Origin of the sequence: Ensifer sp. ENS09 (assembly GCF_014852425.1) — a bacterium.
Classification (GTDB): Bacteria; Pseudomonadota; Alphaproteobacteria; order Rhizobiales; family Rhizobiaceae; genus Ensifer.
Genome location: NZ_JACVBP010000003.1, coordinates 852,653 through 910,323, shown reverse-complemented (window position 1 = coordinate 910,323; position 57,671 = coordinate 852,653). Strand labels below are relative to the sequence as shown.

Annotated in this window: 53 protein-coding genes (2 of these 53 running past the window's edge); 23 read left to right on the top strand and 30 right to left on the bottom strand. The window is 62.3% G+C overall.

The features are described from left to right. The 5 genes from IB267_RS19375 to IB267_RS19355 all read right to left on the bottom strand — a co-directional run. On the bottom strand, positions 1–596 hold the 5' portion of the coding sequence (locus tag IB267_RS19375; protein WP_192449047.1) for an SDR family NAD(P)-dependent oxidoreductase. Its footprint begins 178 nt before the window's first position; 596 of the gene's 774 nt are visible here — the first part of the coding sequence; the start codon lies at positions 594–596; the stop codon falls past the left edge of the window. A 14-nt stretch (positions 597–610) separates the two neighbouring features. Continuing rightward, entirely contained in the window at positions 611–1,357 is a 747-nt protein-coding gene (locus tag IB267_RS19370; protein WP_192449046.1) for an SDR family NAD(P)-dependent oxidoreductase, read from the bottom strand. Continuing rightward, positions 1,357–2,202, bottom strand: a complete 846-nt coding sequence (locus IB267_RS19365) for an ABC transporter permease (RefSeq protein WP_043621711.1) — start codon at positions 2,200–2,202, stop codon at positions 1,357–1,359. The genes IB267_RS19370 and IB267_RS19365 overlap by 1 nt, the downstream gene beginning before the upstream one ends. A gap of 2 nt (positions 2,203–2,204) precedes the next feature. Next, positions 2,205–3,095: an ABC transporter permease gene (locus tag IB267_RS19360; protein ID WP_371742596.1), complete on the bottom strand. Its 891-nt coding sequence runs from the start codon at positions 3,093–3,095 to the stop codon at positions 2,205–2,207. 84 nt (positions 3,096–3,179) lie between these two features. Then, positions 3,180–4,256: an ABC transporter ATP-binding protein gene (locus IB267_RS19355; RefSeq protein WP_192449044.1), complete on the bottom strand. Its 1,077-nt coding sequence runs from the start codon at positions 4,254–4,256 to the stop codon at positions 3,180–3,182. A 585-nt stretch (positions 4,257–4,841) separates the two neighbouring features. Between IB267_RS19355 and IB267_RS19350 the strand changes: the two genes are divergently transcribed. After that, a complete protein-coding gene (locus IB267_RS19350) occupies positions 4,842–5,852 on the top strand; it encodes a GntR family transcriptional regulator (protein ID WP_192449043.1) in 1,011 nt (336 codons plus the stop codon). 176 nt (positions 5,853–6,028) lie between these two features. On the opposite strand, the gene IB267_RS19345 is transcribed toward IB267_RS19350, so the two are convergent. The 5 genes from IB267_RS19345 to IB267_RS19325 all read right to left on the bottom strand — a co-directional run bounded on the left by IB267_RS19345 (position 6,029) and on the right by IB267_RS19325 (position 10,402). Beyond that, positions 6,029–7,009, bottom strand: coding sequence for a biotin-dependent carboxyltransferase family protein (locus IB267_RS19345; protein ID WP_192449042.1), 981 nt, complete (start codon positions 7,007–7,009; stop codon positions 6,029–6,031). Continuing rightward, the gene (locus IB267_RS19340) at positions 6,999–7,874 is read right to left on the bottom strand and encodes an allophanate hydrolase subunit 1 (RefSeq protein ID WP_192449041.1); all 876 of its coding nucleotides are present in this window, start codon (positions 7,872–7,874) and stop codon (positions 6,999–7,001) included. The genes IB267_RS19345 and IB267_RS19340 overlap by 11 nt, the downstream gene beginning before the upstream one ends. Beyond that, positions 7,874–9,259 (bottom strand): acetyl-CoA carboxylase biotin carboxylase subunit, encoded by a 1,386-nt coding sequence (locus tag IB267_RS19335; RefSeq protein WP_192449040.1) that lies wholly within the window; start codon positions 9,257–9,259, stop codon positions 7,874–7,876. Before IB267_RS19335 ends, IB267_RS19340 begins: the two co-directional genes overlap by 1 nt. Continuing rightward, entirely contained in the window at positions 9,256–9,498 is a 243-nt protein-coding gene (locus IB267_RS19330; protein ID WP_043621692.1) for an acetyl-CoA carboxylase, read from the bottom strand. The genes IB267_RS19335 and IB267_RS19330 overlap by 4 nt, the downstream gene beginning before the upstream one ends. A gap of 127 nt (positions 9,499–9,625) precedes the next feature. Further along, a complete protein-coding gene (locus IB267_RS19325; protein ID WP_192449039.1) occupies positions 9,626–10,402 on the bottom strand; it encodes a 5-oxoprolinase subunit PxpA in 777 nt (258 codons plus the stop codon). 271 nt (positions 10,403–10,673) lie between these two features. On the opposite strand from IB267_RS19325, the gene IB267_RS19320 reads away from it, so the two are divergent. Continuing rightward, the gene (locus IB267_RS19320; protein WP_192449038.1) at positions 10,674–11,600 is read left to right on the top strand and encodes a LysR family transcriptional regulator; all 927 of its coding nucleotides are present in this window, start codon (positions 10,674–10,676) and stop codon (positions 11,598–11,600) included. A gap of 141 nt (positions 11,601–11,741) precedes the next feature. Here IB267_RS19320 and IB267_RS19315 read toward each other — a convergent pair whose 3' ends face one another. Then, complete coding sequence (locus tag IB267_RS19315; RefSeq protein WP_192449037.1) at positions 11,742–13,136, bottom strand: sulfite oxidase; 1,395 nt, start codon at positions 13,134–13,136, stop codon at positions 11,742–11,744. A 147-nt stretch (positions 13,137–13,283) separates the two neighbouring features. Between IB267_RS19315 and IB267_RS33750 the strand changes: the two genes are divergently transcribed. Further along, positions 13,284–13,418, top strand: coding sequence for a hypothetical protein (locus tag IB267_RS33750; RefSeq protein ID WP_256436951.1), 135 nt, complete (start codon positions 13,284–13,286; stop codon positions 13,416–13,418). Positions 13,419–13,802: 384 nt separating this feature from the next. On the opposite strand, the gene IB267_RS19310 is transcribed toward IB267_RS33750, so the two are convergent. The 10 genes from IB267_RS19310 to IB267_RS19265 form a co-directional block, all read right to left on the bottom strand. Further along, entirely contained in the window at positions 13,803–14,735 is a 933-nt protein-coding gene (locus IB267_RS19310; protein WP_192449036.1) for an XdhC family protein, read from the bottom strand. Position 14,736: 1 nt separating this feature from the next. Beyond that, positions 14,737–15,318 (bottom strand): UbiX family flavin prenyltransferase, encoded by a 582-nt coding sequence (locus IB267_RS19305; RefSeq protein ID WP_192449035.1) that lies wholly within the window; start codon positions 15,316–15,318, stop codon positions 14,737–14,739. Positions 15,319–15,321: 3 nt separating this feature from the next. Continuing rightward, positions 15,322–16,695 (bottom strand): UbiD family decarboxylase, encoded by a 1,374-nt coding sequence (locus tag IB267_RS19300; RefSeq protein ID WP_192449034.1) that lies wholly within the window; start codon positions 16,693–16,695, stop codon positions 15,322–15,324. Between the two features lie 59 nt (positions 16,696–16,754). Next, complete coding sequence (locus IB267_RS19295) at positions 16,755–17,699, bottom strand: amidohydrolase family protein (protein WP_034791749.1); 945 nt, start codon at positions 17,697–17,699, stop codon at positions 16,755–16,757. Positions 17,700–17,717: 18 nt separating this feature from the next. After that, a complete protein-coding gene (locus tag IB267_RS19290; protein ID WP_192449033.1) occupies positions 17,718–18,641 on the bottom strand; it encodes an amidohydrolase family protein in 924 nt (307 codons plus the stop codon). A gap of 399 nt (positions 18,642–19,040) precedes the next feature. Beyond that, entirely contained in the window at positions 19,041–20,168 is a 1,128-nt protein-coding gene (locus IB267_RS19285) for a GTP-binding protein (protein ID WP_371742595.1), read from the bottom strand. A 2-nt stretch (positions 20,169–20,170) separates the two neighbouring features. Next, positions 20,171–22,477 (bottom strand): xanthine dehydrogenase family protein molybdopterin-binding subunit, encoded by a 2,307-nt coding sequence (locus tag IB267_RS19280; protein WP_192449031.1) that lies wholly within the window; start codon positions 22,475–22,477, stop codon positions 20,171–20,173. Beyond that, positions 22,474–22,956, bottom strand: coding sequence for a (2Fe-2S)-binding protein (locus tag IB267_RS19275; RefSeq protein ID WP_192449030.1), 483 nt, complete (start codon positions 22,954–22,956; stop codon positions 22,474–22,476). The genes IB267_RS19280 and IB267_RS19275 overlap by 4 nt, the downstream gene beginning before the upstream one ends. Beyond that, entirely contained in the window at positions 22,953–23,816 is an 864-nt protein-coding gene (locus IB267_RS19270) for a xanthine dehydrogenase family protein subunit M (RefSeq protein ID WP_192449029.1), read from the bottom strand. The genes IB267_RS19275 and IB267_RS19270 overlap by 4 nt, the downstream gene beginning before the upstream one ends. A 65-nt stretch (positions 23,817–23,881) precedes the next feature. Then, on the bottom strand, positions 23,882–25,273 hold the full coding sequence (locus tag IB267_RS19265; protein ID WP_192449028.1) for a nucleobase:cation symporter-2 family protein: 1,392 nt from the start codon (positions 25,271–25,273) through the stop codon (positions 23,882–23,884). Positions 25,274–25,437: 164 nt separating this feature from the next. Between IB267_RS19265 and IB267_RS19260 the strand changes: the two genes are divergently transcribed. The 9 genes from IB267_RS19260 (at position 25,438) to IB267_RS19220 (ending at position 36,128) form a co-directional block, all read left to right on the top strand. Further along, positions 25,438–26,334: a LysR substrate-binding domain-containing protein gene (locus tag IB267_RS19260; RefSeq protein ID WP_192449027.1), complete on the top strand. Its 897-nt coding sequence runs from the start codon at positions 25,438–25,440 to the stop codon at positions 26,332–26,334. Positions 26,335–26,525: 191 nt separating this feature from the next. Continuing rightward, positions 26,526–27,314 (top strand): aldolase, encoded by a 789-nt coding sequence (locus tag IB267_RS19255; RefSeq protein WP_192449026.1) that lies wholly within the window; start codon positions 26,526–26,528, stop codon positions 27,312–27,314. A 221-nt stretch (positions 27,315–27,535) separates the two neighbouring features. After that, on the top strand, positions 27,536–28,831 hold the full coding sequence (locus IB267_RS19250; protein ID WP_192449025.1) for an amidohydrolase family protein: 1,296 nt from the start codon (positions 27,536–27,538) through the stop codon (positions 28,829–28,831). Between the two features lie 54 nt (positions 28,832–28,885). Beyond that, positions 28,886–29,875, top strand: a complete 990-nt coding sequence (locus IB267_RS19245; RefSeq protein ID WP_210335905.1) for a BMP family protein — start codon at positions 28,886–28,888, stop codon at positions 29,873–29,875. Positions 29,876–29,945: 70 nt separating this feature from the next. After that, positions 29,946–31,040: an ABC transporter permease gene (locus IB267_RS19240; RefSeq protein ID WP_192449024.1), complete on the top strand. Its 1,095-nt coding sequence runs from the start codon at positions 29,946–29,948 to the stop codon at positions 31,038–31,040. Between the two features lie 79 nt (positions 31,041–31,119). Then, a complete protein-coding gene (locus IB267_RS19235; protein WP_043621653.1) occupies positions 31,120–32,052 on the top strand; it encodes an ABC transporter permease in 933 nt (310 codons plus the stop codon). Between the two features lie 5 nt (positions 32,053–32,057). Beyond that, positions 32,058–33,590 carry an ABC transporter ATP-binding protein gene (locus tag IB267_RS19230; RefSeq protein WP_192449023.1) on the top strand — a complete coding sequence of 511 codons (1,533 nt, stop codon included), beginning with the start codon at positions 32,058–32,060 and terminating at the stop codon, positions 33,588–33,590. Between the two features lie 57 nt (positions 33,591–33,647). Then, positions 33,648–34,544, top strand: coding sequence for a LysR family transcriptional regulator (locus IB267_RS19225; protein WP_192449022.1), 897 nt, complete (start codon positions 33,648–33,650; stop codon positions 34,542–34,544). A gap of 516 nt (positions 34,545–35,060) precedes the next feature. Then, positions 35,061–36,128, top strand: coding sequence for a DUF2325 domain-containing protein (locus IB267_RS19220; protein ID WP_192449021.1), 1,068 nt, complete (start codon positions 35,061–35,063; stop codon positions 36,126–36,128). A 41-nt stretch (positions 36,129–36,169) separates the two neighbouring features. On the opposite strand, the gene IB267_RS19215 is transcribed toward IB267_RS19220, so the two are convergent. From IB267_RS19215 to IB267_RS19205, 3 genes are read right to left on the bottom strand one after another with little or no spacing between them, the layout of a single operon-like run. Then, positions 36,170–36,877 (bottom strand): sulfite exporter TauE/SafE family protein, encoded by a 708-nt coding sequence (locus IB267_RS19215; protein ID WP_043621646.1) that lies wholly within the window; start codon positions 36,875–36,877, stop codon positions 36,170–36,172. Then, positions 36,874–38,274: an amidohydrolase family protein gene (locus IB267_RS19210; RefSeq protein ID WP_192449020.1), complete on the bottom strand. Its 1,401-nt coding sequence runs from the start codon at positions 38,272–38,274 to the stop codon at positions 36,874–36,876. The genes IB267_RS19215 and IB267_RS19210 overlap by 4 nt, the downstream gene beginning before the upstream one ends. After that, entirely contained in the window at positions 38,271–39,638 is a 1,368-nt protein-coding gene (locus tag IB267_RS19205) for a uracil-xanthine permease family protein (RefSeq protein ID WP_192449019.1), read from the bottom strand. The genes IB267_RS19210 and IB267_RS19205 overlap by 4 nt, the downstream gene beginning before the upstream one ends. Positions 39,639–39,760: 122 nt before the next feature. On the opposite strand from IB267_RS19205, the gene IB267_RS19200 reads away from it, so the two are divergent. From IB267_RS19200 to IB267_RS19155, 10 genes are all read left to right on the top strand, one after another. Next, on the top strand, positions 39,761–40,786 hold the full coding sequence (locus IB267_RS19200; RefSeq protein WP_246810709.1) for a substrate-binding domain-containing protein: 1,026 nt from the start codon (positions 39,761–39,763) through the stop codon (positions 40,784–40,786). Positions 40,787–41,096: 310 nt separating this feature from the next. Next, complete coding sequence (locus IB267_RS19195) at positions 41,097–41,843, top strand: GntR family transcriptional regulator (RefSeq protein WP_192449018.1); 747 nt, start codon at positions 41,097–41,099, stop codon at positions 41,841–41,843. Positions 41,844–41,912: 69 nt separating this feature from the next. Then, a complete protein-coding gene (locus IB267_RS33465; protein ID WP_371742569.1) occupies positions 41,913–42,599 on the top strand; it encodes an N-acetylmannosamine-6-phosphate 2-epimerase in 687 nt (228 codons plus the stop codon). Positions 42,600–42,601: 2 nt separating this feature from the next. Continuing rightward, positions 42,602–43,474: an ROK family protein gene (locus tag IB267_RS33460; protein WP_192449017.1), complete on the top strand. Its 873-nt coding sequence runs from the start codon at positions 42,602–42,604 to the stop codon at positions 43,472–43,474. Next, positions 43,471–44,805, top strand: coding sequence for an extracellular solute-binding protein (locus IB267_RS19180; RefSeq protein WP_043621630.1), 1,335 nt, complete (start codon positions 43,471–43,473; stop codon positions 44,803–44,805). Before IB267_RS33460 ends, IB267_RS19180 begins: the two co-directional genes overlap by 4 nt. Before the next feature lie 180 nt (positions 44,806–44,985). Further along, positions 44,986–45,873, top strand: a complete 888-nt coding sequence (locus tag IB267_RS19175) for a carbohydrate ABC transporter permease (RefSeq protein ID WP_192449016.1) — start codon at positions 44,986–44,988, stop codon at positions 45,871–45,873. Further along, the gene (locus IB267_RS19170; protein WP_192449015.1) at positions 45,870–46,691 is read left to right on the top strand and encodes a carbohydrate ABC transporter permease; all 822 of its coding nucleotides are present in this window, start codon (positions 45,870–45,872) and stop codon (positions 46,689–46,691) included. The genes IB267_RS19175 and IB267_RS19170 overlap by 4 nt, the downstream gene beginning before the upstream one ends. A gap of 17 nt (positions 46,692–46,708) precedes the next feature. Continuing rightward, the gene (locus IB267_RS19165) at positions 46,709–47,776 is read left to right on the top strand and encodes an ABC transporter ATP-binding protein (RefSeq protein WP_192449014.1); all 1,068 of its coding nucleotides are present in this window, start codon (positions 46,709–46,711) and stop codon (positions 47,774–47,776) included. Between the two features lie 232 nt (positions 47,777–48,008). Next, positions 48,009–49,256 (top strand): low temperature requirement protein A, encoded by a 1,248-nt coding sequence (locus IB267_RS19160; RefSeq protein ID WP_192449013.1) that lies wholly within the window; start codon positions 48,009–48,011, stop codon positions 49,254–49,256. Between the two features lie 158 nt (positions 49,257–49,414). After that, on the top strand, positions 49,415–50,335 hold the full coding sequence (locus IB267_RS19155; protein WP_192449012.1) for a LysR family transcriptional regulator: 921 nt from the start codon (positions 49,415–49,417) through the stop codon (positions 50,333–50,335). Between the two features lie 31 nt (positions 50,336–50,366). Here IB267_RS19155 and IB267_RS19150 read toward each other — a convergent pair whose 3' ends face one another. The 5 genes from IB267_RS19150 to IB267_RS19130 form a co-directional block, all read right to left on the bottom strand. Beyond that, positions 50,367–51,611, bottom strand: coding sequence for a Zn-dependent hydrolase (locus IB267_RS19150; protein WP_192449011.1), 1,245 nt, complete (start codon positions 51,609–51,611; stop codon positions 50,367–50,369). A 35-nt stretch (positions 51,612–51,646) separates the two neighbouring features. Then, complete coding sequence (locus tag IB267_RS19145; RefSeq protein ID WP_192449010.1) at positions 51,647–52,927, bottom strand: TRAP transporter large permease; 1,281 nt, start codon at positions 52,925–52,927, stop codon at positions 51,647–51,649. Then, positions 52,924–53,400, bottom strand: a complete 477-nt coding sequence (locus tag IB267_RS19140) for a TRAP transporter small permease (protein ID WP_192449009.1) — start codon at positions 53,398–53,400, stop codon at positions 52,924–52,926. Before IB267_RS19140 ends, IB267_RS19145 begins: the two co-directional genes overlap by 4 nt. Positions 53,401–53,480: 80 nt before the next feature. Further along, positions 53,481–54,479, bottom strand: a complete 999-nt coding sequence (locus IB267_RS19135) for a DctP family TRAP transporter solute-binding subunit (protein ID WP_192449008.1) — start codon at positions 54,477–54,479, stop codon at positions 53,481–53,483. 136 nt (positions 54,480–54,615) lie between these two features. Then, entirely contained in the window at positions 54,616–55,008 is a 393-nt protein-coding gene (locus tag IB267_RS19130; RefSeq protein WP_192449007.1) for a RidA family protein, read from the bottom strand. Positions 55,009–55,453: 445 nt separating this feature from the next. On the opposite strand from IB267_RS19130, the gene IB267_RS19125 reads away from it, so the two are divergent. Beyond that, positions 55,454–56,419 carry a magnesium and cobalt transport protein CorA gene (locus IB267_RS19125; RefSeq protein ID WP_192449006.1) on the top strand — a complete coding sequence of 322 codons (966 nt, stop codon included), beginning with the start codon at positions 55,454–55,456 and terminating at the stop codon, positions 56,417–56,419. Here IB267_RS19125 and IB267_RS19120 read toward each other — a convergent pair. Next, positions 56,397–57,671 carry the 3' portion of an NAD(P)/FAD-dependent oxidoreductase gene (locus IB267_RS19120; RefSeq protein ID WP_192449291.1) on the bottom strand. It continues 129 nt past the right edge of the window, so only the last 1,275 of its 1,404 coding nucleotides appear in the window; the start codon falls outside the window, past its right edge; its stop codon occupies positions 56,397–56,399. The two genes, IB267_RS19125 and IB267_RS19120, sit on opposite strands and share 23 nt — an antisense overlap.

Sequence of the window (57,671 nt, the reverse complement as noted above, 5' to 3'; positions counted from 1 at the left end):
TCAGACAGCAGTTGCGCCGTGCGGATGTAGCCCGGCGCAACGCCGTTGACGCGCACGCCGTCAGCGGCAAGCTCGACCGCCAATGCGCGCACGAGGCCAACCACGCCGGACTTGGCCGCGGAGTAATGGACGTGCTCGTCCCAGCCATAGGCGACGCCCATGATCGACGAGAGCGCGACAATGCTGCCCTTGCCGCGGCGGCGCATGCCGGGGCTTGCTGCCCGCGCGAGCCGGAAGATGCCCTTCAAGTCGATGTCGAAGGTCAGGTCCCATCGGTCGTCGGTCAGCTCGCCAAGCGGCGTGCGGTGGGCAATGCCCGCATTGGCGACGATAACGTCGATATGGCCGTGGCGGCTTTCGATGTCGGCCACCAGCGCGTCAGTCGCCGGGGTCGAGCGCACGTCGTAATAGGCAAACTCGGCCGAACCGCCGGCTGCACGGATCGCCTCGACGGTGGCGGCGCCCTCACGCTCGAGAATATCGGTCACGATCACATGGTCGCCGGACGCCCCAAAGGCCTTGGCGGTTGCCTGGCCGATGCCGATGCCGGCACCGGTGACGATGACAATGCGGGACGTCTTGGGAGGGTGTGTCATTTCCAACTTTCCTGTCAAAGCATCACGTCGCCGGAGTTCGGCCCGAGCGTCTGGCCAACGAAGAGGCTGGCTGCCGGCGATGCCAGAAAGGACACCGTGGCTGCGACCTCTTCCGGCTCGCCGAAGCGGCCTAGCGGCAATTGCTGTTTTTTGGCTGCGCGCCAGTCGTCAGAGAGTTCCATGACGAGCGGCGTATTGACCGGCCCGGGCGCGACGGCATTGACGCGAACGCCGCGGCTCGACACTTCGCGGGCCAGCGCCTTGGTCATGCCGATGATCGCGGCCTTGGCACCGGAATAGTGGACAAGTTCGACACCACCGATCTGACCGAGTTGCGAGGCGATATTGACGATCACCCCCTCGCCGCGCTCAAGCATCGGGCGCAGCACCGCCCGGGTCACCAGGAACGTACCGCGCACGTGAACGGCAAACATCCGGTCGAAGTCGCCGACCTCGAGGTTCTCGAACAGCGCCTGATGAGCGATGCCGGCGTTGTTGACGAGGAGCGTCGTCGTGCCATGGGCGCGCTCGCCGGCCTCCACGATCTCGCGAACATCCTCCTCGCTGGAAACATCACCGGCAACAGCAGTCGCCCTGCCGCCTGCCGCAACGATCTCGGCGGCGACGGCCTGGCTGCGCACGGCAGAGAGATCGTTGACCAGCACGGCATATCCGTCAGTTGCGAGCCTCAAGGCGATGGCGCGTCCGATGCCGGAGCCGGCGCCGGTGACGATTGCTGCGTGAGAGGAAGCGTCTGCCATTACGCCTCCTCCTGGATCGCGACGCGCTTGGCGCGGCGTACCGAAAGCGTCATCAAGGCCGCGTAGGTGCCAAGCAGCGCGAAAGAGAACAGCGTCGTCAACACGCCGAAGGCGAAGACGTTCGGATGCACTTCAACCGAGAAGGTGCCGTAGATCGCCAGCGGCAGGGTCAGATCACGGCCCGAGGCAAAGAGCGTGCGCGAGAACTCGTCATAGGAAAGCGTGAAAGCAAAGAGCATCGCCGAGAGGACGCCGGGGAAGATCAGCGGGAACGTGACTTTGCGGAAGGTACGCGCCGGAGTGACCCCAAGCGACCAGGACGCCTCTTCCATGCTGGGGTCGAAGCGGTTGAAGATCGCAAGCATCACCAGGAAGGCGAAGGGGAACGTATAGACCACGTGCAGCACGAAGGCCGTGCCCCACCAGTGGCGATCAATGCCCAGCGTATTGGCAACGAGCGCCATGCCGAGGCCGACGAGCACGCCGGGTACCATCATGCCGAGCACGATGAGATAGAAGACCACGCCGGAACCGCGGAACTTGCGGCGGAAGGCCTGCGCTGCGGTAACGCCCAGAACGGTCGAGACGATCATCGTCATCACGGCAAGTCCGAGCGAGCGCACCAGTGCCTGTTCGATCGGCAGTGGCGCAATACGCGACGGCGGCGTCAGGCCGAAGAGATGCTGGTACCAATAGGTCGACCATTCGATGATCGGGAACTGCGGCCCACCTTCCGGTCCGGTCTGGAACGAGAGGATCGCAAGCACCGCAAGCGGTCCATAGAGGAAGACCAGGAAGAGCGCGGTATAGGCGCCGAGGCCGAGTTTCATGCCGCTGGCGTTCATGATCAGAGTTCCTTCCTGAGATCGACGACCCTGAGCAGAGCGGCGATGACGGCGCCCATCAGGACGGTGAGAACGACGCCGGCAACCGCGGCAAACGCCCATTTCAACGAGCCGACCTGGGTGACGATGATGTTGCCGAGGAGGTTGACCTTGCGGCCGGAGAGCGCTGCGGAAGTGGCAAACTCCCCAAGCACCATCACGGAGACGAAGATCGCGCCGACCACCACACCCGGCATGGAGAGCGGCAGGATGATCGTACGGAAGATCCGCCAGAAGCCGGCCCCCAGATCCTGCGCCGCCTCGATGATGGAGTGATCGATGCGACCGAGCATGAAGGCGATCGGCCCGACCATGAAGACGCAATAGATCTGCGTCATGCCGATGATCACCGAGAGTTCCGAAAACAGGAGGACCTCGATCGGTGTATCAATGATGCCGACGTTCATGAGGATCATGTTGATCGCGCCTTCCTTGCCGAGCATGGGGCGCCAGGCGAGAACGCGAATGAGGAACGAGGTCCAGAAGGGAATGACGCAAAGGACCAGCAGAACCGTCTGCAACGCCTTGTTCTTGACGAACAGCCCGACATAGAGAGCCGCCGGGTATCCGACGAGGACGGTCGCGACGAGAACGATCAGCCAGATACGCACCGTCGTCCAAAGTGCGCCGAGATAGGTATCGCTGGTGAAAAACGTGACCCAGCTCTTCAGGGTCAGTGTCGGCTCGATCTTGAAGGTGGTCTGCGTCCAGAAGGATACGTAGACCATCATCAGCATCGGCAGGACGAGGAAGAGGACCATCCATAGAACGCCGGGGGCGAGCAGCCAGAGCGCCTTTCCGGTGGGTTTCCTTTCAGCGACGGATTCTGCTTCCGTCTGTTCCGCAACGGCCATCATGCTCATCTCTCAATCTCCGGGGACCAGCGCAGCATCAAGGCATTGGCTCTGGCAGTTTCAGTTTCGGGCGCGTGAGGCGTTTCAAGCATAGACAAGGGCGTCCTCCCGCTTCCAGACGAGCGCATAGCGGCCCTGATCCTCATAGGCTTCGGGGGCGGCATGGCTGAGATGGGTCTCCACTTCGAAGACCCGACCATCATCCAGGGTGAAGAAGGAATTGACTGCGGCGCCGGAATATTCGCTGGCAACGAAATTGCCCTCGACGCGGACCTCGTCGTTCCCGATCGCCGCTTCGCGCGGGCGCACGGCAACACGGTCGTAGCGGATCGCATAGGCCGGTTGCGCCGCGCGGGTTGCCGGGCGATCGCCCAGCGAAAAGCGCCCGGCACTGCCGACGAAGGCGCCACCCTCCAGCCGTCCGGGAAAGAGGTTGTAGCAATTGAGGAAGCGGGCGACCGCCGGTGATGCCGGACGGTTGTAGATCGTATCGGAATCGGCCGATTGCGCGATGCGGCCGCGATCGAGCACCAGGACCGTATCACCCATTGCCAGCGCCTCGGTCTCACTTCCCGTCACGTGCAGGAAAGTCACACCGCATCGCTCCCGGATGGCGCGAAGCTCGGTGCGCATACGGGCGCGCAGGTTGGCATCGAGCGCACCGAGCGGCTCGTCGAGCAGAACCATGCGCGGTTCGGTGACGAGCGTGCGGGCCAGCGCGACGCGCTGCCGTTGACCGCCGGAAATCTGAGTGACGGCGCGACCTTCGAGACCTGTCAGGCCGACGAGAGCAATGATGTCCTTGACCCGCCCTTCGACCACCCGGCGGTCCGTCACCGCATCGATCTCGCGGTTTTCGAGACCGAAGGCGATGTTCTGGGCGACCGAAAGATGCGGGAACAGGGCGAAGTTCTGGAACACGAAGCCGATGCCGCGCTGATGCGGCGCCACGGTGTCGATGCGCTTGCCGTCGAACAGGATGCTGCCGCCGTCCGGATCCTCAAAGCCTGCGATGACGCGCAGCAAGGTGGTCTTGCCGGAGCCACTTGGGCCGAGAAGCGAGATATAGGCGTCGCCCGGCAGCGCGAGATCGATACCATCGAGCGCACGCATCTCGCCAAAAGCCTTGGTGACGTTTTTGAGCTGTAGGACTGTCGACATCGTTTTCCTGCCCGTTATCGCCGACCGGCTATCAGCCAATGCTTCGCCCTCGTCGGCGCCGATCAGGCATCCGAACGCACATGCGATAGCGATCACGCATGGTTCACATGCGCGGCTGAAATCACGGTCCTCTACGATTTAAAAAGTTAGTTCCACCTGCGCGCTTCTTCTGAGCGCTTGCATGTCACGAACCATGACATGAATGATTTTTGTATGCAATAGACTTTTATTCGGTTTTGCCAGATGCAGATTAACGGCAATGCCGCACCTCAATCCGATGAAGGGACGCTTCCCTCCTGCCGCAAGACAGCGCGCCTCAAATCATACAGAAACACTATGCAATTGCGGGATCTGCCGGACGCAACCACGACAGATCGTCAATTTGACTGGCGATCCCTGTCGGCTTCACAGAGCCCGGCCTCCCACAGATCCGAAATGCCTTCCCATGACAACACAATGGACAAACGCGCAGAAAAAATGCACATGGGTATTCAATATGCATTTATTTTGCGCTGTCACGATTACCGGCAAGTGGCGTAAAGAAAGGAGACGACTTTGCCAGCCAAACGGAAGATGCCAGACCGCATGAACGAGCCACGCCTCGGCCAAAATCCGCAGCGCCGATACGAAATTGCCGAGGATGTGCTGCGAACGAACATTGCCGAAGGCACGCTGCCGCCCGGCCTCGTGCTGCTCGAAGGACCGATCGCCGACATCCTGCAGATCTCGCGCGCACCGGTGCAGCGTGCCCTCCTGCAGCTCGAAAGCGACGGGCTCGTGCACCGCTTCAAAGGGCGCGGCTATCTGGTCGGTCCACCCGGCCGGGCGATCGAACCGAACCGCACCGACATCAAGACGCTCGGCCTCATCGTTCCCCAACACGCCGACGAGGCCCTGCAAAGCCGCTCGTCCTGGGAGCGCATCTACGATGAGATCGAGAACGACGTGGCCGGCTGCGTGATCTTCGGCCAGTACCGCATCATCGAAAACGAACTCGCCAACCATTTCAACGTCAGCCGCACGGTTGTGCGCGACGTGCTGACACGCCTGCGCGAGCGTGGGCTCGTGCGCAAGAACCAGAGTTCGCACTGGATCGCCGGGCCGTTGACGGCGCAGATGGTGAAGGACCATTTCATGCTGCGCCGGCTGCTGGAGCCGCAGGCACTGGCGCTCGGCGCACCGCATGTCGACCGCGACCGGCTGACAGCCCTTTTCAACCGGCTGGTCGAGTTCGGCCAGACGCAGGACGGGGACGGCTGGCTGGGCCTTGAAGACATTCTCGTGGAGTTTACCGAGGCCTGCGTGCTTGCGATGCCGAACGAACGCCTGCGCGAACTGATCCGCAACAACCTCCTGCCGGTGACCGCCACCGAAAGACTGCTTCGGCAGTTGGGGCTGCCGGGCGATCCGACCGTCATTGCCGAGCTGAAGCTCATTGTCGAGCTGATGACGCGCGGCGCCAATGCGGCGGCAGCGTCGATGCTTGAAAGCCATATCGACGCTTCGCTGAACCGGACGATCGCACAAATGAAGATCGTCGCAATCATTCCCGGCCCCAGCTTTACCGCGGCCTATCTGACCCGGGTCGTCGAATAGAGCGGGCAACGGTCCGAGACGGGCGCCTCGGACCGATCCGGACGACAACGATCGCAAAATCAGGTCCGCCCTCCTCATCATTCGCCCTCCCGTCACCAAGCGCCTAGTCGCCGGCTGCAATCGAACCGTTCACGTTGAGGGCCAACGGCCGCTCACGCGGCCGGCGGCCGATAGTGTCACGCCTTTCCGGCAATCGCCGCCCGCAGGGCTTCGAGCCGCCTGCCCTCCTCGGCGCGAGCCGCCAACGCTTCCTCCATCGTCACCTCGACGAAACGGGTCGGCGTATGCGGCTGCAACTGACCGATGAGGTCCATGTCCGCCGAGATCACAGTCCCGACCATGAAGTAGCCGCCACCCGATACGGCGTCGCGATGCAGAATGATCGGCTCCGTTCCGCCCGGCACCTGGATCGAGCCATAGGGATAGCAACTGTCGACGATGTTCGAGGGATCGGAACCGGCGCCGAATGGCTGGTCGCGATCGACGAAGCTGAGCTTGCGGCCGCCGCGGAAGCGGTAGCCCATGCGGTCGGCTTCCGGCGCCACCTTCCACTCGTCGGCAAAGAACGTCTGCTTTGCCTCGTCCGTCAGGCGGTCCCAGTAGAGCCCAGGCAGCACCCGTAGTGCGGCAGGCGCCGCAGGTCTGCGGCGCAGGCTTTCGTCAACCGTCAGGCCTTCGCGGCCGGCGCCCGTTTGCCCAACCGGCAGCACGTCACCGGCTGCAAGCGCGCGTCCCTTGTACCCACCAAGCGCGCCGATCGGATAGGTCGAGCGACTGCCGAGCGCCTCCGGCACGTCGATGCCGCCCGAGACGGCGATATAGATACGCGCGCCGGATTTCAGGAAGTCGAAGCTCAGGGTTTGGCCGGCCCTCACCCGAAAGGCCGTCCAGCCGGGCTGCAGCACGTCGTCGACCTTGACCGGCATGTCGGCGCCGGTGACGGCCACGAGCGCATCTTCGGTGAATTCGAGTTTGGGCCCGAGGAAGACCGCCTCCAGCCCGGCAGCGCCTTCATCGTTGCCGACAAGCAGGTTGGCGGCACGCATCGCGTAGCGATCCATCGCGCCACCGAGCGGGATACCGAGATGGAAGTAGCCGGGTCGGCCTAGGTCCTGGATGGTGGTCGCCAGACCATGATGCAGCACGTTAATGGCCATTGAGCACACCCTCCAGCTTGGTGTTGTATCCGGCGATATCCTTCTGGAACTCGCGCAGATCGAAGCTGACGTCGCGGATCGGTGGCGCGAAGCGCCCTTTGTCGACATCCTCGACCGCCTGCTCATAGGCGTCGCGATCGATCGGCTTGAACTTCACAATGTCACCGGGGCGGAAGAAGACCATGAAATCGCGGAGATAACTGGTCGTCTGCGTCGGGTCGAAGATCGGCATCGGCGTGATGCCGAACATCTGGTAGCCGCCAGCACCCCGCACCGAATAGATGCAGCCGAAACAACCGCCATGGCCGACCGTCAGCTTTGGCGTATCGGTCCGCGGCCTGAGATACTTCGGCACCTCGATCTGCCGTTGGCGCTCGACCATCTGATACATGAAGGGCAGGCCTGCAACGAAACCGACCATCGAGACGAACCAGGGCGAGCCTGAGTGGGCGGCTACGAAGTCGGTTACCGCGTCGTAGCCATTGATACGCGCCGCATAGTCGAGGTCGGTACCGCCGGGGTCCTGGTGCCGTTCACGGAAGCGCATCAGCGTTTCGTGCGTCCAGGGGTCGTTGTAAAAGACCGGGATCTCGACGATACGCGTGCGGATGACCGGCTCTGCCCGCTCCGCCGCCCCTTCGATCGCGCGGACTTCCTTCAGAACGTCGTCCGGCTTGATGATGTCAGGATCGAACTTGATCTGGAAAGAAGCGTTCGCCGGGCAGATTTCGGTGACGCCGCGGATGCGGCTCTCCCGCACGCCCTTCGCCATCGAAAGGCTCTTGAAGAAGGCTTCGAGGGACATCTCGTCGCTGCATTCGACGAACAGATGCTCGTCACCTCCAAACGTGTAACGTGTCGGCATCACGCGACCTCCGCGGTGCGGCCGCCCGAAGCGGCAAATTCGGTTTCCAGCCAAGTTTCGAGAAAGCGGGTATGGAACGCGCCGGCCGCAACTTGCGCGTCGGCGGCCAGCGCCTGATGCAGGGCGATCGTCGTCGGCACGCCTTCGATCTTCAAATCGGCGAGCGCGCGCGAAAGTCTGGCGAGACACGCTGCTCTGTCCTCGCCCCAAACGATCAGCTTGCCAAGCAGGGAGTCGTAGAAAGGCGGTATCGCGTAGCCCTCGTAGAGCATCGTGTCGAAGCGAACCCCCTCGCCCTCCGGAACACGCAAACGGGAAATCTTGCCGGGCGCCGGCATGAAGCCGCGTGCGGGGTCCTCGGCATTGATCCGGCACTCGATCGCGTGGCCGCGCACGGCGATGTCCGATTGGCGCACGGAGAGCGACGCACCGCCGGCGACACGGAACATCTCCTGCACGAGGTCGATGCCAGTGATCATCTCGGTAACCGGATGCTCGACCTGAATGCGCGTGTTGACCTCGATAAAGTAGAAATCCCGCGTTTCATCGTCATAGAGGTATTCGACGGTGCCGGCGCCGCGATAGCCGACGGCCCGGGCGAGCGCGACGGCGCTGTCGCAGAGCTTCTGTCGTACATCTGCAGGCAGGAGGAACGAAGGCGCCTCTTCCCAAACCTTCTGACGGCGGCGCTGCAGCGAGCACTCCCGCTCGAAGCAATGCACGAAGTTCTCGCCATCACCGAGGATCTGCACCTCGACGTGGCGCGCGCGGGTGATGACTTTCTCGAGGTAGAGGCCGCCGCCGCCGAAGGAAGCGAGCGCCTCGGCCGACGCCTGGGGGAACTGCTTGTCAAGTTCCGCCGGATCGTTGACGATGCGGATGCCGCGCCCGCCGCCGCCGGCGGCCGCCTTGATCATAACCGGGAAGCCGGTCTCAGCCGTTACCGCATGCGCCTCTTCCACGCTCGAAATCCGGCCGTTGCTACCGGGTACCGTCGGCACACCTGCCTTCTCGGCGACGGCACGGGCCTGCACCTTGTCGCCGAGCAGCCGGATGGCGTCACCCGAAGGGCCGATGAAGATCATGCCCGCAGCAACCACCGCATCGGCGAAATCGCCGTTTTCCGACAGGAAGCCGTAGCCCGGATGCACGGCATCGACCCCGGCACGCTTGGCCGCCGAGATCACGGCGGCAATGTCGAGATAGGATTTCTTCGGCGCCGGCAGGCCGATTTCGACGGCTTCATCCGCGAGCTTCACGGCCAGCATATCCGCATCTGCGGCGCTGTAGACCTGAACCGTGCGAATGCCGAGGGCCTTTGCCGCCCGGATAATGCGCACGGCGATCTCGCCGCGATTGGCAATCAGGACAGAGCGGATCGTCATTGTTCCACCTCGGCGATCACCTGACCGGCCATGACGGGCTCTTCATTGTCGACGAGGAACCGGATGCTGCCGCCGGTGACGCCCGCCTGGATCTCCTGGAAGGTCTTCATCACTTCGATCAGACCGATCGCCTCATTGGAGGCCACCGCATCGCCGTCCGATTTGAACGGTGGCACATCCGGAGCAGACGACCGATAGAAGGTTCCTGGAAGGGGCGATCGGATTTCGTGCTTGCTCATGGTTGCCTCCGCTTATCATTTGTTACCTGGATCACGATGCAACCGGTCGGAGCGACCAAAGCCATAAACGTGATCGGTTCTCATTGGTTGGGGCAGAATGCGGGCGGAGTGCCGCCCACACCTTTCCTCACCCCACTTTAAGCTGTGAAACAGGAGCGATGCGGATACCCTCCGCCGCAAGCGCTTCCCGCATGCGGCGCACGATATCGAGTGCGCCGAGCGTATCGGAATGGAAACAGATGGATTCGAACGCGATCTCGATGTCGCTGCCGGTCACGGTGCGCACGCGCCCTTCCTTGCAGGCGCGCACCACCTTGCGTGCGATCGCGGCCGGGTCGGGACGCCCGGCATCGCGGGTAAAGACGATCGAACCACTGTCGTCGTAGTCGCGATCGGCATAGAACTCGCGTATGACCGGCTGCCCGACTTCGCGTGCGGCGATGTCCGTCTCCGAACCGGCCATGCAGAAGACGAAGGCGGTCGGTGCCACCGTGCGCATATATTGCAGGAAGATCTGGGAGAGTTCGCGGTTGACCGCCATCTCCATGTAAAGCGCGCCGTGCGGCTTCACATGCTGCAGGCTGGTGCCGTGCCGTCTTGCAAATTCGCGGATGGCGCCCACCTGGTAGACGATATCGTTGACCAGTTCGCGTGCGGTGCCGGCGATCTTGCGACGACCGAAGCCCTGCAAGTCACGGTAACCCGGGTGCGCCCCAATGCCGACGCCATGCTCGGCGGCAAGCCGCACGGTCTCGTCCATCAGATTGGGATCCCCGGCGTGGAAGCCCGCGGCAATGTTGGCGGAGCTGATCAGCGCCATGAGCGTCGCATCGTCCGTGTCGCCTATGTGCCAGCGACCGAAGGCTTCTCCCATGTCACAGTTGATGTCGACGACGTCGAGCAAGACCATTCCCTTCGATCAGGGCCGCCTCGAAAGCCGGCCAAACCTTCAATAGGGAAACGCTATGAGCATTTACTGCATTTGAAAAATTCTATTTTCATATGCCTTATATCTGTTTTTCAGAATTCGCAGTTGCAATATCATCCATGAAAAAATACCGTTAATACGGCTATTTACGCGGATCTGCACGAAACGCGGTCAAGTATCTGCACAAGGAGCGAGCAGGCTTTCTGATTTTCCAGCCTGCGCTATCGAAAAATCAGAAGAGAAGTCGATGTCGATCAGCCTTCGCCAGCTTCGCTATTTCGTCGCCACCGCCGAACTGGGGCAGATCTCGCAGGCTGCCGTCGATCTCTCCATTTCGCAGTCAGCGATTACCACCGCGATCAAGGAGTTGGAGCGCATCGTGGGCGCCAGCCTCTTCCTGCGCACGCCGAGCGGCATGGATCTGACCATGGCAGGCCGTCAGTTTCTCTCGCATGCCTACGAGATCTTGAAGAAGGTCGATGAGGCAACGCATCTCAACGTGGTGAGCAGTTCGGTGGAGGGTACGCTGGCTATAGCCGCCACCTATACGGTGATCGGCTACTTCCTGCCGCAACATATAGAACGGCTTCGGCGGCTATTCCCGAAGCTCGAGGTTCAGTTGTACGAACTCAATCGTGAGTCGATCGAGGAGGGGTTGCTGACGAACCGCTACGATATGGCCGTCCTGCTCACCTCCAATATCCTCAATCCCGCGCTTCAGACCGAAAAACTCATGAGTTCGACGCGGCGTCTCTGGGTTCCCGCCCAGCATCCGTTGCTTGCGCGCGACAATGTCGGCTTTCGCGAGATCGCCCAGGAACCCTATATCATGCTGACGGTCGATGAGGCCGCTCATACCTCGCTCAAATACTGGAGCGCATCGACCTATCAACCGCGCGTCATCCTTCGGACCTCGTCGGTCGAGGCGGTTCGGTCTCTGGTAGCCAACAGCCAGGGCGTGGCGATCCTCTCCGACATGGTTCACCGTCCCTGGTCACTGGAAGGGCGCCGTATCGAAACGATCGACGTGCGCGACGCAGTTCCGGCGATGGATGTCGGGCTTGCCTGGCGCCGAGGCGCGGAATTCACGCCGGCCATGGCGGCGCTTCGTTCCTATTTCCAGCAGAGCTTTCATCTGCCGGGCGTTCGGTCCAGTTCGTTCGGAGCGGAGTGACCCGCACTGTCCTGTGCCGATCCGGGGAGCCCAGGCTGGGGCTGCACATCGCCTGCGTCGCCAGGAGCAATCGACATTCAGTCCCATCTCGACTATAAGTTGCATTTTCTCGTATTTTTCGATTACGGACAAACCCGTTCCTCAGAGCACCCGCGCTGCGACGGAGTGGATCGAGTTATTGCCGTAGCCGAGACGGTTCCACTCGGATCGCTCGGGTTGCGTTCGGCCTGTCATGTCGGTGGCACGTGCTCGCACGGTGAGTGGACCGATCTCCTCAAGTCGAGTGATCAACTCCCACCATTGCCAGGCAGAGTGTCGTCGTTCGCCAACGAGCCGTGCCTCGCGCCACGGGCCGCCGTTTAGGCTGACATCGACCCTGGAAATGGCCCCAGTGCCCGACCACGCGACCCCACGGATCGCGGTGTCGCCGCGCGAAAGGCTCTCCCCCTCTCCAGGCGACGATATCAACGCTCGCACGTTGATCAGCTTCACCTGCGCGCGTTCATCGTGCCCATTTCGCGTCCACTCGTACCAGTACTTCTCCGTCTGGTAGTACGCATCGCAGGCTTGGTCGGTAACGCTAATCTCGGTCAGCCACTTGACGGACGCCACCGCATACCAACCGGGCACAATCAGCCGCAACGGATAGCCATGAAGGGGCGACAGCGGTTCGCCGTTCATGTCATAGGCAAGAATCGCATCCGTTTCCCGGACCTGCTCCAGGCTGAGGCCGCGTTCAAAACGAACCGGCGCATCATGCCCGTCAACGACCCCGCTGTCGGCGCCGCGAAAGGTGAGCTCGCTCGCGCCAGCTCGCAGTCCCGCTCGCTCAAGCACGTCCATCAGACGAACACCGGTCCACTCGGCGGTGCTGACGGCGCCTAGCCCCCAGGCTTCGCCGGGTACGGCCGGATCGAAGAGGCTGCGGCCATTGCCAGCGCATTCAAGCGTCACCACCCGGGTTTCGGCATGAAGATTGTGAAGCTCCTTCATGCTTAGTTCCAACGGCCTGTCGACCAGTCCGCCGATCGAAAGCCGGTAGGTGTCGCCGCCAAGGGCCGGAATGTCGAAGTGATTGCGCAGGTAGAACCGACCGTTTGGCATCACTGCACCGCCTGCAAGGTCCGGCACCGAGGTCTCGCCATTCAACGGATTGACGCTGTGGATGAGAAGACCGGCCTCGGCTGCATCCCGGCAGGCGTCCGCCAGATCAAGTGTATCTGCAGAGACACGCACTCTATGTTCCGCGCATCCACCGCTCGACACCATCGCGGCGAACGTCACCGCTGGCATCACATCGAAATCCCCGGCTTCACGGAGGGGTGCCAAAAAAGCCTGAAGGATCGCTTCATCCGCTGCCTCGGCAATGAGCACCAGCAAATGTGAGCCCTGCGCGACTGCTTCCCCCTTGATCAACACACCGTAGCGAGCAGCGTTTGGCCGGCTCAAATGGTTCAGGAGCGTCGCGCCCTTGACCGGATCACGCGCCAAGTAGGCTTCGTGCGAGCGGTGATGATGCACAATGAACAACGGCAAGGGGACCTCCTTATTCGAGCGGCAGCGAACCGTCAGCTCGGTCTCATACGATCAGCGGTGGTCTTCAGGCCATTTCAGCACCCGCATGATCAAATAGAACCGCGCGGCCTTGCGACCAGAATTACAGGCCGGATTTTTTTGTGCTGCGTGTTTTCGATCACGGCCGGCCTCTGGCTTGAAACGGCCGACCTCTGGATGCTTTCGGCCGATCTGCTCTTCGACATCGAAGGTAACGGCGAAAAAGCCGTTGGCGGCAAAGTGAGGGCGGGAAAGCAGTTCTGACGCCAGATGACCGCCGATGGTGCTGCTCCCGAGCCGAGCGGCACCATCGACGCCATTGCATTCGTCTCGAGCGCGTGGGTGGAGTGTTCGTCTGCCCCGCCCAGATGCACATAACGGCGGAGAACGCGGCTAAGGCGTTCCCGCCGATGCATCACGCGGTTTCAGTGGCACAAGGCGTGGAGAAGCATTGCCTCGCGGTGCGTTTGAAACATGACGAAAGCGCGGACGTATGTTTTCTAGCCTCGCCGAAACCATAAAGCCAGTCGTGTCCAATACCGCTCATCAAGGGCTCCGGGCGCCCATGCAGCGATCGGCGTGGCAACTGGCACCGTTGGCGATAGACGCTGGATTGAGCGCCTTATCGTCGGATTGCGAGACCGACATTCAATCGAGCCGCAGGCGCGCATGTGCGATATCGGCCACGACCGATACTGCGAGTGAACGTGCATCCCTTGCCTTGTCGAAAAGGCCGATCGGCGCCTTGATGCGAGAAAGCAGACGTTCGTCTCCCCCGCCATCACGCAGCAGCTGGCAGCGTTTCGCATGGGTCCGACGGCTGCCAAGGGCGCCGATGTAGAACGCACGCGACGCCAGCGCTGCGCTGAGCATCGGCAATTCGCGATCAACGTCGTGGAAAAGCAGCGCGACAGCGGTATCGGCGTCGAGTTCGTCTGGCGACGGTATCTGGCCGCGCTCGAGCGTGACTGTCTCGTAACCGGCCGCAACGGCAATGCGCGCAACCGTGTCGATCTCCAGCGGCGTGCCGGCGATCACGACCCGCGGCCTTGGTCGGTAGGCGCGCACAAAGCAATCGCCATACCAACCGCTTGCCTCCTCACCGCACTGCAATGAAAGCGTGCGCTTGCCAGGGTGATAGCGCAGTCCCACCGGCGAGCGACGCTGAAGCGCGGATAGAGCCTGGCTCAAGACGGCTGCGTCCTCCAATACATGGATCGCAAGGGTAATGCCGCCGCCACAGGGCAGGACAATATCGAAAAACGGGGACCCTTCGCCAAGTTGGAGAAGACGATCCATGCGCCTGTTGAGGGCAGACATTGCGTCTGCGGCGACGGCCGCTTCAGTGCAACCACCGGAGACGAAACCGCAATAGAGACCATCGCCGCGCACGACCATTTGCGCGCCAAGCGCGCGCGCCGCACCGCCACGAATGTCGACGAGCGTGATGAGGGCCGTCGGCTGGCCCTCTTCGAGCGATCGAGCAGCAAAGGACAATATCTCGATCGCATCGTCGGACAGGAAGGCCGCGCGCGGTTCTGGCGCAAGCATTTCCGGATCGGCGGCTATGCGGATCGTCATCTCACTCCACTCCCTGCGTTCCCCGCCAGCGGCGCACAATACCCGGGTCGAGATCAAAGAGATCGAGCACGCGGCCGACGGTGTGGTCGACCATGTCTTCGATGCTCTGGGGTTTCGCATAAAAGGCCGGGACAGGCGGATAGATGATGCCGCCCATTTCGGTCACCTGCGCCATGTTGCGGATATGGCCGAGATGAAGCGGCGTCTCTCTGAGCATAAGGACGAGGCGACGGCGTTCCTTCAGCACCACGTCGGCCGCGCGGGAAATGAGGTTGTCCGTCGTGCCCGTGGCGATCTCGGCCAGCGTCTTGACCGAACAGGGGGCGACGATCATGCCGAGCGTCTTGTAGGAACCGGAGGAACAGACGGCGCCGATATCCTTGTTGGAATGGGTGGTCGTCGCCAGCGCTTCGAGGTCCTGCCTGGAAAACGTCGCCTCGGCCGCAAGCGTGATGCAGGCGGCACGCGACATGATCAGATGCGTCTCGATCTCGAGATCGCGCAGCAATTCGAGGATGCGCTTGCCGTAGACCACGCCCGACGCGCCCGAAATGCCAACGATCATGCGTTTTGGATGGGTCATCGCCTATCCCACGCTTTTGAGGAGCATCGCGGCGCGTGCGCTTGCCTCGTCGCTGATACGGGCGCGCACGCCGTGGAAATTCGGGCCGCGCGTCGCGTCGAGCCCCATGCGCGAGGTCGTACCGATGCCGCTGGCCGAGGGGTCGAGTGCATTGCCCGGCAGGCCCTCGATGATGACGACATCCTTGTGCGGCTGGAAATGGGTGGCGAGCGCCCAGAGCACCTCGCTGTCGCGGGTAATATCGACATCCGCGTCCACCACGACCACGGTCTTCAGGTACTGGTCCCAGCCGAGAAGACCGAGCATGACCTGCCGCGCCTCCCCCTCACGCGTCTGGTTCATGGCGATGTAGGCGTGAAAATGCGTGCCCGACGAGGGATAGTGCACTGCGGTGATCGAGGGAAAGCGCGCCTTCAGTTTCTCCACCACCTCGGCCTCGCGCGGCACGCGGCCGAGGTTGAGGTGTTCGGCCGAATTGCCGCCCGCCACGCTGACGAGAATGGCGTCGCGCCTGCGCATCACGGTTTCGACGGTGAAGAGGTTGTTGGTCGAGCGGTCGGATGAATAGCCGGTGAACTCGCCGAACGGCCCCTCCTCGACATGCGCCTCGGGATCCAGCACACCTTCGAGCACGATCTCGGCATGGGCGGGAACGCGAATGCCGTATTTCGGCGTACGCACGACCTGAAGCGGTTCGCCCATCAGCCCGCCTGCGACATCGCGTTCGTCTTCGCCGAAGGCAAGGCGGGCGGAGGCGGCGATCATGAAGAGCGGATGGCCGCCGATGACCATCGCGACCGGCATCGGCCTGCCCTTCTCCTTGGCCATGTTCATCAGCCGCCAGAGATGGCCGCGCGAATGCAACGAGGTCGCAAGCGAATTCTTCGAATGAATCATCGCGCGGTGGTAGCTGAGATTGCCGGCACCGGTTTCCGGATGCTCGCCGATGATGATGCCGCTGGTGATGTATTTCGCCCGATCCGTATCGAAGTGCTTGAGCATCGGGAGCGCGTTAAGATCGACGGCATCGCCCGAGATGATCTCCTGGGTGATCGGGCCTTCTTTCAGGACCTCCGGCGTGAACGGCCGGTTAGCGCGTCCCTGGTAGGCTTCGTGCAGCCTGTCGGCCGTAGACCCGAGCAGGCGGGCGATACGGTCGCGCGAGGCAAAGATGTTGCAGAGCACTTCACTGCCGATCCCGGAAACATTCGTCAGGTGCAGCATGGGGTGCCGCCCCCGCTCGGCCAGGTTCCAGATCAGTGCCGTTGCATCCTGATCGTCCAAGACCGGCTGGTCGATGGTGATGACATCTTCTGGGTACTCCGCGCTGTAGTCGGCGAGGAAGCTGCGGGCATCTTGCTTGTGGTACTGGGTCATATCTTAGCCTCGACGCGACGGGAGGGTGACGGCGCCCGGATGGGCGCCGTCGTCTTTACTCAGGCAAATTCCTTGTGCTTGCCCGTGGCCCGGTCGACACCGGCATAGCTATCCTTCAGGCGCGCCTGGGCGTCCCGGAGGTCACGCGGCGGCGGCGAAGGGTCGATGCCGACGAGCTTGGCGATGTTGTTGCCGAGATAGCCTTCGAGATCGTCCTCGGAGAGGTTGATGCCGTGCGGCGGATCCTTGCAGAGCACTTCGAGCTCGCGCAGCCACATGCCCGGATCGTTCGGCGGGCTGTCCGTGCCGAAGACGATCTTGTTCTTCGGCAGCTGCTGGGCGAACTCCACGATACGCGACTGGAAGCACCAGCCGGATTCGCAATAGACGTTCGGGGTATCCATCGCCATCCAGAAGGACTCGAACGAGTAGTTGCCGCCGGTCTGGATGCCGAAGTGGCCGATGATGAAGTTGACCATCGGGAACTCGCGGATGATCGGGTAGAACATCGTCGGGATGGTGTACGGGCCGTCGCCGGTGTGGATGAGCACCACGACGCCGAGCTCGGCGCACTTCTTCATCGCCGGCCGCAGCCAGTCGAGCGCGCGGTCGGGCCGGTAGCCGTGCATGTTGGCGTGCAGCTTCAGCATCTTGAAGCCGTATTCCTTGACGTGGAATTCGAGCTCCGCCGCGCCGTTTTCAGGTCCCCAGCGCGGGTTGTAGTTGAAGTTGCCGATAAAGCGGTCCGGGTATTTCTGGCAAAGCTCGGCACAATAGGCCATGTAGTCGCGAATGCCGTCGCGACCCTTACGGTTGCCGTCGCGGTATCCGGTGTTGCCCGGCGGCGGCTGGATGAAGCCCATATCGATCCGGCGCGGTTTGCCGTTGATCATATAGGGACCGTCCATCAGCTTGAGCATGCGCTCGCCAGTGAAGGGCTCGCCCGTGTGACGCCACGCCTCATCGACGAGGTTGGTCGGGTGAAGATGGGTATCGATGATCATTGTTCACTCCGTTCAATTTTACGCGGCAAGGGCGACGCCGTGCTGGCGCAGATACGCCTCGGCTTCCTCGACGGTGGCCGGTGGCTTCGTCGCTTCCAGCCCGATCATCCGGGCGACGTTGTTGCCGAGATAATCTTCGAGCGTATCCTCATCGAGGTTCAGGCCCTGCGGCGGCTCGTGGCAAAGGACCTCCAGGAGGTTGATCCACATGCCCGGTTCGTTCGGCGGCGTGTCGGAGCCGAAGAGGATCTTGTGCTTGGGGAGAACCTTGGCGAATTCGACGATGCGCGACTGCAGGCACCAGCCGGATTCCACGTAGACACTCGGCGTGTCGAGCGCCATCTGCATCGGCTCGAACACATAGACGCCGCCGGTCTGAACGCCGAAATGCGCCAGGATGAAGTTGACCTCCGGGAACTCGCGGATGATCGGGTAGAACTCCGTCGGGATCGAGTACGGACCGTCGCCGGTATGCACCTTCACCATCAGGCCGAGATCCGCGCACTTCTTCAGTGCCGGTCGCAGCCAGTCGAGCGCGCGGTCCGGGCGGTAGGCGTGCATGTTCGCCTGCAGCTGCACCATCTTGAAATCGAACTCCTTGGCATAGCGTTCGATTTCTTCGGCGCCATTCTGGGTGCCGTAGCGCGGGTTGTAGACGAAGCAGCCGAGGAACCGGTCGGGATGCTCGATCACCATCTTTTCCGTGTAGGCCATGTACTGGCGAATGGCGGCCTTGCCTTCCAGATCCATCACCTCATGCGTGTAGATGGTGTTGCCTTGCGGCGGCTGGATGAAGGCCTTGTCGATCCGGCGCGGCTTGCCGTTCACATAGTAGGGGCCATCCATCATCTTCAGCAGCTTGTCGCCGGTGAACGGCGGTCCATCGTGTCGCCAAGCCAGGTCCACCAGGTCGGTGGGATAGCAGCTCAGGTCAATAATCATAGGTTTCTCCTGTCGTAGAGGGTCCGGTCGATGCGGGGCCGCGCGATGAACGCCATGCCGGCCGAAGCCGGGCGTGGATCCGCGATCTCAGGAAATGCCGAAGACGGAGAAAACGGGCCGGCGCGTAAGCTCCCAGGGCGGGGCAACCGGGCGTTCCTTTTGTGATCAGCATCGACATCGCAGCCTCATCTTCCAACAGACGGTGAGCAATTGTCGGTGCTTCTACTCGGCTCCAAGGGAACCACTGCGCGCGCATCCTGTCAACTCAAAAATTCAACTTAAGTCATTATTTTTAAAGGATATTTTCTTAAATAATGGCAGCAACCGCCCGCGCTGGAGGAGCGCGAGCGGCTCAGACAGAAATGCTTACGCAAGCGCCGTCCGGCGTGGAGATCGCTGCTAGGGCACCAGGCATGCACGCAAGTTTCTGTCGATACTTTCGCGGTCGAGATTGCGGCCGATGAACACGAACTTCGACTTCCGCCGGTCTTCGCCCCAGGCATGGTCCGGGCGGAAATCGACAAGCTTGTGCACGGCCTGAAGCACGAAGAAGCGGTCGTCGCCGGCAACGGAAACGATGCCCTTCGTGCGAAAAATGTCGCCCCCGTGCTCGCCGAGATAGGCCGTTAGGAAGCCCGCGAGCCGCTCGCCGTCGAAGGCTTCGGGATAGACGAACGAGTGCGACTTCACCGTCACATCGTGTTGGTGCGGCCGAAGGGCGGGCGCGGGCGCACGTTCATGGTCATGATGGTGGTGGTGCCCATGGTCGTGATGGGCATGATCGCAACATGGCTCCTTGCAATCATGGTTATGATGACCGGCGTCGTGGTCGTCATCCATGTCGATGTCGAGGATTTCCGCCCGCTCGCGCACATAGGACGGCCGGAAGCCTTTGACGCCGAGGATGTTGGAAAGGTCCACCTTGCCGTAACTGGACCTGAGGATCGGCGCCGTCTGGTTGAGCCTGCGCAACGAGCTTTCCAGCGAGCCGAGCGCTTCCTCCTCTGCAAGGTCGATCTTGTTCACGAGGATGCGGTCGGCAGCGACGATCTGGTTGACCGCCTGGTTGTCGCTGCCGTCGAGCACCGGATCATAGAGGTGCTGGTCGATGTGCATCGCGTCCACCAGCGTCACGACCGCATCGAGTTCCACTTCGTCGGCAACGCTGCGGTCGACGAAGAAGGCGGTGGCGACCGGCGTCGGGTCGGCAAGCCCCGAGGTCTCGACGATGATGTGGTCGAACTTGTCCTTATGGCTCAGGAGCTTCTTCATCACGTCGATCAGATCGTTGCGCACGTCGACGAAGCAGCAGATGCAGCCGTTCTGCATCTGGAAGATTTCTTCGTCCGAGGCGAGCACCAGGTCGCTGTCGACGTCCACCTCGCCGTATTCGTTCTCGATCACCGCGATGCGGTGACCGTGACGCTCGGTGAGAATGTAGTTGAGCAGCGTCGTCTTTCCGGATCCAAGAAACCCGGTGAGGATCGTGATCGGGAGTTTCTGCTGGCTCGCAGGCTCGATATGCATGTTCATGCGCCCTTCTCCCTCAAGGCTTTCAGGATGTCTTCCGGCGTGATCGGATAGTGGTGGAAGCGGACGCCGATGGCGTCGTGGATGGCGTTGGCGATGGAGGGGCCGATGGCGATGATCGGATCTTCGCCCACACCCTTGGCGCCCCAGGGCCCGCCCGGGTCGGGCGCCGCCTCAAGGATGATCGTCTCGATGTCGGGCATGTCCATGGAGAGCGGCATCTTGTAGTCGACGAGACCCGCATTGAGCGAACGCCCGGTCTTCTTGTCGATAACATAGTCTTCGGTCAGCGTGTGGCCGATGCCCTGCTGGATGCCGCCCTCGATCTGGCCCTGCGCCGCGATCGGATGGATGACGCGACCGACGTCGTGCACCGGCACGACGCGCTTGACCTCGACGATGCCTGTTTCCGTGTCGACGTCCACCTCGGTAAAATGGGCGGCGAAGGAGTAGGATTTCGTCGGTTCGTAGGTGCCGTTGGCAACGATATTGGCGGCGGGAATGCCACGCGAGGGGCCCATAGCCTGCGACACCGTCATAGAGCGATCGGGCTCGGCAATGAGGAAGACCTTGCCTTCGGAAAGGTCGATATCTTCCGGCGAGACCTGCAGTTTCATCGCCGCTCTGGCGAGCACGGCGGCGCGGACCTTGCCGGCTGCCATTTTGGCGGCCGTGCCGACCAGATAGGTCGTGTGGCTGGCGAAGGCGCCGATGTCCCAAGGCACGACGTCCGTGTCGCCATGGATAACGCCGACGTCCTCGAAGCGCACGCCGAGCTCTTCGGCAACGATCTGCGCCAGCGCCGTATGTGCACCGGTGCCAAGCCCGGCAGCGCCAGTCAAAAGCGTGACCGTACCGTCCTCGTTGACCTTTACCGTGGCATTGCCCTGCTCCTTGATGCCGGGATAGGCAGACGAGCCGTGCATCTCGCAGCCGATGCCCCACCCCTTGCGGATATGCGGACGGTTGGGATCCGGCGTCCGGTCGCGGTTCCGAAGCGCCTTCCAGTCGAGTACGTCGATGCCGTGCTGAAGGCAAATTTCAAGCCCGTGACCGATGATCGGGTGGCCTGACGGCGCGATGTCGCCGGCCCGCACAACGTTCTTCAGCTTCAGCTCGGCCGGGTCCATGCCGAGCCGTTCGGCGGCTTCGTCCATCTGGATGTCAAGCGCGTAGTAGCTTTGCACAACCCCGTAGCCGCGGAAGGCGCCGTTGATCGGGGTGTTGGTGTAGACGCAGCGACCCTCCAGCCGCACGTTCTCGCAGCGATAGAGCGAGGTGGCGGCGGTCGTGCCGACGATGGTCACGCCCGGGCCATGGGAACCGTAGGCGCCTGAATCATAGACCAGCTTCATGTCGCGGGCGACGAGCGTGCCGTCGTTCTTGAAGCCCTGCCTCAGCCAGATCTTGCAGGGGTGACGCGAACGACCGGCGACGAAGGTCTCATGGCGGGTGAACTCCATCTTCACCGGCCGGCGGGTTTCCTTGGCCAGCAGCGCGCAGAGAAACTCGTGCTGGAAAAGGTCCTGCTTGGCGCCGAAGCCGCCACCCATATGGTCGACGAGCACGCGCACCTTGGTGAGTGGCAGGCCGAGCACTTCGGCAAGGATGCCGCGCACCATGAAGGAGGTCTGGGTCGAGGTCCAGAAGGTCAGCTTGTTGGAGCCGTCCCAGTCGGCGACGCAGACGTTCGGCTCCATGTAGGCCGGATGCGGCCGTCCACCGGCAAAGGTGCCCTCGAGCACGAAGTCCGCCTCGGCAAAGCCCTTGTCGACGTCGCCGCGGTTGACGCGCACCGGGTCGAGCACCAGGTTGCCGCCGGGACCGACCTCATGGATCAGCGGCGCGCCGGGCTGGGCAGCATCCTCCGGTTCGAAGACGGCCGGCAACGCTTCATATTCCACCTCGATCAGGTCGAGCGCCTCGTCAGCGATCTCCTCGCTGATCGCGGCGACGGCGGCGACGCCCTCGCCCCAGAACCGCACCTTGTCGTCGAGAATGTACTGGTCCTTGGTGCAGGAGGCCGAGCGTGGATGCGGCGAGCCGTAGTGCAGCACGCGCGGCACGGTCTCGTGCGTCAGCACTGCCTTGACGCCGGGATATGCAAGCGCCTTGCTGACGTCGATCGACTTGATGCGCGCATGGGCGATCGTCGCGCGCTTGATCTTGCCGTGAAGCATGCCGGGGAGCTTGATGTCGCCGGTATACTGCGCCTCGCCCGTCACCTTCTCGAGCACGTCGTCTCGCTTGACGCTCTTGCCGACGATCTTGAACTCGCGCTGTTCGATGGGGGTGGTCATGTTCATGATCTTGCTGCCTCCATCTCGCGCGCGGCGGATCTGATCGCGTCGAATATCTTGGTGTAGCCGGTGCAGCGGCAGATGTTGCCGGAGAGCCCGAAGCGGATGTCCTCGTCGGTCGGGCGCGGATTGTCGTCGAGCAGTTTCTTGGCCATCATCAGGATGCCAGGGGTGCAGAAGCCACACTGCGAGGCGCCGTGCCGCATGAAGGCATCCTGCAGCGGATGGAGCGTATCGACGCCCGGCTGCAGCCCCTCGACCGTCTCGACCGAGCGGCCTTCGGCCTCCACGGCAAGCACCAGGCAGGCGTTGACCGGCTCGCCGTCGATCAGCACGGTGCAGGCGCCGCAGTCGCCGACATCGCAGCCTTTCTTGGTGCCGGTGAGACCGACATCGTCGCGCAGCGCATCGAGCAGGGAGCGACAGCTATCGACCGCCATTTCCCGCGCTTCGCCATTCACGGTGAATTCGACCATGCGTTTCATGCGAAAGCCTCCAATGCCTGTCTGATGGCGCGGCCGGTCAGCACACCGACCATGTCGCGGCGGTAATCGGCGCTGGCGCGCACGTTGCTGATCGGCGTGCATTCCTCCATCGCCTTGCTTGCGGCACTTCTGACCGTCGCTGCATCGAGCGACGTTCCGCGCAGCATGGCTTCGGCTTGCGGCGCGCGAAGCACCGTCGCGCCGACCGCACCGAGCGCGATGCGGATGTCGCTGCACACACCCTCTTCCATCGCGAGGCTGACGGCCACGCCAACGGTCGAGAGCTCCATCGCCTTGCGGCGGCCGTGCTTGATATAGGCCTTGCCTGTCGTGTCGCCGGCCGGTGGCACGGTGATGCCGGTGACGATCTCGCCCTTGGCGAGCACTGTCCTGCCGGGTCCGGTGAAGAACTCGGCGATCGGCACGACGCGCATGTTGGTGCGGCTGTAGATGTGCACGAAGGCGCCGTCGGCAACCAGCGGCGGAATGGTGTCGGCCGACGGCGAGGCGCGACAGATATTGCCGACCACGGTCGCCCGGTTGCGCACCTGGATGGAGCCGAGCGAGGCGAAGGCGGCTCTCAAGTTCGGGTAGCGCTGGCAGACCAGCGGCAGACGCTCCAGGCGCCCGACCGTCACCAGCGCCCCGAAGGTGAGCCCGCGCGTCTCGTCGTAGGTGATGTCGGAAAGGCCGGGGATCTGCTTGATGTCGACAACGTTACGCACGCGGCGCAGCCGTTCGCGGATCTCGACCAGAAGATCGGTGCCACCGTTGAACAGAAACGTATCCTCGCCAAGCTCGGTGAGAAGACGGGAGGCGTGCTCCAGCGTTTCCGCCCGATGATAATCGAAGCGTCTCATGGTTTCCTCATGGGGTTTGGGGCTCCGGCGGCTCAGGCGTGCCGCCGGACTAATGATGTGAGCCTCTAGGCCGGGTCGGCGGCAGGCGCACCTTCGGCGAGTTCCGCCTCCACCGGCTCCCGGGCGGGGACACCGTTGAAGAGGATGTTGAGCAGTGCCGCCGCGAAGGTGCCTACGAGCACGCCGCTATGCAGGAACTTCTCGAGCGCTGCCGGCAGCTGGTCGAAAATGTTCTCGGCAACGACCGGTACCATGGCGAGGCCGACGCTGACGGCGACGATGTAGAGGTTGCGACGATTGGCGACGAAGTCGACCTTCGACAGGATCTTCACGCCCGTCGCCGACACCATGCCGAACATCACGATTGCGGCACCGCCGACGACATAGCTCGGGATCGATGCGCTGACGAAGGCAACCTTCGGCAGCGAGCCGAGCAGGACCAGGATGGCGCCGCCGGCCGCCACCACGAAGCGGCTGAGCACGCCGGTGATCTGCAGCAGCCCGACATTCTGCGCGTAGGTCGTGTAGGTGAAGGTGTTGAGCAGGCCGCCGATAATGTTGCCGACACCATCGGTTCGCAGGCCCCGAGTGAGCTCGGCCTCGGTGATCTTGCGTCCGGCCATGTCGCCGACAGCCAGGAACTGGCCGGTCGATTCGATCATCATGACCGTCATGACCGCACAGAGCGACAGGATCGACCAGAACTCGAAGATCGGCCAGCCGAAGGCGAGCGGGTGAATGATGCGCACCCAATCGGCCTCGGCAACACCGTGGAAATCCACCTTGCCGGCGGTGATCGCAACCAGAAAGCCGATCCCGATCCCGATCAGGACCGCAAGATTGGCCATAAAGCCCTTGAGAACGCGGGTGAGAAGCAGGATCGACATGAGCACGATCGCGGCCACGGCGAGCGCGAAGGGTGCGCCATAGGCAGGGTTCGGGATCATGCCGTCAGGCCCCTTGATCATCGGCTGGCCACCCGCCGCCCAATTTACCCCGACGCGCATCAGCGAGAGGCCGATAACCAGCATGACCGTGCCGGTGACGACAGGCGGGAAGAACCGCACCCAGCGGCCGAAGAACGGGGCAACCAGGATCGTGAACACCCCGGATCCGATGACAGCGCCGATGACGCCCGGCATGCCGAGATCGGGATTGGTGCCCGTCGCGATGATCGAGGGCACGGCGGTGAACGAAATCCCCATCATGATCGGCAGGCGAATGCCGATGTTCCAGATGCCGAGCGCCTGGATGAGGGTGACGATGCCACAACAGAAGAGATCCGCGCTGACGAGCATCGCGATCTGTTCCTTGGGCAATTGAAGTGCGCTGCCGACGATCAGCGGCACGGCGACCGCTCCGGCATACATGACGAGAACATGCTGCAGGCCAAGGGCCATTAAACTCGGGATTGGGTAGGTTCTTTCGACAGGATCAGTCGTATCGGGGTTATGCATTCGCTTTCCTCCCAGCGAACAGCTTCCGGCGCGGTGGGAGGGCAACTTCGGCCTCATGATCTTGTCACCGCACGCCGTACAACACGGATCATGCGGCTGGCCAAATCAGCAAACAATCGGCATAATCATATTTATTCATATAGTAATTGAATGAATGGATCGGCATGGACATTACGCTGAAGCAGCTTCGCGCCTTCGTCACCGTCGCCAATCTGGGGCAGTTCACTTTGGCCGCCGACAGGCTCGGCTCCTCGCAGTCGGCGGTGAGCACCCTGGTGCGTCAGCTGGAACAGAATCTGAAGCTGCGCCTGTTCGACAGGCATACCCGCCTTCTGCGCCTCACGCAGGCGGGCATGGACATCCTGCCGGTTGCCGCGCGTGCCGTCGCCGACATCGATGGCATGGTGGAAAGCTCGCGCGAACTGAACGCGCTGAGACGTGGCAAGGTCTCGATCGCAGCCGGCACCGTGCAGGCGGCATTGATGCTGCCGCAGCTCGTCAACGCCTTTACAAGGCTCTATCCCGACATCGCAGTCGCCCTCCACGATGTCGCGGAGATCGCGGTGCTGGAACAGGTGACCAACAGTTCGGTGGACCTTGGCATCGGAACCGTACCGGAGGACGATACCGAACTGATGGGCACCCGGCTGACGACCGACGAATTCCTCATCGTCCTTCACCCGGAGGACCCTTTGGTCAGACTGCGTGAAATTCGTTGGACCGATCTCGTCGACCGCAAGCTGATCGGCCCGCACCGCGGCAATCCGATCAGGGACCGGCTCGAAAGCGAGCTGGCGCGCAACGGTATCGTGCTGCCGTTTGACAAGGCGATGCAGGAGGTAGCCTTGCCGCTGACGATTATCGGCATGGTTGAGGGCGGGCTCGGCGTCGCGATCATGACGTCCGCGGTCACACGGCTCGCAACGTCCATGGGCCTCGTGGTGCGCACGCCGACCGAACCGCACATCAAGCGTGAGGTCAGTCTGATCCAGAAGCGGACACGCTCGCTGTCTCCCGCTGCCCGACGGTTTCGCGACTTCCTGCTGAAATCAGTACACTAGTCATCTGCGAAGAAACCGGGCGCCTTGCCCGCAGGCGCGACGCCGCGCTGTTTGACCACGCGCATTTTCCGGCGTTATCTGGGCGCGCTGCTGGACCGCGAGACCGCGGGCAGGCAGGGCGCAGCATTCGCTGCGCGCGGCAGGCTTTCCGCCAGCCGCCGCTCCCAGCTCAAGCCAAACCAGGAGCATTTATGGCCCATTCCCTGAAGAGCAGTAGCGAAACGGCACGGTCCAACCGGCCTGATCTTTCCACCGACGCGATCCGCAGCACCAAGGAAGATCTGGCTGCCTGCTTCCGCATGGCGGCGCGCAACGGTTTCGAGGAGGGCATCTGCAACCATTTTTCCGCTGTCGTGCCAGGCCATGACGACCTCTTCATCGTCAACCCCTACGGCTATGCCTTTCGCGAGCTGACGGCATCAAGACTGCTGGTATGCGATTTCAACGGCACCGTCATCGACGGTGAAGGTGAGCCGGAGGCGACGGCTTTTTACATCCATGCCGAAATCCACCGACGGCTGCGGCGCGCCAAGGTCGCCTTCCACACGCACATGCCCTATGCGACCGCGTTGTCCATGACCGAGGGCGCGCCCTTGATCTGGGCGGGCCAGACGGCGCTGAAATTCTACGGTCGCACCGCTGTCGATGAAAACTACAACGGCCTTGCCCTCGATCATCGGGAAGGCGCTCGTATTGCCGCCGCAGCAGGCGACGCCGATATCGTCTTTCTGAAACACCACGGCGTGCTGGTCCTGGCGCCGAACATCGCCGAAGCCTGGGACGATCTCTACTATCTGGAGCGCGCCGCCGAGGTGCAGGTGCTTGCAATGTCTACCGGCCGCGACGTCCTGCCGGTCGACCCTGAGATCGCCGAGGCCGCGTATCGGCAGATGCGCGAAGGCGACCCCGAGTCTGCACGGGCCCATCTTGCCGCCATTCGCCGGCAACTCGATGCCGAGGAACCGCAATACAGGCACTGACTGCGAACCGGGCCGATGCCAAAGCCGATCGCATCGGCCCGTGCCAGATTGCCGCTCAACCAGTTGATCAGGCGCCTCTTTCCGTGAGGCTGGCCATGTTCGAGCGTTGCCTTGCCGTCGGCAATTATTGCGATCCATTTATCAAACAATTGAAATAATGAATTTGTTTGAATTAAAAGCGCGTGCTTAGTTTTCCGCCATAACAACAAGGTGGGGACGACATGGCACGAGAAAATCCAGCTGCGTTGCTCGCAAGACTGATCCCCGGTCAGTCCTTTGCTCTTAAGGGCGGAACCGTCATAAACGATGACGGCACGCAGTCGGTAAGCGACATCATCGTCGGCGCCGACGGGCGGATCACAGTCGTCGAGCCCTTTCTCGACACCGGTTCCTGCGGCGCCTGCATAGACATCTCCGACATGCTCGTTTCGCCTGGCTTCGTCGACGCGCACCAGCATCTCGACAAGACCGGTGTGCTACGGTTTACGCCCAATCCCTCCGGCACCCTCCAGGGCGCCCGCGAAGCCTTTGCGAAATACGCCCGCACCGCTGGCCCCGACGACATTCACAAGCGCGCGACGCGCACGATCGGGCGATGTCTTTCCCGCGGCACGACCGCGATCCGCAGCCACATCAACGTCGATAAGGATGCCGGTTTTCATGGCATCGAGACGCTGGCCGCCATTCGCGATGCCGAAAAGCACCGCATCACGCTTCAGCTCGTCGCCTTCATGACGCCGCATCCGGGCCAGGACTTCGAATGGCTCGGCAAGAGCATCGACGGCGCCGTGGCCCTTGCCGACGCCGTCGGCGGAACGCCCGCCGTTTCCGAGGACCCGCCGCGCTACCTCGACATCCTGTTTTCCGCCGCTGTGAAATCCGGCAAGCCGATCGACCTGCATCTCGACGAACACCTCAATGCCGGCGTTCATCTTCTCGATGCCGCACTCGATCGCGTCGAGCGCTTCGGCATGCAGGGGCGCTGCGTCTTCAGCCACGTCTCGGTGCTGAGCGCCCTGCCGCGCCGCGATTTCCTTCGAATAGCGGAGCGTCTGAAGAAACTGGACGTCGGCGTCGTGACGCTGCCGGCCGCAAACCTCTATCTGCAGGGCCGCGACTACGACGTTCTGCCGCCGCGCGGAGTGACGCGTGTCGCCGAACTCTACCGCGCCGGCATCACCATCGCCACAGCGTCGGACAACATCCAGGATCCGTTCGTCCCGACCGGTTCGGGCGACATGCTGGAAATCGCCCGCTGGACACTGCTTGCCGGCCATCTGCGCGGAGACGAGCTCGCCGCCGCGCACAACATGATCACCGCGGCCCCTGCCCGGCTGATGGGGCTTGGCAAGGACTACGGTTTCAGACCCGGCGCGCGCGCCGACTTCGTCATTACCGACTGCATCGATACCGACACGCTGGTTGCCGGCGGGCCGGATCGGGCTTTCGTCTTCTCGAATGGGCGCCTTGTCTCGCACAGCGCCACAGAAAACATCCGCCTGAAGGAGGACGCATAAAAGGGAACGGCTGCTCCGGGGGGATTGGGACTTCAATCTAATGGGAGGAATGAAATGATTATCGATATTTCGCGTCGTTCACTGCTTGCGTCCACACTCGGACTGGCCCTTGCCGGAACGCTTTGGCTGGACCACGCACGAGCCGAAGACTTCAAGATGGGCCTGCTGGTGCCCGGTAGCGTTTCCGAGGAGGGATGGAACCGGATCGGCTACAATGCGCTCAAGGGCGTGGAAGAGCAGCTTGGCGCCAAGATCAGCTATGTCGAACTGCAGCAGAACCCGGCCTCGTTCGAGAAGGCGTTTCGCGACTATGCCAGCCAGGGCTACAAGGTCATCCTCGGGCACGGCTTCGAATTCCAGGACGCCGCACGGGACGTCGCAGTCGATTATCCGGACACCTATTTCCTGATTTCGTCGAGTGCGATCCATGAAGGCAACGTCATCGGGCTCAACACCGATACCAGCCAGCCCTTCTACCTGATGGGCGTGATCGCTGCGAAAATGGGCGGCAAGGCGGGCCTTGTCGGCGGCATGGAAATCCCGCCGATCCAGCAGGCTTTCGCCGGCTTCAAGAACGGCGCAAAAAGCGTCAATCCGAACTTCCCGATCAGCGAAGCCTATATCGGCAACTTCACCGATACGACGGCCGCCAAGGAAGCGGCGCTCAGCATGATTTCGCAAGGTGCTGACTTCGTCGTGCCGAACGCTTCGGGCGCAACCGTCGGCGGCTACCAGGCGATTGCCGAATCCGGCCCGGACGTGCGCTCCTTCTCGATCTTCAGCGACTTTACCGAGGTTGCGCCCAACAATATCCTGGGGCTCTACGTCGCCGACTATGCACAAGGCGTGGTCGAAGTCGTCCGCGCGATCAAGGGCGGCAATCCGCCGACGGAGAACGTGGTCTTCGGCCTGAAGGATCCGAAGGTCATCTCGTTCACCTTCCGCGACGACGGCCCGGTCTCCGTGCCGGAGGATGTTCGCGCCGAGGTAAAGGCGATCAGCGCCAAGATCGCCTCTGGCGAGATCAATACCGGCGGCCAATAGCTGCCTCCATGCTGCGGCAGGAGTTCCGGCCGCAGCCCTTCCCGCGTCACACCAATATCCGGACACACCCATGGCTGAGATAAACCAGGGAGTGCGTGAGACCGTGAATTCTCAAGCAGCCCAAGCTTTCTACAGGACACTTTCGCAGGCTGCGATCAGTGCCCTGACACCCATCGCGGCGGTTCTCGTCGCGCTCGCCTTCGGCGCGCTCCTCCTCTGGCTGAACGGCTTCAATGGCAGCGACGTCGTCACCGTCATGGTCTTCGGCTCGTTCCAGGACATGCGCTCGGTCGGAGAAATTCTCCTAAAGGCCACGCCGTTGATCCTGATCGGCGCGGGGCTCTGCGTCGCGTTCCGCTGTTCGATCTGGAACATCGGCGCCGAAGGCCAGCTCTATGTCGGCGCGATCGCCGCAACGCTCGTGGGCACCACCATCGACGGTCTTTCCGTCTGGGTGCACGCGCCGCTGGTGATGTTGGCCGGCGCATTGGCGGGCGCCGTCTGGGCTGGCATTGCTGGCTATCTGAAGGTGCGCTTTCAGGCGAGCGAGATCGTCACCACGATCATGCTCAACTACATCGCGCTCATCTTGACGAGCTATCTCGTCACCGGCCCGATGCGCGACGCGAGTGCCGCCTATCCGCAATCGGCAAGGCTGGTGCGCGAAGCCTGGACGCCACGCCTGGTGACCGACCTCAGGCTTCACATCGGCATCCTCGTCGCGGTGGTTCTGGCGGTTGCGCTCTACATTTTCCTGCGGAGAAGCAGCCGCGGCTTTGCGCTGCGCGTCGTCGGTCTCAACCCGCATGCCGCCCGCTACGCCGGCATGAACGTCGCCCGAAACATAATGATCGCGATGTGCATCAGCGGCGCGATGGCGGGTCTTGCCGGCGCCTTCGAGGTGGCGGGCGTCACACGTCGGCTCTACCAGAACATTTCGCCGGGCTATGGCTTCGAGGGCATCGCTGTGGCGCTCCTGGCGGGTAACAATCCGTTGGCGGCGATCCTGTCTGGCGGGCTTTTTGCGACGCTTCGCTCCGGCTCGGAAGTCCTCCAGATCACCTCACAGGTCCCGCAGGTCCTGGTGCTGGTCATTCAGGGCATCGTCATCCTCTCGGTCGTCGCCTTCGCAAAGCTGCGCGACATCCTCAGGACAGTGGCTTGAAAGCATGGAAACTCCCATGTGGCTGCAGACCGCCCGCGGGAAAACAAAACTTTGGCGACATTCCTGGAGGGTCGACCCCATGGACGACATGATTTCTCTCACCTTTCTCGCGACGCTCGTCGGCGCCGCCTGGCGGCTTGCCACCCCGCTGATCTTCGCCTCGATCGGCGAGGTCTTTTCCGAGCGGGCGGGCGTGCTCAATATCGGTCTCGAAGGCACGATGCTGGTCGGCGCCTTCTCAGGCTTCGCCGCGGCCGCGGCCACCGGCAACATTCCGCTCGGGCTTTTGGCCGGGGTTGCCGGCGGCATGTTGTTCGGGCTCGTCTTCGCCTTCTTCACGATCACCATCAAGGCGGACCAGATCGTCGTTGGCGCGGCCCTCAACCTGCTCGGGATGGGGCTGACGGCTTTTCTCTTCCGCACCTATTACGTTTCGACCGGCAAGGGCATCGAGATCGCCCAGCCGGTCCACATTCCCTGGCTGAGCGACCTGCCCTTTCTCGGCGAGGCGTTCTTCCGCCAAAACCTCATCGTCTATTCCACCGTGCTTGTCGCCATCCTCGCCACCCTGGTGCTTTACCGCACCTCGTTCGGCCTGACGCTCCGCGCCGTCGGCGAGCACCCGAAGGCCGTCGACGTCGCCGGTCGCAGCGTCGTTGGCTACCGCTATGGCGCCGTGCTCGTTGGCACAGGGCTTGCGGGGCTCGGAGGTGCGTTCCTGACGCTCGGCCATTCCAACCAGTTCGTCGAAGGCATCACCTCCGGCCGCGGCTTCATCGCCCTCGCCGTCGTGGTCTTTGCCCGCTGGTCGCCGATCGGCGCCTTCTTCGTTTCGTTGCTCTTCGGCCTGTTCTACGCGCTGCAGCTCATGCTCCAGGCACAGGCATCCGTCGTCGTGCCCTACCAGGTGCTCCAGGCGCTTCCCTACATCATGACGATCGTCACGCTGGTCGCCTTCCGCGGCAAGGGCGCCGCACCCAGCAAGCTTGGCCAGCCCTACGAGATGAGGTGATCGACATGTCGAAAAAACCGTTCCTGCGCATCGACAATATCCGCAAACGTTTCGGCCCGATCGTCGCCAGCGATGGTGTTTCGCTCGAAATCGAGGAAGGCGAGATCCATTCGCTGCTCGGCGAAAACGGTGCCGGCAAGAGCGTGCTGATGAGCATGATATGCGGCATGGTCCGGCCGGATGAGGGCGAGATCATCTACAAGGGGCAATCGGTGCGGTTCGCAAGCCCGCGCGACGCGATCCGCCAGCGCATCGGCATGGTGCACCAGCACTTCATGTTGGTGCCGAACCTGACGGTCGCGGAAAACTACATCCTCGGCCAGGGTTCAGCGTTCAGCGTCATATCCGATATCGACAAGGTCCACCGAAAGATCCGCGCCCTTTCCGAGCGCTACGCCCTCGACGTACGTCCCGACGCAATCGTCGAAGACCTCTCCGTCGGCGAGCAGCTGCGAGTGGAAATCTTGAAAGTGCTGTTTCACGGTATCGATCTGCTCATCCTTGACGAGCCGACCGCCGTTCTCACGCCACAGGAGACCGACCGTCTCCTGTCCCTGATGGGCGATCTCGTGAAGGACGGTAAGACCGTCGTCTTCATTTCGCACAAGCTGGACGAGGTGATGCGGGTCAGCAATCGCATCAGCGTCATGCGTGACGGGCGCGTCGTCAACACGGTTAAGGTCGGGGAGACGAATGCGCGTGAGCTCGCGCGCATGATGGTCGGTCGTGACGTCCGCATGGAGCTGCCGCGCAGCCCCAAACCTCCCGGCCGTATCGTGCTTTCAGTGGAGAACCTCACCTGCCGCGCCGAGACCGGCCTTCCAGCCGTGCGCGGTGTAAGCCTAAATGTGCGCGCCGGCGAAATCGTCGGCATCGCCGGCGTATCCGGCAATGGCCAGACGGAACTGTCGCTGGCGCTCTCCGGCCTGCTGCCGGTCGATGCCGGGCGTGTCATTCTCAACGGAAACGACATAACCGGGCTCGACCCGGCCGAAATCAATGCCCGGCGCTTTTCCCACATTCCGGAAGACCGCCACAAACACGGCATCGTGCTGCCGTTATCGCTGAGTGAAAACACCATTCTCCAACGCTACGACCAAAAGCCGTTCGCGACGGGCGGCATGCTCAACCGCAGGGTCATTGGCGAACACACCCGCGACCTGATCAAGCGGTTTCGCGTCAAGTGCCGGGACGAGAACCAGCCGATCGCAGCACTTTCGGGGGGGAACCAGCAAAAGCTCGTCGTTGCGCGGGAACTGGCGCGCGACCCCGATTTCATCCTCGTCAATCAGCTTGCGCGCGGCATCGATATCGGCGCGATGGAGTTCGTGATGGAGGAAATGCTGCGCCAGCGCGACAGCGGCCGGGCCATCCTGCTGATCTCCACGGAACTCGAGGAGCTGTTTGCGATCTGCGACCGCATCCTCGTGATGTTCCATGGCGAGATCCTTGGCGAAATGCCGCCGGACCGCACGCGTCTCGACGAACTCGGCCTGCTGATGGCCGGCAACAAGGATCAACCGGCACTAGCGGGGTAGACAAGCCAAGGCCTGGCGGGCTTTTATGGGAATGAGATAACGGGAGGCCGCGCGTACATGAACATTACCCTGCGGCAACTCAGGGCCTTCATCGCCGTGGCAGAACTCGGACAGTTCAACATCGCCGCACGCAACCTTCATCTCACCCAGTCTGCGGTCAGCATCCTCATCCGGGACCTGGAACGGGAGATCGGTGCGCGCCTCTTCGACCGGCACACGCGCATGGTCTCTCTCACCCTGGTCGGCCAGGAATTCCTGCCCCAGGCGCGCAAGATCCTGAAGGATCTCGAGCTTGCCGTTGGCGACGTGCGCGACAACGCTTCGCTGAAGCGCGGCCAGGTGACGATCGCCGCTGCGATCGTGCTTGCTGCAACGGTGGTGCCCCCGATCATCGCCAGATTCCTGAACAAGTATCCGGAAATCTCCGTCAACATTCGCGACATGCCTGAAGAGCAGATTACCCCGGCGCTCAAGCGCCACGAGGTCGATATCGCCGTCGGCACCCTTTCGGAGGAAGACCCCGAAATCGCCGCCACTCCGCTTCTGCGCGACAAACTGATGCTTGTCTGCCGCGAGGATCACCGGTTTGCCAAACGCAAATCCGTGCGCTGGGCCGAACTCAAGGACGAGACGCTTATCACCCTTGCCGCCTCCAACCCGCTGCGCAACATCGTCGAGCACAACCTCATTCGCGTCGTGCCGAACTATCGGCCGAAATACGAGGTCCGCTTTTCGACGACGGCGATCAGCATGATTGCCGCCGGAATGGGCGTTTCAGTGCTGCCGGAGAACTCCGGACAACTCGCCTCGGCCGTCGGGGTCACCACAGTCGACCTCGTTGACCCCGTCGTCATGCGTGACGTCTCTTTGCTTCAGCGGCGCCACCACAGCCTTTCGCCCGCCGCCGAGCATCTGAAAGCGGCCTTCATCGCCAGCGTTGCGAAACAGGTTTGAGAAACCTGGAGTAACGGCCGACCGTTCCAGAGCTGCACGGCGCCTTCCAGGCGCCTTTCTCGTATTCCCAAACAGGTGAACTCACGCCAATTGCTGCCAGAAAACCTTTTGGCGGCGCTCCATTTCAGACCTGCACGTCTGTTCGCGGCACGAAGCAGCGACGAAAACCGGGCGGGAATTCTGAGCTTCCCGTTGTGGCGGGCGTTTTCGACCATCGTTATATTTCTTGAAATATAACAATTGGTAGGTTTCCCTGTGATGACGAGACCCGTTCGCGGATGCGCGACGCGCGCGGCCGTATCTCGAAGTGCCAGCAACTGCCCTAGCTACGGAACGCCCATGCCCACGTTGCCCCGTCTCAAATCCCACGGTGTCCCTCTGCCTGCTGCGGCCTTGTCCTTCGCTGCACGTCCGGATGGTCACACGCCCAGGATCAGTGCCCATCGCTTGCGGACCTGGGACATTGCCTCGACCTTTCATTGCTCGATCATCGGCACCTGCTTGACGTCAGGAGAATTGCGCCAGGTTCTGATCAGAGCCGGCCAGGATGATGCGCGCGCCGCGACCGACCATACCTTGCACGGCCGGGGCGTGTGGCTTGCTGGTCAACGGGATCAGGCGGCAAAGTTGCTCAACAAGGCGCTCGACAAACGCCACGAGAGCAGCATCAAGCGCATTCCCCGGCAGGCCGATCAAGACGACCTCCGCAACATCTGGCGCAGTTCCTTCGAGCGCGGCGACATCGCCGGCCCGTACTGGGCGCTGATGAGCCATCCGGGAACATCGCCCGAATTGATGCGCGAGATCTTCGGGGAAGTGCATATGCTGTCGCACTTGGTCGGCAGCGCAAGTCGTCTCGACATCGCACGACTGACCCAGCTGGAAAAGGAACTCGAACAGGAACGCGAAAGAACCGCGCGGCAGGAGACACGTCTGAAGGCGGCGGCCAATGAGCGTATCGCCTTGCAACAGCGCCTGCGGCAATCGGAAGAGAGAGCAATCCACGCCGAAGCAATCGCCGCGGCTGTCGCCCCCTCGGCGCGCATCGCAAGAAGCACGAGGGGTCTGTCTGAAGCCAAGGAAACGGACGACATCCGCAGCGAGGCCTTCGCCCAGCGCCTTGCCGCATCCGAGGAGAAATCCGCTGCTCTGCAGCGGGAACTGGAGCAAATGCAGGACCTGCGTTATGCGGTCCTGCGCGAGAACGAAGCCCTCGAGGCGGCAATAACAGCGCAAATCAGGGATGGCACCAACACGCCCCCCGCGCAGCTTACCGGCCCCGTGCTCTATGTCGGCGGCCGCCGCAATCTGTTTGATCACCTTCGCGCCTACGCAAGAATACGCGGCATCGACCTTCTCCTCCACGACGGAGGCATGGAAGATAGCACGACGCTCCTGCCTGCCCTCGTCGGGCAGGCAGCGACGATCCTCTTTCCGGTCGATCACATCAGTCACACCGCAGTGGGCCTGGTCAAACGCCTTTGCCGCGAGCAGCAAAAACAGTACCTGCCGCTTCGCTCCGCCGGGCTTGCCAGCTTCCTCACCGCCCTCAGCGGAGCCGGCGGAGCCTATGGACGTCTATAGCTCCGGTGATCTGTCCATGCCTGCGGTCGCGAGGGCCCCGTTCACCGGACGATCAGGAACACCCCACTGACGATGGCAAAGCCGAGGACGGCGATGCGCAGGCCGCGGCCGCCGATGCGGCCATGGACGTGTCTTGAAACCGCACTTCCAAGCAGTACCGCCGGCGTCAGATAAAGGGCGACGAGCAGTTGCTCTGACCCAACGCGCCCGGATATGGCCAGCACGGCGAGGGACATGACCTCGCCGACGAAGAAGCAAAGGGCGACCGTTGCCCTTAGGACCGGCGCCTTGGCGTGCTGGTAGAGCAGCGCAAGCGGCGGGCCGCCGATGCCCGTGGCGGTTTCAGTGACGCCGGTGAACAATCCCACCCCCAGTGCGCTCGGCCTGTTCGGCGTGAACGGCGGGGCGACGAGAGCGGCAACGGCTGCAACCACCGTAAACACACCGACGGCAAGATCCAGTTGTTCGATCGAAAGCGCTGCCAGCAGCCACAGGCCACCGAAAGTTCCCGCGAAGCGACCGATCGTGATCCAGGTCGCACCCGACCAGTCGACATGGGCACGCTCTCGCGCCGCCACGTGCAAATTGAGCGGCAGCATCAAGAGAAGCAGGGTCACCGGCAGCAGATCGGGCTTCAGCATCCCGACGATCGGCGCGACGATCAGGGCAAAGCCGATGCCGATCGACCCTTGAATGAAGGCCGAGACGAATGTCACGGCGGAGAGAACGGCAAGAAGACCAAAACTCATTGGTATTGCCCAAGACGACGGTGCGCTTCGGAGAGCGGGTGAATGCGCTGGATCGGCGCCTCGGCAATGGCGGTTGCCGTCTCACCGCGCACCTCTTCGAGAAGCGCCCGGGCATCCCAGTCGATCGGCCAGCCTTGCCACAGCCGAAGCTGGCCGTTGGTAAACACCGCGTCGATCTGATCGCGATTGCCGTAGCGGACGAGCTCCCACGTCAGATCGTGTGAGGGCGTGAACTCAGGCCGGTCGAGATCGACGAGCAGGAAATCGGCCGCAAGCCCCTCGGTGATCGATCCGGTCACACCGGAAAGGCCCGCAGCATCTGCGGCGCCGGACGTTGCCCGATCGAGCCAGAGCCAGCCGCCGCCGCAGGAAGAGTCCCCGGTTGCAAGACCGAAGCCCGCGCGCTGAAGGCCTTCGGCCGCATCCATCAGACGGAACGCGTCGGCGCGCGTTCCGTCCGTTCCAAGCCCGAACCTAATGCCGAGCGCTGCCATCTGCAGGGCTGGTGCGACGGCATTCCCCTTCCATAAGGTGGCAACGGGGTTGTAAGCGACGGCGGTGCCTGTCTTGCGCAAGAGATTGAGTTCATGCGGCGTGACGAGCGTCGAGTGTGCCAGCAGGACCTGAGGCCCAAGAACTCCCAGATCCGCCAGGTGCTCGATCGGTCGCCGTCCTATTGCTGCCAACGAGCGTTCAACGGCAACGAGATGTTCGTTCACATGGGTCTGGAACACGACCCCGGACGCAGCTGCCATTTCGGAAACCGCTTTAAGCATCCCGTCCGTGGCGGCCTCCGGGATCGAAATCGCCAGCGAGGGGTGGATCAGAGGGTTTCGTCTGTAGGCGGACACGTGCTCTTCGGCCAGACGCAGGATGGCGGCGGGTTCGGCGATCTCAGCACTTCCGGAAAGATCGTTGCAGATAAAGCCGACGACGCTTCGAAGCCCCACCTCCCCTGCAGCCCGCACCAGCGCGCCGACATGGCCCTTTGAGCGGGTACCGGCGTCAACGGCGGTGGTAAAGCCGCCGCGCAACGCTTCCCATGCGGCAAGCTTTGCCGACAGATAGACCATGCGCTCGTTGAGACTGCCTTCCAGCGGCACCCAGACCCGCCGGAAGATTTCCGACGGTTCTCCAAAGACGAGGGCCTTGCCGAGCGACTGGGTCAGGTGCGTGTGGGCATCGATGAAGCCAGGCATCAGCAGATGGTCGGGCAGGTCGATCGGGACAATTTCGGGGAAGTCCCGGGCGATTGCTTCCACCGTGTCGATCCGGTGGAAGATACCGTCGCGCACGACAATGGCATTTCCGCTGCGCGGGCCTTCGGGCAGAAGCACCTGCCCTGGGCGCAGCACGAGGTCGCCGGTTGTCGACAGTTGTTGGCGGATTGCGCTCACTCGCTTGCTCCTTGAGTGGTGGATTGCACAGGCGCCGTCGCGATCGCGGATCGTCCTGATTGGCCCCAATGCGAAAAAATGGCGTTGACGACGACGGCGGTGATCGTGCCTGCGGCAAGTCCGTTGCCGAGGATCATCTGCGTCCATTGCGGGAACTGACTGTAGACACCGGGCACAAGGATCGGCAGGAGCCCCATCGACAGGGCAGAAGCGAGCGTGAACATGGAGCCATGCTCACGCAGATCGACACGACGCAGGAGGTCGATCCCGATGACGCCGATAATCGAAAAGACGATGACGGCGGTGCCGCCGACGACGGCTTCAGGCAAGGCCGTGGCCATCCGGCCGATCGGCGCGAAGAGAGCGATGAGAACGAGGATGGCACCCGCCATTGCCGTCACATAACGGGACCTGACGCCGGTCGCGCGCACGATACCGACGTTCTCGCCGCTGGTGATGATCAGCGATGTGCCGAACAGGCCACCGACAAGCGACATCAGTGCATCGCCGCGGATGGTCGCAGGCACGATTGCATGGGCATCTCCCCGGCGGCCGACGATTTCAGCCGTCGCGATCGTCTGACCGGTCGCCTCCGCCATGGAAATGATCGAGAACACGATCAGCGGGATGGCTGCGACGAGGTCGAACTTCGGCATGCCGAAGGGGAATAATTGCGGAACGGCGATGACCGGCCCGTCAAACACGCCGGACAGATCCATGTGGCCGATGACGAGCGCGACGAGCGCACCCCCGACCAGCCCGAGCATGACGGCGAGCCGCTGGAGCGTTCCGGAAAAGAACCGCGCGGCAGCAACCGTCAGGATGATCGTGATTAGCGCCAGTCCAACCTCGACGGGTGCAGCGAAACCTTCGCTGCCAGGCTTTCCGGTGATGGTCACGCCATAGATGCGCACGAGATTGACCGAGACCAGCAGCAGCATCGTTCCAACGACGATCGGTGGAAAATAACGCAGCAGCCTGCGGAAGACCGGCAGTGCCAGAAAGTAAAAGAGGGCCGTTACGATGACGGCGCCGACGGCGGTCTGGACGTCGGTCTGCTGTGCGATCGCCAGAAAGATCGCAATCGGCGCGCCGCCCGGCACCATGACGAAAGGCAGGCGTGCGCCAAACCCCTTTGGCCCGAAGCTCTGCAGCATCGAGCCGAGACCACAGACGAAAAAGGTCGCGCTGATGAGCGAGACAGTCACTGCGTCCGAAAACCCAAGGGCCTTGCTGACAAGAAAGACGGCTGTGATTGGAGACGCGGCCATCACCAGCACGTGTTGAAGACCGAACAGGAACAGGCTGCGCAGCGGCAGCCTCTCATCGACCGGTTCGACCACTCCATTCATTTCACTTTGCATGTTTTTCCTCCTCCCGGCCTCCTCAAGCCGTTATGCAAATCGTTTTGCATGCGCATCCACTAACACAAAGTCGCGGCTTTGCAAATCGTTTTGCTTCAGTACGATCGGCGTGATAGGAGAGGTTGATCGGAGGACTGATGGGCAAACCTACTATCGCCGACCTTGCCAAGGTGGCCGGAGTGTCGGTCACAACTGTTTCGCACGCATTCAGCGGCCGGCGTTACGTCGAGCCGGAAACGCGCAAACGCATCGAGACGCTGGCGCAGGAGATGGGCTATCGTCCCAATCACCGTGCGCAGCGTTTGCGCACCGGCAGAGCCGGATCGATTGCGCTGGTTTCATCGATGCCCTTTGCGGTGGCCGCCGGACCGTCGAGGCTGGGTTTCCTCATGGAAATTGCCGCCGCCGCCGCAGTAACGGCTTTTGCCAGGGGCATTTCCCTTTGCCTCGTCCCGCCGCTCGGGCCCCGCGACCGCCTCGACGCGCTTGAGGTAGACGGGGCCATCGTCGTCGAGCCGGAACGGGACGACCCGGTGCTGGATTTCTTCTCCTCCCGCGGGACCGAAGTCGTGTGCATCGGGCGCGCGCCCGGCCGCAGCGATCTTCCGTTCGTGGATTTGCAGAGCACGGCCACCGCGCATCTGCTGCTCGATCACCTGTTTGCGGGCGACGGCCAGGTCGGTTTGATAACGGGTGAACAAAGGCGCAATTCCTACATCGAGATGGAGGCTGCCTATGCGCAGCGCATGGCCGGAAGCGGCTTTGCGCCGCTCGCCATTCGCATCGACGAACAGGGGGGCGAGCAGGCGGCGGCCATCGCCGCTGAAAGCTTGCTTCGCGCCAATCCCTCGATCTCCGCCCTTTGCGTGCCGGTCGACGCCTTTGCGACAGGCGTTGTCAACGCGGCCCATGCCACCGGGCGCCAGATCCCACGCGATCTACGGATCGCGACCCGCTACGACGGCATGCGGGCCAAGCTCGCCACCCCTCCACTGACAGCAGTTGATCTGCACCTTGGCGAGGTGGCCGCCGCCGCAGTCGACCTGCTCCTGGCGCAATTGGAGCAGGTGAACATCGAACCAGCGGATCTGCCGCCACCAGGGCTGATCCTGCGCCCCTCTTCGCTGGTTTCGCGTGATACCCTCTGAGCAAGGCTCAAGCCAAGAGCGCTGTGACCCGACATGCGCGCGGATGCCCGCATACTGCTTCACTCCGCGACGCGACCATTATGAGGTACGGCCACCGGCACCTCAAACCGATCTTGCCGGGGTCCGCCCGTTACCATCGTCGAGCACAGCGAAAACAACCGGAAGCCTCACTCGTGTCGGACACAGTTCGCCACGACGGATCGTCGGCTCATTTGGTTCCGACATGGGTCATTGAGACCAATCAGAACAATACCAGTTTAAAACCTAGGAAAAATTTTGCATAAGGGGTCGTCCGGAAAGGTGATCTCCCATGAACGATCAGACAGCGCTCGCGTTTCTTGCCAACCAAATGTCAGGCGAAAGCAGCGAGCCGCTCTATCGCCGTCTTGAAGAGGCTATCAAGCAGGCCATAAACGCATCGACACTCCGCCGTGGCGCCGTCATCCCCAGCGAGCGGGACTTGAGCGAGGGCCTTTCGATCTCGCGCGTAACGGTGCGCAAGGCGATCGAGGGCCTGGTTGCCGATGGCCTGCTCGACCGCCGTCAAGGCGCAAAGACCGTGGTTTCCTCACGCGTCGAGAAGTCGCTGGCGACGATGACGAGCTTTTCCGAAGACATGCGCTCGCGCGGGCTCGAACCCGGCTGCACCTGGATCTCCCGCGAAATCAGTCGCCCGTCACCGGCCGAAATGATGGCGCTCGGGATTCCGGCGGGCGAAAAAATCGTGCGCCTCCGACGCCTGAGAACCGCCAACGACACCCCGATCGCGATCGAAACGGCATCGCTCCCTGCCCGCTTCGTGCCGGACCCCGGTGCAATCGGCGCATCCCTGTACGAGTACCTCGCCACCCACGGCGCGCTGCCCGTCCGGGCACTGCAGCGCATGCAGGCCAAGCCCGCCAGCGAGGAGGAGCGGCGCCTGCTCGAAACGCCCGAAGGTACGAGCCTGCTCGTCATGGAGCGGCGCTGTTTCCTGGCCGACGGGCAGATCGTCGAGTTCACCCAGACCAAGTACCGGGGCGACGTGTACGACTTCGTCATCGAACTGATGAGATAATACCAGTATAATTCCTGTTGCAATCTGGTCTTACACTGCTACCGTTAGGCCTCCACTGGGAGAGCCTGCGTGACCTTCGACATCCATAGCCTCAAGCACGGCCTGATCGTTTCCTGCCAACCGGTGAAGGGCGGCGTCATGGACAATGCCGCCATGGTTGTCGGTTTCGCGTTGGCCGCGCTCGACGGCGGCGCAACCGCCCTTCGCATCGAGTCCGCGGACTATGTTCGCGCCGTGCGACAGGCGACCGATCGCCCGATTATCGGCCTCGTCAAGCGCGACCTGGACACGTCACCGGTCCGTATCACCCCCTTCATCGAGGACGTCGACGCTCTGGCCGCAGCCGGCGCCGATATCATCGCCTATGATGCCACGTCCCGTGAGCGGCCGGTTGCGACCAAGACGCTCGTCGAGCGCATCCACACCGCCGGCAAGATCGCCATGGCCGATTGCTCGGTCATTGCCGACGCCGAGCGCGCGCTTGTCGAAGGCGCGCAGATCGTCGGCTCCACACTTGCCGGGTACACGGGGCCGGTCGAGCCGACGGAACCGGACTTCGCCCTCATCGCCGCCATGCGCAGGCTGACCCCTCACGTGGTTGCCGAAGGCTGTGTGCGCACGCCCGAACAGGCCGCTCAGGCACTTCAGGCAGGCGCCTTCACCGTCGTCGTCGGCTCCGCGATCACGCGTCCCGAGCACGTGACGGCGTGGTTCCGGCAGGCGCTCGACGAAACGCTTGTCGGAAGCGAGGCTTGACCATGAGCAAGCCCCGGACCGTTCTTTCGATCGATGTCGGCGGCACGAAGATGCTCGCTGCCCTTGTCCGGGGAACAGAGATCGTCGACACGCACCGGATGCCGACGCCCCGCGAAGGCGACCCCGCGCAATGGCTGACCGTCCTCTTTGGGGCGATCGCGTCCTGGCGCGGTGCCTATGGCTCGGTCGGCGCCGCGGTTACCGGTATTGTCGATAACGGCCAATGGTCGGCGCTCAATCGCAAGACCCTCGATATCCCCGACGGCTTTGCTCTGACGGAAACGATCGAGCGGCTCGCAGGTGTGCCGGTGCTGGCTGCAAACGACGCCCACGCGGCCGCCTGGGGCGAATACGCTTTCGGCGCAGGCAACCGCGAAGACATAGTCTTCCTGACGATCTCCACCGGCATCGGCGGGGGCGTCGTCCTGAACGGGCGCCTGCTCGAAGGGCTTGCCGGACACTTCGGCCAGTCGCGCAGCGCCGAATGGCCAGATGACGCCCTTGAAGACCACATTTCCGGCCACTGGATCGCCAGGCAGGCAGCCCCTCACCAATCGGGCGCAACCGCTCGCGACGTCTTTTCCGCCGCTCGCGACGGACACGACTGGGCGAGGCAAATCATAGCAACATCCGCAGAGCGAACCTCTTTGCTCTGCCGCAACATCCAGCTTTCGCTGGACCCGAGGCGCATCGTTATCGGCGGTAGCATCGGTCTGGCCGAAGGTTATCTCGCCGCCGTCGACCGCGGACTGGAAGCAGTGCCGCCACGTCTTCGACCGTCGCTACACGCCGCCGCCCTTGGGGAGAATGCAGGGGTGATCGGCATCGCTGATCTTGCAGAGCGTCAACAAAACTTGAGGGAGAACCAAAGATGACATTTGCGACCACGAAAAGACATGCACTGCTTGCGGCCGCGGGCATTGCCGGGCTGCTGGCGGCAACGCCAGCCCTTGCGGAAGTGACCGTTCTCGGCTGGCCGGGCGGCCCGGAAGAGACAGCGCTGCGTGCCGCTGCCGATGCATACAACGCCAAGTCCGATGTCGCCGAGAACGACAAGGTCGAACTTCTGTTCTTCAACCGCGACGGCTTCTGGGACAAACTGCAGGCCGACCTCGCCGCCGGCTCGAAGGCCTTCGATCTCAATCTGCTTGCCACCTATTCGATCGGCCGCTATGCGCCGTTCATGGAGCCGGTCGAGCTCTCGAGCGAAGCCAAGGCGGTCTACGGCGATTCCGTTCTGTCGACCATGCAGTACCAGGGCAAGCAATATGGCGTGCCGACCGATCTCTCGCTCCATTTCATGTATTTCCGCAAGGATCTGATCGAGGCCCTGCTGAAGGATGACGCCGGCAAGGCGAAATATGCCGAGATCTCCGAGAAGTATCTTGGCAAGAAGCTGGAGCCGAAGACCCCGGACGAATGGACCTGGGACGATTACGCCGCCACCGCGCTCTATTTCACCCAGGCCGTCAACCCGGACAGCCCGACCCGCTACGGCACGGTGCTGCAGCTCAAGAACCTGCTGTTCAACATCATGGTCTGGCAGTCGGTACCGCGCGCCTATGGTGCCAACTGGATGGACGACAGCGGCAAGATCACCGTCAACTCCGATGCCTATCGCAAGGGCCTCGAGATCTACAAGCTGCTCTACGACAATGGCGCGACCCCGAAGGACTCGCTGTCCTACGAGTTTGCCGAAGCGAATGCAGCCTTTGCCTCCGGCCAGGTGGCCGCAATGCTGCAATGGAATGCGGCGGCCGGCGACCTGACGAGCAAGGAAAAATCGCCTGCCGTTGCCGACGTGACCGAAACGGTTGCGCCCCCTGCAGGTCCCGAAGGGCGCTTCACCCACATCCACGGCCTCGGTTTCGGCCTCAACAAGAATGCCGAAAACAAGGAGGGGGCGGCCAAGTTCCTGAAGTGGCTGTCTTCCAAGGAAGCCGCACTCACCTACGCCAAGAACAACGGCGCGCCGGCCCTGACACCTGAGGTGGTTGCCGAAGTTGCTGAATCCCGGCCTGATCTCGTCAAGCTGGGCGAATTCGCCGGCAAGTACGGTTACGTCATGAACGGCGCTACGTCGGCCAAGGCGCTTTCGGTCTACGAGCTGCAGGCCAAGGAGTTCACCGGCTACTGGTCCGGCCAGCAGTCGATCGACGACGCTCTCGCCAATACCGAAAAGGGCATGGCAGACCTGCTGAAGTAAGTGAAAGGCTGCGGTGGCCGACAGGACGCCGCAGCCCTCGACGACAAGCGGGTACTGGGGAAGCTCCTCCGCTCTCAAGGATGTGGGCTGGCAAGAGCTCCCGCAACAGGCGCGAAAAAGAGGACCGAGGAAACAGCTTGCGTCCCCTTGCCCGTCCGACAACAGACACAGATCGGTGCCATGACGATAGCCAGACCGCAATCCAATGCCCCTGAATTCCGGCTGCTCGCCACGCCGCTCGTCCTCTTCCTGCTCGTGTTTCTGGGCTTCCCGGCCCTCGTCAATCTGATCTATTCGGTCTCCGAGGTTTCCTTCGAAACGCTGCGCGAGCCGGCATTTACGGGGTTCAAGAATTTCCTCTCGGTCTGGAACGACGCGGCCTTCTGGCAGGCGAGCTGGTTCTCGCTGCGCTTCGGCTTGCTGACCGCCATTCTCGAATGTCTTTTCGGCCTGTTTCTGGCGATATTCCTGTCGCCGCTGATCGAAAAACGGAGCTGGCTGATGGCGATCCTGATGCTGCCGCTGATGGTCGCTCCGGCGCTGGTCGGCCTGATGTACCGCCTTGTCCTGCACGAGTTCGTCGGCCCGGTGCCCTACTATCTCTGGACCTATTTCGGCGCCAGCATCTCGTTCCTTGGGCCTGGCTCCGCTTTCTGGACCCTGGTCGTCGTTGAGACGCTGCAGTGGACACCGTTCACGCTGCTGCTTTTCTACATGGCCTATCAGGCAATCCCCTCCGAGATTGCCGAAGCGTCCGCCATGGATGGTGCCAGAAGCCTGCAGCGCCTGTGGTTCATCGAACTGCCGATGATGGGACCGACGATCGCGGCCGCCCTGCTTATCCGCTTCATCGACGGCTTCCGGGTCTTCGACAATGTCTATGTGCTGACCGGCAGCGGTCCCGGCGGATCGACGGCATCGCTATCGATCTACATCTACGAGGCCTTCTTCAAACAGGGCGCCATCGGCAAGGCGGTTGCCGCCTCGGTCGTCCTGTTTATCGCCTCGTTCGCCGTGCTCTACGGCCTCAATGCTCTCGCCAGCCGGCGCAAAGGAGCCAAGCGATGATCACAGCGCTCCGTTGGCTGGTTTTTGCGATTGCCGCCATCGCCTTGAACTTTCCGGTACTGGTGACACTTTCCACCTCGTTCAAAAGCGCGCGCGAGCTTTCCGGCAATCCTGGTCTTTGGGTCCAGGCACCGACATTCGAGAACTACCGCGCCGTCTTTGAGGTCTCCGACCGGCTGAACATCTTCCTCTATTTGTTCAATAGCCTCGCGGTGGCGCTGATGGGCACGGTGCTTGCCGTGGCGCTGGCGCTTCCGGCAGCTTACGCGATCGCCCGCGGCAGGATCGGCGAACGCACGCTTCTGCCCTTCATCGTCAATCTGCGCGCCGTACCGCTGATCATCTTCGCGATCCCGCTTTACATGATGTTCCAGTGGCTGGCGCTGCTCGATACGCGCCTGGGGCTCGGGCTGATCCTCACGATCGTCAACCTGCCGCTCGCACTCGTCATTCTCGTCAATGCCATCCGGGACCTGCCTTCAGAACTCGACGAGGCTGCTCTCATGGACGGTGCGAACCGCACGCAGATCCTCATCAAGGTCGTGACGCCGCTCTGCCGGCCGGCGATCGTCACCAGCCTGATCTTCGGCTTCATCACCGCCTGGAACGAGTTCCTCTTCGGCCTGATGCTGACGACCTCCAAGGCTGTTCCGGTCACGGTCGGCGCATCCTTCTTTTTCGCCGCAAGCGGCGGTGGCGTGCAATGGGGTGTCGCCTCGGCCGTGATGATCGTCGGCGCTCTTCCACCAATGCTGCTCGGCCTTGTCATGTACCGCCAGATCAGCGGATCGATGACCGCCGGCGCGGTCAAGGGTTGATAGTCCAGGAGACACGCATGGGTACGATTTCGCTCAAGAAAGCCGGCAAGCGCTACGGCGCGGTGGAGATCATCCGGGAGCTCGACCTCGAGATCGCCGACGGGGAATTCGTCGTCATCGTCGGGCCCTCCGGCTGCGGTAAGTCCACGCTGCTGCGGATGATCGCAGGCCTTGAGGCGACGACCGCTGGGCAGATTCTCATCGATGGCCGGGATGTGACGTCGGCTTCACCGGTCGATCGGCAGCTCGCCATGGTTTTCCAGTCCTACGCGCTCTATCCGCACATGACGGTGCGGCAGAACATGGGCTTCGGACTGCGGCTTGCCAAGCTGCCGGCGGCAACCGCCAAGGCCAAGATCGAGGCCGCGGCAGAAACGCTCAAGCTCACGTCGCTGCTCGACCGCTACCCCAGGGAGCTCTCCGGTGGCCAGCGCCAACGCGTCGCCATCGGCCGGGCGATCGTGCGTGAGCCGGTCGGCTTCCTCTTCGACGAACCGCTTTCAAACCTTGATGCGGCGCTGCGGGTCGATATGCGGCTTGAGATCGCCAAGCTGCATCGCACCCTCGGCGCCACCATGATCTATGTGACCCACGACCAGGTGGAGGCGATGACGCTCGCCGACAGGATCGTGGTGATGAAGGACGGGCGGATCATGCAGCAGGGTCGCCCGAGAGACCTCTACGAAAAACCGGCGAACCTTTTCGTGGCGCAGTTCATCGGCAGCCCGAAAATGAACCTCCTGCCCTGCCGGCGCGACCAGGGCGACCGTCTCGACCTGAGCGGCGAAGGCAATCTGACGCTTCCCATGTCGGGGATGGCTGAACCCGAGCAATTGGGGGCGCGACCCGAGCACCTGGCGCTGGTTGCACCGGAGAGCGGTCACTGCCGCGGCGTCGTCGAGGCGAGCGAATATCTCGGCGGCAATATGAGCGTCTTCGTTCGCGCCGGCCGGCTCGGCCTGATCAACGTCAGTGCACCGGCCGACACGCCTTTCCAGGTCGGCGAAGCCGTCGGGATCCGGATCGATGAGAACCGGTCGTCGCTGTTCGATAGCGCGGGCGCGGCGATTGGCGCCTGGCGCTAGAGCGTCCGCCTCTGGTCTGTGAGCAGAGGAAGTCCGCAAGCCGTCTTGTCCTGCCCTTGGCCGCTGTCGCTGCACCATCCGCAAGGATGAAGGGCCTGTGACCTCAGGCGATTAAGGTTCATCAAGCAGTCCCCCTCCTCGGATAAAGGAGGGGCCATCCTTCATCGTTGGGGACATTGCTGGAACTCCAGCGCGCTCTACTTCTTCTCCATCTCTTGGCGGAGGAACAAAGATGTCTGTAACGGCGAGACCTCGAGCGGCATCCGCTCCGGCCGGGAAAACAGAGCCGGCAGCGGCCAAGCGGGCGGGATCAGGGAATCACTGGATCAGGAAGGCCGACGCCGACCAGACGAGAGCAAGCTTTCCCGAACTCTTCTTCGATCTCGTTTTTGTCTTCGCCCTTGTCCAGCTCGCAAAGACGCTCGCCACTGATTTTGGCCCGACTGCCCTTGCCGAGGCTGCTCTTCTCATCCTGGCGATCTGGTGGATCTGGATCCACACGACGTGGGTCACAAATCTGCTCGACACCGAGCAGGATCCGGTGCGGCTGATGCTCTTTCTCTTGATGTTCGGCGGCATTCTTCTGGCAATCGCCTTGCCGGGCGCGTTTGCAGACCATGGCTTTGCCTTTGCAATGATCTACTGCAGCATGCAGATAGGGCGGTCCGTGTTCATGCTCTTCGCCTATCGTCGTGTCGACGCCGCATCCTTCCGGACCTTCCTGCGCATTACCTTGTGGCTGGTCCTTGCGAGCCTGTTCTGGCTGGTGGGCTCGCAAATGGAGACGACGGCGCGAATTGCGTTGTGGAGTGTTGCCCTCCTCATCGAATACCTGGCTCCGGCCCTAAGGTACTATCTTCCAGGTCTTGGGAGATCGGCACCCGAGACGCTGGACGTTTCCGGCAAGCACATGGCGGAACGCTGCGCCTTGTTTGTGATTATTTGCCTGGGCGAAACGATCCTGACGACCGGGCGCAACGCCGCAGAGCACATGACGGACGACATGACCTTTGCCGTCTTTTGCAGCGCGTTCCTAAGCACCGGCTTCATGTGGTGGATCTACTTCCACCACGGGCAGGAGAAAGCCGCCGACAAGGCGGAAGCGACGTCGAAACCGGAAGCACTGTCCCTCAATCTGTTTACGTATGGCCACTTGCCAATCGTATCCGGCGTCATTCTGACGGCGGTCGGCGAGGACTTCAGCCTGTCTCACGCCGAAGAAGAAAGCACGATGAAAACCGCCTTGGCGGTCCTCGGCGGTCCGGCGCTGTTTTTGGCCGGCAACATCTGGATAAAGTTGGCCGCGGCGCGCCAGTTCCCGATTTCACACGTTGTCGGGCTCGCCGGCCTGGCCGCCGCGGGCATGCTTTTTGCTGTTGCCGCCAACTATCACCTGCAGTTTCTTGCGACGGCCATCCTCTTTGTCGTTGCCATCTGGGAGTATCTGGCATTGCGCGGTGCGTCGGCTTCGACAGCGTAACCGGGACGACAAACTGACGGGGCGACCTCCGAGAGACATGCGCGCCGTTGCTTAATGCTGAACGCGCCGGCCGATCGACACGACATAAGGCAGCGTTTCCACCACGCTCCCGAGTGCGTGAATTGCAGTTTCATGTTGGTATGACTAAACATCGTGGAATGTTGGCTGATCTCAATCTCAATCTCCTGCGCTCGTTCTTCCTGATTGCAAAGGAGCGCAGCCTGACACGGGCCGCGGCGCGGCTTAACATGAGCCAGCCGTCGGTCAGCCAGGCACTCCAAAGGCTGGAAGAGCAACTGGGGTGCCAGTTGGTGCTTCGAGGCAGCCGCAAGTTTGAACTGACAGCGCCCGGGCAGAAGGTCTTCGAAGAGTGCAGCGAAATCTTCGAGGCCGTCGAGCGTATCGCCCAGCGAACGCAGGAACGGGCAGTCGAGGAATTCGGCGAGGTCCGGATCCAGATCATCTCAAACCTTGAATCGCCGCTCGTCAACGAAGCCCTCAGGCTCTACCACCAGCGCTACCCCTCCGTCACCTGGACGGTCGAGGTCCAGAACAGCCAGGATACGATCAAACGCATCCAGGCGGAAAAGTGTGGCATCGGCTTCTGTCTGCTTTCCCGTCCCGTCTTCAGCCTCAGTTGCCAGCTTCTCTTCCGGGAGGAATTCAGCGTCTATTGCGGCGCGGAGCACCCCTTCTTCGGGCGCAAGGAGGTGGAGAAGCGTGAACTGCGGCAGGAGTCCTTCGTATCGTTTACCTGCGCGACCGAAGGCATGGGGCTCGAGCCGATGGCGGTGTTGAGCCAAAGTCTTGGCCTTGGCGAACGCATCAGCGGCCAGAGTCCAAACCTGGAGGAAGTCCGGCGGATGATCGTGGCTGGCCTCGGGATCGGCATCCTGCCTTTGACGGCGGTTCACGACGAAGTCGCCAAGGGCCTTCTCTGGCCGCTCGAGATCAAGGGATTTCCGCTTGGCGCGGATGTCTTCCTCGTGACACATCCCGAATGCGACTATTCCCGCGCGGAGCGACACTTCCTCGACCTCATCAAGGAACTGCGCATTCTTTACCCCGACATGCACTAGGGGGCGCCCAGGGCGCCCCCTAGCTCAAGGGTCAGCGGTCGGCCCGTGCAACAACCGAATGGAGAAGGACGTTGAGGCCCGGCGCCAGATCGTCACGGTCGCAGTCTTCCTCGTTGTTGTGCGTGATGCCTCCCTTGCAGGGCGTGAAGATCATCGCTGTCGGGCAGTGGCGCGCAAGGAAATAGGCATCGTGCCCGGCCTGAGACTGGATATCGCGCCAATCATAGTCCATGCGGACGGCTTGAGACCGGATGCCGTCAACCATGGACCGGTCGAAAATGTCGCCGCCCCAAAACCACTCATCCTCGATCACCGCCTCGCAACCCGCGCGGGCAGCGCTTTCGAAGACTGCACGGCGCATCTTTTCGCCCATCACGCGTGCTGTCGCTGGATCAGGATGTCGCACGTCGCAGATGGCTTGCGCGGTGTCGGAGAGGATGCCCGGCTTGTTCGGCCAGGCGGCAAGCCTTGCGCCCGTCGCCTTACCGTCGCCGACGGCAAAGTCCCACCCGATATCGTCCACCGCGGTCAGCCAACGGGCCCCGGCGATCAGCGCGTTGCGCCGCAGATCCATTGGCGTCGGCCCCGTATGCGCGGTTTTGCCTTCGAAGCGCACCCGCATGCCGTAGCTTGGGTAGCCGCCGGTGACCACGCCGACGTCGCGCCCCTCAAGATCAAGGATGGGGCCCTGTTCGATGTGCAGCTCATAGTAGGCATCGATCTCACCGCCACGACACGGCCGGTTGCCATTGTAGCCGATGCGCTCCAGTTCATCGCCGAAGCGCGCACCGTCATCGGCGATCAGATTGCGTACCCAGTCAGCCTCATAAGCGCCGACGAAGCAGCCGGACGCCACCATGGGCGGCGAGAACCGCGCACCTTCCTCGTTCGTCCAATCGACGACAACGATCGGACGGCGAGTGACGTGGCCGGCATCGTTGAGCGTGCGGATGACCTCAAGCCCAGCAAGGACGCCCGCGATGCCATCGAAGCGACCACCGTTGATCTGGGTGTCGAGATGGCTGCCGATCAGGACGGGCGGCAAGGAAGGATCAAGTCCTTCCCGGCGGCCGAAGATGTTTCCAAGTTCGTCGATCTCGACACTCAGTCCCGCGTCCCGGCACCAGGTAACGAAAAGGTCGCGCATCTGGCGGTCGGCATCCGTCAATGTCAGACGGGCAAGGCCCCCCGGCCTGCCCTGACCGATCTCGGCGGAGCTTTCGATGGTCGACCAGAAGCGATCGATATCGACACGGGTATTGGGTGCGAACGACATGGTTCACCTTTCAGATGCGATTGCGGAGGGTCTCATCACATGCCGAACGACATCAGCGTCATAAGGCCCGGGAACAGGACAAGCAGGAACATGATGAGCGTCATGACGCCGATGAACGGCAGGAGATAGCGGAAGGAGGCGGACATCGGTATGCCCCCGGTGCGGCAGGCGGCCATAAGGTCGATCCCGAGCGGTGGCGTGTTCGCGCCGATCGCCAGGTTAATCGTGAGCAGCACGCCGAAATAGACCGGATCGATCTCGAATGCCCTGAGCACCGGCAGGAAGACTGGCGCCAGGATGAGGATGATCGCGATCGATTCCATGAACGTTCCGAGCACCAGAACCGCGAGCATCATCAGCATCAAGGCGACGGTGGCACTTTCGGTCGCGCCTGTAATGGCGTTGACCACGAGTTGCGGCACCTGCTCGACCGTAAGGATCCAGCCGAAGACCGAAGCGGCGGCTATGACGATGAGGATCGAACCGGTCATCTCCGTCGTGTCGCGCAGAAGCGTGAAGACCTTTTCGAGCGAAAGTCGGCGGTAGACCAATGTACCCACAAGAAGCGCATAGGCGACGCCGATGCCTGCAGCTTCCGTCGGCGTGAAGATACCGAAGCGGATGCCACCGACGATGATCACGGGTGCAAGCAGCGCCAGTACGGATTCACGCAGCGCCTCTGACAGCCGGCCCCAGCTAAAGGGCTCGCCGCCCTTCCAGCCGTTCTTGCGCGAGATCCACCAGGCAACAACCATCAAACCGAGTCCGAGCAAGATGCCAGGGCCGATGGAATGGATGAACAACTGGCCGATGGACGTGCCGGTTGCCGTGCCGTAGACGATGAGCACGATCGACGGCGGAATGACCGTGCCGAGCGATCCGGCGCAGCCGAGGCCCGCAGCGGAGAAGCCCGGATCGTATCCGCGTTCCTTCATCGACGGCAGCAGCATCGAACCGATCGCGACCACATCGGCGACGCCCGAACCGGAGAGCGATCCGAACATCATGCAGGCAGCGATCATCACGATCGCAAGACCGCCGGTGCGCTGGCCGACGACAGCCGCACAGAGATTGACGATCCGCGGTGCAAGGCCCCCATGCACCATCAGCAGGCCGGCGAGCAGGAACAAGGGAATGGCAAGCAGCGTAAAGCTGTCGATACCGGCAACCATGCGCTGCGCGACCACCATCACCGGAAGTGCGTCGCCCACCAAGAGATAGGCGACCGAAGACAGGGCAAGCGCGATCACAATCGGCGCGTCGATGAGCAGAAGCACGACGAAGACGAGAAAGAGAACGATAAGCGCCAGGCTCATTTGCGAAGCTCCATGGCGAGAAGGGCGACGAAGGCGAGAGCGGCGGTGACCGGAAGGGAGAGATAGACGAGGCCGGCAGGCCAGCTCAGCACCGTCGTTTCGTGCGACCAGGTGAGTGCCGTGATCTTCCATCCAGACCAGAAGACGACCGCCAGGAACAGGAAGGCGGAAACGCGCGCAAGCAGCGCAAGAATAGCGCGCAGCCGGCCCGGCGCGACGATGAGATCCGTAAGGCCCGCGCACAGATGTGTGTTGCGCACGAACGCCGAGATCGCGCCGATGAATGTTACCCAGACGAGCAGCAGGCGTGGAATTTCTTCCGACCAGCGCGGGGTAAAGGAGAACGCATATCGGCAGATGACGACATAGACGATGATGGCGGTAAAGGTGGCGATTGCCAGGCCACCAATGGTGCCTGCTGCCCTGTCGATGGCAGTGGCAATGCGCGATTGCGGCATCGGTTGACTTTGCATGGAAGATCTCGCTGGTGTCAGAAGGACGGGCCGGTGAAACGCGCCGTCCTGCCCGCCGGTGGCGGGCAGGACGGAATGCGTCACTTGCGATAGCTGTCCATGATGGCGAGCAACTCGGGACCGAAAACGTCCTTTTCGTTCTCCCAGATCGGCTTCAGCGCCTCGACGAAAGCGGCCTTGTCGACTTCGTTGAATTCCATGCCCTTCGACTTGAGCTTCTCGATCAACGCGACCTCGTTGTCGGCAACCATCTGGCGCTGGGCATTGCCCCACTTGACGGCCGCATCCTTGACGATCGCCTGATCCTCGGGCGAAATCTGGGCCCAGGTCATGCTCGATACCGTGAGGCAGGCCGCACCCCAGATATGGCCGGTCATCGAAACGTACTTCTGCACTTCGAAGAAGGAGGAAGCGTCGATGATCGACAGCGGGTTCTCCTGGGCATCGAAAACGCCCTGCTGCAGGGCCGAGTAGAGTTCACCGAACGCGAGCGGTGCCGGCTGCGCGCCGAGCAGTTCGAATGTGGCGAGCCGCACCTTGTCCGGCGTCACGCGGATCTTGATGCCAGCAAGGTCAGCAGGCTTGGTGATCGGATGCTTGCTGTTGGTAATATTGCGGAAACCGTTTTCCCACCAGGCAAGCACCTCGATGCCCTTGGGACGAAGCAGATCGGCAAGCGTCGTACCCAGCTTGCCATCGAGCGCTGCAAACGCCTGCTCGCGACTGGTCCAGGCGTAAGGCATTTCAATGATGCCGAACTTCGGCTCGACGAACTGGAAGGAACCACTGCCGATCAGACCGGCCTGGACCGTGCCGATCTGCATGCCCTCGATGACTTCCTTCTCCGTGCCAATCTGGCCCGAGGGGAAGATTTCGATCTTCACGCGGCCCTCGGTCTTTTCGGCCACTTCCTTGGCGAAGTCAGTGGAAGCCTTATGCCAGCTGTGCGTATCGGCAAGCACGTGCCCAAGACGGATCGTGGTTTCGGCCATCGCGGCGGAGTGAGTGGAAAGACCGATGATGCCTGCCATCATCGTCGCGGCCAGGCCGCGCGAAATCTTCGAAATGCCCAGTTTCATTGCACCCTCTTTTTGTTGCATTTGTTCTGGGCACATTAGGCAGACAGGACCGACCATAGACAAATAGCCAGTCCCAATGGAAAGCATTGCGTCTGCTTATGCGACGCAACGCAATTTTCTGTGGCAATCGCTCGCCTCATCCGATCGTTGCAATGCACTCGATCTCGATGTCGAACAGCGCCCAGGGCTTGATCGCGACGCAGCTTCGAGCTGGAAATCGGTCGGGGAAGTACTCCCGATACACCGCGTTCATTTCACCGGCCAAAGCATTGTCTGTGATAAAAACAAGTGATTTGAAGACGTTATCAAGCGACGACCCGGCGTGCCGGAGCGTAAAGGACAGTGCCTCCAGGCAGGCGCGCGTCTGGGTCGCGATATCACCTCTGACGATTTCCCCCGTCTTGAGATCGATTGGCGGCATTCCGCAGGTGTAGAGAAGTCCATCGACACGAGAGAGAGCAGACGTGGGCGCACCGAGTTTTCGGATCGCTTCCGAAATCACAGGAATTTCAATAAGTTCATGCTTCATGCTTCGTCGTTCTCCTTGCCTGGCTGCAGGTAGCGTTCGTGTCTTATTGCATAGCCTCGAGGCGATGGGGACCACATGGGCAGAGCGCCAAACGCGACCAAGCGGCGCTCGGCATCCATAAGTCACGTCCACGGCCATGGCCGACTTCGGCCGCGATCGCCGGTTCCGCTCGCCCCACCCCGAAGCGGGAGGCGGCTTGCCTGGCCGACCGTCCTCCCCGATGACGCCGCCGCTGGCCGTCAGGCGCTGACCCAGTCGTCGAGCATGGTCAGACACCGAGCGGTCGAGCGGCAGGAGAAGCCGCGTTTAAATCTGGAATCATCCCGACTATGCCCCTTGCGCAAACCATGACCCGGTTGGATACAGATAGCCCCTCACCGATCTCGCTGCGCTTAGATCACGACAGGTCCGCCGCACAGGCCCAAAGCAACTCCGGAACACTGACATGCCAGTCGTCGCCTCCTACATGTATCGTTCGGGCAAGCGCGCCGAAGAAATCCCGCTTGCCGCCAAGCCATTCGAAGCATCAGGTGACGACTTCGCCTGGATCGGGTTGACTGAGCCGACAAAGGAGGAAATGGCCGATCTTCAGGCCATGTTCGCTCTTCATCCGCTCGCGGTCGAAGACGCCCTCAGCGGCAATCAGGTGCCGAAGGTGGACATCTACGGCGATCAGTTGTTCGTCATCGTCAAAACCGCCCAGCTTGAGGGTGACAAGATCACCTACGGCGAAACCTGCATTTTCGTGGGGAAACATCACCTGATTTCTGTTCGCCATGGGTCTGCCCGCTCCCATAAGGAGTTGCGCCAACAGCTGGAACAGTCGCCGAAGTTCCTTGAGCACGGCCCGGACTACGTCCTGCACGGCATTATCGACTTTGTCGTTGACGGCTATTTGCCCGTCGTCGAGACGCTCGAGGATAAGGTTCTGGAGCTCGAGAAACACGTCCTTGTGTCCTTTCTGCAGCCCGAGCAGATCAGGCGCATCTTCCGCATGCGCCGCCACGTCATCCGCTTTCAGCGGGTGCTCGGGCCGATGGGAGAGGTGGCGGGGAAGCTCACCCATTTCGAGCTGCCCTGCATCGACGACAATGCCAAGCCCTTCTTCAAAGATGTTCTTGACCATGTGAGACGTGTGGAAGGCCTGGTCGGCGGCCTTCGCGAGATCATGACATCCGTGTTCGAAGCGTCCAATCTCCTGGAGCAGCAGCGCCAAGGCACCATCACACGGCAGCTTGCAGCCTGGGCGGCAATCCTTGCCGTGCCGACCGCCATTGCCGGCATCTATGGGATGAACTTCGAGCACATGCCGGAGCTTGCGACCCGCTACGGCTACTTTGCCGTCCTCGGTGTCATTGCGACGCTTTGCTCAATCCTCTACTGGCGGTTCAAGAGGTCGGGCTGGCTGTAAGGGCCGCGCCGCCTTGCAACTCCGCCGCATGCCCCGCCAACGTCACGTCGAAGACAGGTTGCGCGCTCCGGAAAATTCGGTCCGAAAGTCCGGACGCCGTCCAAGGTCGTTGGACGCCGCCGAGGGCTTCGCCCACAGCGAGCCCTGCCTGGATGGCATCCTCGTGGAAACCTGAACCGAAATACGAACCGCAAAACCAGGTATTGGACTGCCCTTGCAGCGACCAAAGCTGCTTCTGTGCCGCAAGGGTGGCCGCGTTAAAGAGCGGATGCTGATAGAAGCCGCGCCAGAACACCTTGTGCTCTTCCGGCGGATGCAGCGGGCTGAGCGTCACGAAGAGCGGGCGCCGGCTCTCAATGCCTTGAAGCCTGTTCATCCAGTAGGTCACGCAGGGCTTGCGCCGCTCGCCGCCCTCGCGACCCGAGCACGCCAGGTAGTTCCAGCTCGCCCAGACGCGATTTCGCTGCGGCATCAGGCTCTCGTCGCTATGAAGAATTGTTTCGTTCACCCCATAGGAAAAGGCGCCTAAGGTCTCGGCCTCTCGTTTCGAACGGTCGACCAGAAGCTCGAGCGCGTCGTCGGCATGGGCGCCGATCACGACGTGGTCGTACCATTCCGGTTCCGCGCCTGGCACCGTTATCTCTACCGCGCCGTTCAGCCGTCGGATCGCCGTCACGGGCGCTTTCAAACGGATGCGATCGTGAAAGGAAGCGGTAAGCCGTTCGACATAGGCGCGGCTGCCACCATCAACGGTCCGCCAGACAGGGCGGCGAAAGAACTTCAGGAGACCGTGGTTTTCACAAAACCGGACGAAGGAAACCGCGGGATAGTTGCCGATCTCGAGCGCCGGCGTCGACCAGATCGCGGCTGCCATCGGATAGAGATGATCCTCGCGGAAGGCTGTTCCAAAGCCCGCACCATTGAGGTAGTCGTCGAGGCTCGCCGAGGGGTCGAGGTCCCGCACGCCCTCCGGCGCCTCCCTGTAGAAACGCACCAGATCGCGCAGCATCGACCAGAAGCGCGGACTTGCAAGATTCCTGCGCTGCGCGAAAAGACCGGCGAGGCTGGTTCCCGAGTATTCGAGAAGGCCGTCATCCATAGAGACGGCAAAGGACATGTCCGAGGCCTTCGTCGGCACATCAAGGTGGCGAAACAGTGCCGTCAGGTTCGGATAGGTCAGTTCGTTATAGACGATAAAGCCGGTATCGACCGCCGCGCCATCCGCGTCCACCGTGTGGCAGTGCCCGCCGAT

Excerpts from the sequence above, each read along its gene's own strand:
- IB267_RS19145 (WP_192449010.1), bottom strand. The coding sequence starts at position 52,927 with ATGAGCCTGGCGCTTATCGTTCTCTTTCTCGTCTTCGTCGTGCTTCTG.
- IB267_RS19275 (WP_192449030.1), bottom strand. The coding sequence starts at position 22,956 with ATGAAACGCATGGTCGAATTCACCGTGAATGGCGAAGCGCGGGAAATG.
- IB267_RS19140 (WP_192449009.1), bottom strand. The coding sequence starts at position 53,400 with ATGCAAAGTCAACCGATGCCGCAATCGCGCATTGCCACTGCCATCGAC.
- IB267_RS19155 (WP_192449012.1), top strand. The coding sequence starts at position 49,415 with ATGTTGGCTGATCTCAATCTCAATCTCCTGCGCTCGTTCTTCCTGATT.
- IB267_RS19180 (WP_043621630.1), top strand. The coding sequence starts at position 43,471 with ATGACATTTGCGACCACGAAAAGACATGCACTGCTTGCGGCCGCGGGC.
- IB267_RS19360 (WP_371742596.1), bottom strand. The coding sequence starts at position 3,095 with ATGGCCGTTGCGGAACAGACGGAAGCAGAATCCGTCGCTGAAAGGAAA.
- IB267_RS19255 (WP_192449026.1), top strand. The coding sequence starts at position 26,526 with ATGGCCCATTCCCTGAAGAGCAGTAGCGAAACGGCACGGTCCAACCGG.
- IB267_RS19320 (WP_192449038.1), top strand. The coding sequence starts at position 10,674 with ATGTCGATCAGCCTTCGCCAGCTTCGCTATTTCGTCGCCACCGCCGAA.
- IB267_RS19355 (WP_192449044.1), bottom strand. The coding sequence starts at position 4,256 with ATGTCGACAGTCCTACAGCTCAAAAACGTCACCAAGGCTTTTGGCGAG.
- IB267_RS19245 (WP_210335905.1), top strand. The coding sequence starts at position 28,886 with ATGATTATCGATATTTCGCGTCGTTCACTGCTTGCGTCCACACTCGGA.
- IB267_RS19235 (WP_043621653.1), top strand. The coding sequence starts at position 31,120 with ATGGACGACATGATTTCTCTCACCTTTCTCGCGACGCTCGTCGGCGCC.
- IB267_RS19300 (WP_192449034.1), bottom strand. The coding sequence starts at position 16,695 with ATGACCCAGTACCACAAGCAAGATGCCCGCAGCTTCCTCGCCGACTAC.
- IB267_RS19160 (WP_192449013.1), top strand. The coding sequence starts at position 48,009 with ATGTCTGTAACGGCGAGACCTCGAGCGGCATCCGCTCCGGCCGGGAAA.
- IB267_RS19195 (WP_192449018.1), top strand. The coding sequence starts at position 41,097 with ATGAACGATCAGACAGCGCTCGCGTTTCTTGCCAACCAAATGTCAGGC.
- IB267_RS19280 (WP_192449031.1), bottom strand. The coding sequence starts at position 22,477 with ATGAACATGACCACCCCCATCGAACAGCGCGAGTTCAAGATCGTCGGC.
- IB267_RS19250 (WP_192449025.1), top strand. The coding sequence starts at position 27,536 with ATGGCACGAGAAAATCCAGCTGCGTTGCTCGCAAGACTGATCCCCGGT.
- IB267_RS19150 (WP_192449011.1), bottom strand. The coding sequence starts at position 51,611 with ATGTCGTTCGCACCCAATACCCGTGTCGATATCGATCGCTTCTGGTCG.
- IB267_RS19260 (WP_192449027.1), top strand. The coding sequence starts at position 25,438 with ATGGACATTACGCTGAAGCAGCTTCGCGCCTTCGTCACCGTCGCCAAT.
- IB267_RS19365 (WP_043621711.1), bottom strand. The coding sequence starts at position 2,202 with ATGAACGCCAGCGGCATGAAACTCGGCCTCGGCGCCTATACCGCGCTC.
- IB267_RS19175 (WP_192449016.1), top strand. The coding sequence starts at position 44,986 with ATGACGATAGCCAGACCGCAATCCAATGCCCCTGAATTCCGGCTGCTC.
- IB267_RS19125 (WP_192449006.1), top strand. The coding sequence starts at position 55,454 with ATGCCAGTCGTCGCCTCCTACATGTATCGTTCGGGCAAGCGCGCCGAA.
- IB267_RS19350 (WP_192449043.1), top strand. The coding sequence starts at position 4,842 with ATGAACGAGCCACGCCTCGGCCAAAATCCGCAGCGCCGATACGAAATT.
- IB267_RS19370 (WP_192449046.1), bottom strand. The coding sequence starts at position 1,357 with ATGGCAGACGCTTCCTCTCACGCAGCAATCGTCACCGGCGCCGGCTCC.
- IB267_RS19310 (WP_192449036.1), bottom strand. The coding sequence starts at position 14,735 with ATGACGATCCGCATAGCCGCCGATCCGGAAATGCTTGCGCCAGAACCG.
- IB267_RS19130 (WP_192449007.1), bottom strand. The coding sequence starts at position 55,008 with ATGAAGCATGAACTTATTGAAATTCCTGTGATTTCGGAAGCGATCCGA.
- IB267_RS19170 (WP_192449015.1), top strand. The coding sequence starts at position 45,870 with ATGATCACAGCGCTCCGTTGGCTGGTTTTTGCGATTGCCGCCATCGCC.
- IB267_RS19165 (WP_192449014.1), top strand. The coding sequence starts at position 46,709 with ATGGGTACGATTTCGCTCAAGAAAGCCGGCAAGCGCTACGGCGCGGTG.
- IB267_RS19205 (WP_192449019.1), bottom strand. The coding sequence starts at position 39,638 with ATGCAAAGTGAAATGAATGGAGTGGTCGAACCGGTCGATGAGAGGCTG.
- IB267_RS33460 (WP_192449017.1), top strand. The coding sequence starts at position 42,602 with ATGAGCAAGCCCCGGACCGTTCTTTCGATCGATGTCGGCGGCACGAAG.
- IB267_RS19290 (WP_192449033.1), bottom strand. The coding sequence starts at position 18,641 with ATGATTATTGACCTGAGCTGCTATCCCACCGACCTGGTGGACCTGGCT.
- IB267_RS19240 (WP_192449024.1), top strand. The coding sequence starts at position 29,946 with ATGGCTGAGATAAACCAGGGAGTGCGTGAGACCGTGAATTCTCAAGCA.
- IB267_RS19225 (WP_192449022.1), top strand. The coding sequence starts at position 33,648 with ATGAACATTACCCTGCGGCAACTCAGGGCCTTCATCGCCGTGGCAGAA.
- IB267_RS19330 (WP_043621692.1), bottom strand. The coding sequence starts at position 9,498 with ATGAGCAAGCACGAAATCCGATCGCCCCTTCCAGGAACCTTCTATCGG.
- IB267_RS19305 (WP_192449035.1), bottom strand. The coding sequence starts at position 15,318 with ATGACCCATCCAAAACGCATGATCGTTGGCATTTCGGGCGCGTCGGGC.
- IB267_RS19335 (WP_192449040.1), bottom strand. The coding sequence starts at position 9,259 with ATGACGATCCGCTCTGTCCTGATTGCCAATCGCGGCGAGATCGCCGTG.
- IB267_RS19135 (WP_192449008.1), bottom strand. The coding sequence starts at position 54,479 with ATGAAACTGGGCATTTCGAAGATTTCGCGCGGCCTGGCCGCGACGATG.
- IB267_RS19340 (WP_192449041.1), bottom strand. The coding sequence starts at position 7,874 with ATGCCGACACGTTACACGTTTGGAGGTGACGAGCATCTGTTCGTCGAA.
- IB267_RS19285 (WP_371742595.1), bottom strand. The coding sequence starts at position 20,168 with ATGCATATCGAGCCTGCGAGCCAGCAGAAACTCCCGATCACGATCCTC.
- IB267_RS19215 (WP_043621646.1), bottom strand. The coding sequence starts at position 36,877 with ATGAGTTTTGGTCTTCTTGCCGTTCTCTCCGCCGTGACATTCGTCTCG.
- IB267_RS19270 (WP_192449029.1), bottom strand. The coding sequence starts at position 23,816 with ATGAGACGCTTCGATTATCATCGGGCGGAAACGCTGGAGCACGCCTCC.
- IB267_RS19265 (WP_192449028.1), bottom strand. The coding sequence starts at position 25,273 with ATGCATAACCCCGATACGACTGATCCTGTCGAAAGAACCTACCCAATC.
- IB267_RS19295 (WP_034791749.1), bottom strand. The coding sequence starts at position 17,699 with ATGATCATCGATACCCATCTTCACCCGACCAACCTCGTCGATGAGGCG.
- IB267_RS19345 (WP_192449042.1), bottom strand. The coding sequence starts at position 7,009 with ATGGCCATTAACGTGCTGCATCATGGTCTGGCGACCACCATCCAGGAC.
- IB267_RS19230 (WP_192449023.1), top strand. The coding sequence starts at position 32,058 with ATGTCGAAAAAACCGTTCCTGCGCATCGACAATATCCGCAAACGTTTC.